Here is a 56,353-nt window from a genome sequence, read left to right as displayed (position 1 = left end):
GTGCGGGCCGGCAGCGTGATTCTCACGACAGTTGGGCGCAGCTGGCTGAGGCGATGGCAGTGACAGCTCCCTCTTCTGGCCGCCTGCGGCTGTCGGCCAGCGCCCTGCTGCTGATCGGCGGGGCGTTGTGGATGGCTCCCCACGGCGACCTGTTCCACCCAGCCCAGCTGTTGCCGTTCTGGGGGGCGGCGGCGGTGATGGGGCTCGGGTTTGCCCTCTCATGGACCATGCCTGCCGTTCCCCGGGCACTCTTCTGGGCCGTGGCGGTGCTGGCGCGGCTGGCGCTGCTGCCGATGGAGCCCGGCGATGACATTTGGCGCTACCTCTGGGAGGGAGGCATCCAGCTGCAGGGATTCAGCCCGTATCACATTCCTCCCGATGCCCCTGCCCTGGAGGCCCTGCGCACGCCCTGGTGGGGGCAGATCAACCACCCAGACACCACGGCGATCTACCCGCCCCTGGCCCAGCTGTTGTTCCGGCTGCATGCTGCCCTGGCCCAGCAGGTGGTGCTGTTCAAGGCGTCCTTCCTGGCCGCCGACCTGGCCATCTGCGGCCTGCTCGCTGCCCGCTTCGGTGCGACCCGCGCGGCGCTCTATGGCTGGAATCCGCTGGTGATCTACAGCGTCAGTGGAGGCGGCCACTACGACAGCTGGTTCCTGCTGCCGCTGGTGGCCGGCTGGCTGCTGGCCGAGCGCGAACCCCCGCCCCAGGGCCCCCGCTTCCAGGCCTGGATCGACCTGCTGCTGGGCCTGAGCGTGGCCCTGAAGTGGATCACCCTGCCGCTGCTGCTCCATCGAGTCTGGAGCCGTTGGCGGCAGCTTCGGCGCCCCGGCCCCGTGGTCGCCGCCGTGCTGCTGGGGCTGGCCCCCCTGCTGCTAGGGGCCCTGGCTTTCTGCCGTGGGCCGGCCTGCCCGTTGCTGCCCACCGGCTCCACATTCATGCGTTACGGCCGCAGTGCCGAGTGGATGCCCCACTGGATCGCCCAGTTCTTGCCCTGGACCCGGCAGATCAACGCTCTACACGGCCTGTTGCTTGTGGTGGTGGTGGTGCTGCTGCTGGCCACCACCGCGCGGTTGGGGGTGTTTGCCTGGCGCTACCTGGTGGCGGTGCTCCTGCTCTCACCGGTGGTGCATGGCTGGTATTTCATCTGGCTCATGCCCTTCGCCGTGCCTAGCCAGAACTGGGGGGCCAGGTTGGTGAGCCTCTCTGCCTTCGTGTACTTCGTTCTCCCCTCGAGGCTGCCCGACTGGCAGCTCACCACAGCGGAGCGCTTGCTTCTGTGGCTGCCCTTGCTTTTCGGTCTGCTGCTCAGTGGCCCGCTGCAGCGCCGCGCGCGAACCGATCCGGCAGTTCAGCGGTAACCCCCGTGTCCGGTTCCGGCTTTCCCTCCATGCTCCCCGCCCGTCACCGAGGCCCGTTGATCCTGCTCTGCGGCGTGTTGCTGCTCGGCATCGCGGGCTGCGACCGAGGGCCCGAGGACTTGCTGGCCCGCTCCACCAGCAGCACCACGGTGGCGTCCTCCACGCCCCAGCTTCCCTTGGATCCAGCTGAGTTCAACGCTGTACTGGCGTGGGTTGTGAATGGCCGCGGCATGGTCAACTATGCGGCCTTGCAGCGGCAACCCGCCCAGCTCGATCGCTACCTCCAGGCGCTGGCCGACCTTTCTCCCGCTCGCTTCGCCTCCTGGTCTGAGGCAGAACAGATCGCCCTGCTGATCAACGCCTACAACGCCCTGACCCTGCGCTCGATCATTGATCACGATCCGATCCGGCCGAGCATCAAGGCGATTCCTGGAGTGTGGAAACTGCGCCGTCACTCGGTGATTGGCCAGCGCCTCACCCTCGATGAGATCGAGCACCGGATTCTGCGGCGCGAGTACAACGAACCCCGCATCCACGCAGCCCTGGTGTGTGCAGCCATCAGCTGCCCGCCGCTGCGGAGCGAGGCCTACACGGGTCCGGAGCTGGACCGGCAGCTGGAGGATCAGACCAACCGCTGGCTGGCCAGCAGCGAGGGTCTGCGGATAGATCGGGAAGCCGGCACGGTGGCCATTTCCTCGATCTTTCAGTGGTTCGCCGAAGATTGGCCGCGTGCTGACCCCAGCGCCACCCCCGTACCTGGCCACAAGAAAGAGAGCGCCGTGCTCCACTTCATCGCGCGCCATCGCCCCGCTGAGGATCGGCCCTTGTTGCTGGGGGGTGACTTCCGCCTTGAATACCTTCCCTACAACTGGTCCCTGAACCGTCAGAGCCCCTGAACGGAGGGGGGATCTGACGGTTCAGGCCAGCTCTGCGGCCAGCAGGGCGCTGATTCGCTGCGCCAGTTCGTCGAAGCAGGCGGAGAAGGCCTGCCGGGCCTGCTCCCCCTCCCCGTGGGCAGCCGGATCGGGCAGACTCCAGTGCAGTGTTTCCGGGCCACCTGGCAGCGGTCCGCAGGTGCTGGCCGCGTGATCGCACACCGTCACCACCAAGTCGAAGGGGGCTTTAGCCGCCTCCAGTACGGCCGGCAGGCTCTTGCTTCTGAACTGACTGGTGTCCACGGGGAGCAGGCTGATCTGCTCGAGGGCCAGTGGGTGCACCCGGCCGGTGGGGGCGCTGCCTGCGCTGGCGACGTCAATGGTTCCCTGGCCCAAGGCCTGGAAGAGGGCCTCAGCCATGATGCTACGCGCGGAATTGCCGGTGCACACCACCAGCACACGTTGGCGGATGTCGGTCATGGCAGGAAAGATGTCAGGTGGACTGTTGGGAGGAATTCCAGTGGGGCCTGTAAGGAGAGACAGGTCAGGGCCGCGAAGGCAGTTTGTGCACTCAGCTCAGCGCTCCACCGCAGCTGGAGCCGGTACCGGCGGTGCAGCCGAAGCAGTGATCGGCGACCGCGATCGGCTCATCCGAGGGGTCGTGTTCCAGCAGCTCCCTCAGATGGCGCCGGGGACTGCCTTCGCCCTCTGACAGACCAATCATCGGCAGACCGAGCATCTGGTTGAAGTCGCAGTCGTAGAGGTAGCCCTGCCAGTCCACGCTGATGGTGGAGCGGCACATCACCTGCTCCAGGTTGGAGGGGTTGTGGCTGGCGCGCAGCAGATCCATGTAGCTCTCCAGCCGGCCCTGCTGGCGCAGCCCGGCCGCGAAGCGCTGGATCGGCATGTTGGTGATCGTGTAAAGCCGGTTGAAATGGATGCCAAAGTGAGCGTGCAGTTCGCGCCTGTAGTCGGCCTCCAGTGCCGCCTGGGGCGGCGGCAGGTTCGGGCCCTGGGGGTTGTAGACCAGATCCAGTTCAAGGGCTGAACCCTCGATGCCGTACCCGAGGGCATTGAGCTGGCGTAGGCCGGCGATGCTGCGGTCGAACACGCCGTCGCCGCGCTGCTGGTCGACATTGGCAGCGCTGTAGCAGGGCAGGGAGGCCACCACTGTGACCCCCTGATCCGCCAGGAACCCGGCCAGATCCTCTTGGCCCGGCTCACTGAGAATGGTGAGATTGCAGCGGTCGATCACCGTTACCCCGAGCTGCCGTGCCTCGCTAACCAGATTGCGGAAGCCGGGATGTAGTTCCGGAGCTCCTCCGGTGAGATCCAGCGCGGTGAGTCCCCGCGCCCGCAGCACCTCCGGCACCAGGGCGATGGTGGTGGCGTCCATCGTCTCGGTGCGGCTGGGCCCGGCATTCACGTGGCAGTGGCTGCAGCTCTGGTTGCAGCGGTAGCCAAGGTTCACCTGCAGGGTGCCGGGCCGGCCCCGGCGCAGGGCGGGGAAGGCCAGTTCAGGAGGGCTGACCGCGATGGCGAGCTCAGACACTGGTGAGTAGCTCGGGGCCATCGGGGGTGCTGCCATCGGGTTGGAGGGGCTCGAGGGTGATACTGAGGGCCTGGGCCTGGCTGGAGGGCTGGGTGGGGATCGGCATCGCCACGCTGCCGTCGGCATTGGGAACGAAGCGCACACATCCCTTCGTTCTGCCGTTCACATTCGCCCACAGGCGGTACACATGGGTGGGCGGCGCCGGCGGCAGCCCACGAACCAGCAGCAGGTTGTGATCCTGGCCCGGGCTAACCACCACTTTTCCGGAGATCCCGGCATGGCCCGAGGTGCCCCGCAGCGCGAGTGTGCGGCTGGCCGTCGCCGGTGTCGCCTGCCGCAGGTTGGTCATCTCCTCGCGCAGCTGCACCACCTGGGTGCCCAGAGCCACGAGGCCGCAGGCCATGGCGGCCATGCCGAGTTGGGCGGGTCGCAACGGCCAGCGCCGGGCCTGCTCCTCGGTCCGCGGCTGATGACGGTTCTGCTCGGATTGCAACAGGCGGCGGCGCAGCCGGGCGGGCGGGGTTGCGTCATTGGGCAGGGCCATGGGCAGCAGCTCCAGGGTCAGCCGCAGTTCATCTAGCTGGCTCTGCAGGTGAGGGTCACTGGCGAGGGTCTTCCGCAGCTCCTGCCGCTCGCCTTCATCAAGGTCGCCGAGCACGTAGCCGGCCATCAGTTCATTGAGCTGGGGATGGGAGTCGTGGCGATCAGGTCGGTTGGGATCAAGGGCGGCCATGGTGATCGGCGGCGGTGGGGGAGGGGGCGAGGGCGTTGAGGGAACTGGAGGAGAAATCCATAAGATGGCCACGCAGGGCAAGCAGGCCCTGGCGGGAGCGTGTCTTCACCGTGCCCAGGGGTATCTGCAGGTGTTCGGCGATCGTCGACTGACTCATGCCCTCGTAGTAGGCCAGTTCCAGTACCTGGCGCTGGTTGGGATGAATGCGGGTCAGGGCGCTGCGCATGCGCTCGGCCAGATCCCCCAGCTCGGCCCAGTCGTGGGCGCTGCGGGTGTGCCCGCCTAGAAGATGGGTAGACCAACGGTGCAGCAGCTGCCAGCGATTGCGTTGCTGGCTGAGGCGGTTGATCGCCATCGAGCGGGTGAGCAGCAGCAGGTAGGCGAGCACCGGCCCGCGGCTGGCGTCGTAGCGCTCTTGGCGCCAGTAGCGCAGGAAAACGTCCTGCAAAAGATCTTCCGCCGCGGCGCTGTCGCGGCAGAGACGCAGAGCCAAGCGGTAGACAGCAGGGCTGTAGGCGTCGTAGAGGCCGGCCAGATCGTCGGGCGGCGGTGGCGAGAGTTTGTAATCGTTGACGACCATGCAGCGAACTGGGATCTGTAGGTTCTACCAGCTGCTTGTGGGATTGGTTTTAAGTCTGTGGCTTCTACCCATCCTGCGATCGGTTGCTGCTTGGGTCACACCTTGATCAGCTTTGCTGGGTGAACAGGGCTATGGGTTTGGATTCATTCTGGAGGGTCGGTGTGCAGTGGCAGCATTGGACGAAAGCAATGTGCTGGCTATGGCCTGCTGTGATCTTGGTGAGGGACTGCGAAATCGATCTCCTAGAAGTCTTTCCCAATCACTGATCATTAGGGATGGTAAGTTTGTACGGCTTAGTTTTTTCTCCCAATTAACTTCTCGCAATTCGGACGAATCTAAGTATCGGCTTTCCGCAGTATTTAACGCTTTTGTTGGTTACTTAGAGATTCATCAGCCTCGGCTTCCATAGGCTTAATCAGCTATTGGACACAGATTCCGGCAGGCCGCGAGCGGACTCAATTTTTAGTTTGCCAGTTGCCCAACTGAATTTGGTGTGTTTTGTAACCGTCCCATGGGACTGAATGGCTGGCCAATCGCATATTGGCAAGGCGCTCGACACCTTGCTGTGTTTGCAGTCTCGATCAATGAGAACGACTCAGGTAGAGGGTGTTTGCTCGCTCTCGCGGACCTCTACTCTAGAGCCTGGGTGTGGGGTGTGCTTAATCCACCTACTCGGGTAGTTAAATCTAGGCCCTGCGAAACTTGGCTTAGAATTTATATTTTAAGTGAGCGCTAGCAGAGGCCGACATGTTGCATATAAATCACCATTTTCCCCCTGCCTCGCCCAGCGCAGCGCTGACTTTCTGATCGCGGTTGTGCGCCCTAGCCGGCAAGCAACCGGCAGGTGAAACTGGATAGTCATCTCACGTGGACTTTCGAGCGATTCAGTCACCTGAGTTGATGGCCGAGCAGTAGCCCGGAGATACCACGATCCGCGCCATGCGCAGACATGGCATCAGCAATGGCAGGCCGTATGACGATATCTGTCACAACGTATTTGCTTAGCGTACCTATCGGTGCGACACGAGTTTGCTGACTTGTGCCAAGGCCCTGTTGCAGATCGTTTCCGATTGGTGGTGAATCGATATAGCAGGCACTGGGATCGTGACGGGCCTATGCGGGAAGTTTCCAACCGCTATCGGGAGGATCATGGAGTAATAACCCCGGCCGCGCCAAGCTGGGCAGCCTGGCGAGCAAAACCCTTCGATCTGATGGGATTTGGTCGATCACTGAGGTCATCGCTGTCCTCGCTTACGTCATCAATGGACTGCTAAACAGGCAGGTAAGGTAAAGCCCCTATAATTACTTGTAATAGGCCTTGGATTTATTGTATTATTGAGAGACAATGTTATAGGCTGAATATATCTTAGTAAGTCTAGCCGCTCCCTTGTTGTATCTTCATGCGGTGTAATCGTGATGGTTGTCCAAAGAGCTCACTTGCGTGATCCGGTCGTTTCGGATCTGGGAATTTTGCTTTGGCTTGCTGTGGCATGCAGGTGACGTTGCGGCAGATGCGGGAGGGCTTTGTGTGCCTGATTCATATCGACTATGCTCCCATCGCGGCTGTTGCTGATCACGAGTATATGCTCTAAAGGGTGTAGTCCCTCCCGGCTTTGATGGATCTCACTTTTTTGACTGCATTCAATTGCGAATGCTTTTTGATAGGATTTTGGCCTCATAAGCTTAAATTGATCAAGTCGCGACTGAATTATTTCGCTTATGGATATCCTCGGCCTCTTCGGCTTAAGTGCGGATTCACTTATGATAGGTGTGTAGCAATTGCCTGTGTACGCTCAAGGCTAAATAGCTAATAGCCCATTTGGTCAATAGTGCGGATGTTGCATCGTCTTTGATGAGTTTGGAATTTTGCTTAGTTACCCATGGCTGGATCTATAAATATAAGTACATCTAATGCCCGGAGCGGCTGAAAATTGAATGTTGCCGGACTCTAGGTTCTTGGGCTTAACATTCTAGGTATATCTATGTTTCCTATTGTAGCAAGTTGCGATAAATCGCGGCCAAATACAAATCTTGGAGGATTTTGGAGCGTCACCGCTGGAGATGGAGTAGTACGTCAAATTGCTTGGGGCTAGATCGATGAATTGCCACTTTTAGTGGATCTGGCAATGCTAAATCTGTATGATAGTAGATCGCATTAAGCACTCAGGGGTAGTGCTAATGCGATCTTGGCCTAATAATATAAATTGTATGGTGGGACTCTTATCAACTCCACAGGCTGGAGACTTCTTTGAAGACAGCGCTGCCTATTGCTTGGCCTAGTTGGAGTCCCTGTTCATTGCCATCATCAAAGTGGATTCCCCCATAAATCCTTGAAATGCCAGATTCTTTCCAGGCATCTTCCCATGTATCCCACTTGAGCCTAACAGGAATATTCTTATTTTTTTCAATTAGGGAAGTTGTCTTGACTGACGCTCCAAATTTTTCACTTCCAGTTATTTCCTCAATAAATTTTCCGGCTGCCGAAGAGAAAGTACTATGCCCAGATACGAACTCTGAAAAAGGTGGGGAGTAGCCGCTTCCAGGCGTTTGGTATGTGACCCAGTCTTTTCCATTAATCTCTTTGGTCTTTTGGGCATCACGAGAATAGGCATCAAATACGTATTGGCCAGTGATATCATCTTTTTCCCCAAGAAGTCCAAGCCTGCTGAGCTCCCTAATGGCTGTCAGGGGACGCGTGTAGTCAGTTTCAGTCTTTAAGCCCCATGCGGCAACGGAAGCACTGAGGAGAGATTGACCAATGCCAAAAAATAGTTTTGCGTCGTCAGCAAGATTATTGTCGAACTTTTCTGAAGCATATTTTCCAAACTCCATCCATGAACCTGGTGGAAACCCTGTGCCAGCACCATCCTCCCAGAATTCAGCAATGAGTTTTTGCTTGGGATTGAGATTTGCACTGGCTTCGACTACCCGTTCGGCTTGATTGATGAATTCAGGATTGATCCACTTCCCTACCAAGTCTTTCGAGATCTTTTTGGTTTTGTCCCCAACAGTGATCTTGCCTTTGTCGAGGTTGACATCGGCATCCTTGATTAACAGAAAAGGTTCGGGATCCTTAAGGTCGGCTTTGAGGTTTTCTAGCTCGTTTTTGCCAAGAATCTGACTTACTTCCCCCCATTGCGGAGTGAGAAACTGCTGCAAGCCACTAGTAGGAACATCTCCAACATTAAACTCGGGCGTCCAGCTGTCTAGGCTTTCGATATCGTTGGGGCCTGAGTTTGTTGGCAAAAAGTTTGAAGTATCAGACGCGCCATCATTTTTGTAGGATTTTGCAATTGCAGAGGCAACTTTTTGACTAATCTTAGACGCTAAATCGTTAGCTTTGGCTCCAAGATCTCTGAAATTTTTGCTAGCTACATCCTCAAAAATGGCTTTGGCGCCAGGGGCCTCATTGCGCATAGCCTTAACTGTCGAGTCAAGGACCACATTGTTAATGAAATCTCGCTTGTACTCCTTGCTCCTTCCCTTCAGGAAGGCCTCGGCCGTTCTCTCAGCTGAGTTGATCAGCGAAGTAAGAGAGCTCTTCTTAAGGCTTGAATTAAATGAATCCTCAAAGATCTGATAAGATTCGTAGAGAGCGCTGCCCATAAGGCCATAAAAGCGAGCTGCAATGGTTGGCCCGAACCTTCCATTAATCAACACTGACTTGCTTTCTACAGCATCTGTAGCAGCCCCTGCGAGTTTAAAGGCAAGAGTTGTTGATCCGTCTGTTGACCGCGCTTCTGTGTTTAGGGTGGCTGCGTCGGGATTGGCGCGAACTAGAACGGGCTTGCCCAAATTAATAGGTTGAAAAAGTCTTTACATATTAACTGTACTGCGGAATTCACCCCTTCCCGCTCATTTCTCTTTTGGCTGAGGATATCTGGTTTAAAAGTTAATAGAAAACTTCTTTGGTGAGAAGAGCTTTCTGTTGGCTCTTGAGTCCTTTGTGTGGCTTCCCTTACTTCATTGGAGGGCCTTGCCTCTCTTTTGCTCGATGACTGGCTGCGCTCCAGGGCTATGACGCTTGATCGAGGGTTGTTGGGTTTTGCTTGCTGTTGGTCGCGGATGGGGCGGAAGGGCGGGGCCTGCCACGATGCAGGCCTCAGTGATGGACTGTCTTGCTTGAGACGTCTGGATTAATTGGCTGCGCAACAGCTTTTGGCTTTTCCGGCACATCCGCCACTCGGCTTGGCTGCACAGCAACCTTTTTGAGTGCCTGAGCCGCATCCTCCCATCATCAGTTCTTGCTTGGCGCCACAGGCACCCTTGGGGCCGCATGAGCCTGCATATGCTGGCAACCCGACCGCTGCTGCGGAGATCGCGACAGCTCCAAGAGCAGTACGAAGGCGGCTGGAAAGTGAAGGCATGACAAATGAGAAAAGACATACTTATTACCGGTTCAGAGGTGAACTGGTTTTCGTGGGGTCCTCGGACCGAGCTCGAACCGTGACAGGCTGATTAGGAAAATGTGAGTTGGTGGCTGGAGGCTGGCGTTTAGGGCGTGCAGTACTAGGGGCTCAGGTGGCTATTGCGCATAGGCCAGCAGCCGGCTTGCTGGAGTAGGGGGGGGCCTAGAGCTGACGCAGATTTGTGGAAGCTTCCAGCTCCAGGAGGCTCCGATTTGGTGTGCGCAACCGTGCTGGTGCAGCTTGGGGTGGAGAGTTGAAGGCTCGTCGGCGAAGGCGTCGAGCTTGAGGGTGAGTGGAACTTGGCTGGGTAGGTGGGTCCAGGGGGTAGCGCTCTACTTGAGCTCGACGCCCTGCTCACCGTTACACGTAGTATGGTTAAGATTTGCTTTTGGCCTAGCGGCTCGCTAGTAGGCCAGTGCAGAGAAGATGAGAGAAGCCAGTCTCTCATCTCAGCCGCAGGCCCTCGATGCCCTGCCAGCCCAGATAGATCGCCAGGGCCACGCTCACCAGGCCCACCAGCAGGTCGCCCTTGGCGAACAGCCACTGCTTGCCCCGCTCCAGCAGGGGCAGCACGCGCTCTGGGCCGGCCAGCAGCAGGGCCAGCAGCGGCAGCAGCAGCAGGCTGGCGCTCACCAAGCTGAATGCCCCAGTGGCCAGCAGCTCCTGGCCGCGGCCTAGCCCCGCTGACAGCAGGCTGCTGGCGGACTTGGCAAACAGAAATAGATCGTCGGGGCTGGCCACCTGCAAGCCGGCACTGATGGCCAGCAGCAGCGGCAGGGGCAGGGCACAGAACTGATCGAGGCGGCGCGTCCAGCCCGGCGGCCCCGCACCCTCTTCATTTTTATTCAGCAGCTCCTTCGCCCCCAGCCCCAGCAGGGCGCCGGCGGCCAGCAGGTCGAGGCCGGTGAGGTGGACGCTGCCCTTGTCCATGCTCAGCAGCAGGCCGTGGCCCACCGTGAGCAGCAGGGTTACGGCCAGGGCGGCGGTGACCAGCCAGCCCGCCACAAACAGCCCGCCGCGCTGCAGGGGTTTGGGGCCGAGCAGCAGCAGCAGCAGCAGGCCGATGTGCAGCGGCGAAAAGCCGATCGCCAATCCAAAAGCTGCTAGCTCGCCGAGCAGGTTGGTACTCATGGTGGGGTCGTTATCGGGGCATTCCAGCGCACGATCGTGCGCCGTTCCCGCTCGTGGCCGAGCACCGACAGCGTGGCCGTATTCAGGTTGAACAGGGCCCCGCCTGCAGCACCCAGCCCCAGCCAGCTGCCCGCCAAGCTGCGCAAAATATGGCCGTGGGCTACCAGGGCAACGGCGCCCAGCTCGGCCTGGGAGGCCACCAGGGATTCGGCTAGGGCGATCACCCGCCGGCAGCGCTGCTCCACTTCCAGGCAGCTTTCACCGTCTGGGCAGCCGTGGCTCCATACGGTCCAGTCGGGCACCTGGGCGCGGATCTCGGCGGTGCTGATGCCCTCGTAGCGGCCGTAGTCCCACTCCTGCAGGTCGGGGCAGATCTGGGCGCCCTCCCCCAGGCCCGCCAGCTCGGCGGTGCGCCGGGCCCGTTGCAGCGGACTCACCAGCACCGCCGCAAAGCGCTGGCTTGCCAGCCCTGGCGCTAAGGCCCGGGCCTGCGCCTCGCCCTCCGGCAGCAGGGGCAGGTCGGTGCGGCCGGTGTGGCGCCCGTCGCGGGCCCAGCTGGTCATCCCATGGCGCAGAAGCCACAGTTCGAGCTGGGGAGGCGTGCTGAATGTTTCGGGCAGCTTGCCCAGCAGCTGAGCCATTTCAGCGACGCACTTCAAACCAGTCGGTGCCGGCGGCTGCTATCTGACTGCTAGCCACGCTGTTCACAACCGCATCAGCCGGGCCCTTCTCGCACCACAGCCGCAGCTCGGTGAGCTCCTGCGGGCAGCCCTCAGCTTCTATCTCCACCGAACCATCGGAGCAGTTGCGCACCCAGCCGCTCAAGCCAAGATCCTGGGCTCGCAGTTTGCAGGCGGCCCGGTAGCCCACCCCATGCACCTGGCCGCGCACGATCAAACGCCAGCGTTCTTGCTGGATCTGGGGCCGGGGTTCGTGGGGCTGCACGAAGCGGCGCTCGTCGGCAGCGGCGCGGCGCGCGCGGCTGCGGCTGCCAGGCGTGAGGGAATCACCGGGCATCCAGCCCAGTGGAGGTGCAGCCAGCTGGCGTGCACGTTCGGCGCTGTCCATCCTTCGCTCCGGGTTGCGGTCCCCCAGCCGTCAAGCTGCCACAGCCCGTCGCCGGCCGCCACAGAGTTGTCGCAGTTGGATAGGAGCTCCAGTTGCCAGCGGTGAAATTCATGGCCGCAAAAGCTCTCGCCCGGCTGCACCAGCAAGCCGTTGGCGGTGGCGGTAGCCGTGCGATAGCCCAGGCTCAGGGCGCCTTTGCGGGCCTTGAAAGGCAGCACGCCCGCCATCGGCTGCAGCTGCCCCTCGCCATCGGCCAGCTGCTCGCCCAGCAGCAGCAGGCCGCCGCATTCGGCCACCAGCGGCAGCCCAGCCGCCGCTGCCCGGGCCAGGTCGCCCATGCTGCGCCGACTCGCCGCCAGCTGGGCCGTGTGCAGCTCCGGGTAGCCCCCCGGCAGCAGCACCGCCCGGCAGCCCTCGGGTAGGGGCTCATCGGCCAAGGGGCTCCAGGCCAGCGGCTCCAGCCCCACCGCCTCGAGCAGCTCGCCGGCCTCCGGATAGCGGAAATGGAAGGCCGCATCGCTGGCGATCGCCACCGGCAGGGGCTGGGAGCTCGGTTGCGGGTTGGAGCTCTGCCGCAGGCGCTGGGGGCTCTGGCGCAGGCACCAGCTGATCGGATTTTCGGCCCCTGGCTCGGCTGCTGGTGGGGCCAGGAGGGGCAGCAGCTGCTCCAGGTCTAGGTGGCGGGCGGCCAGCTCGGCCCACTGCTCCTGGCGCTGCTCAAGGTCTTGCAGCTCCCCAGGCGGCAGCAGACCCAAGTGACGGGAGGGCAGCTCCAGGCTGGGGTGGTGCGGCAGAACCCCCAGCAGCGGCACCTCGATGCTGGCCAGCGCTTCTGCCAGCAGGGCGTGGTGGCGCTCGCTGCCCACCCGGTTGAGCACCACCCCGGCCAGCTGCACCACTGGTGGGCCATGGTCGCGGAAGCCCCGCACCAGGGCCGCCAGGGAGCCCGCCTGCCGCGACGCTTCCACCACAAACACCACCGGCAGGCCGAGCTGGGCCGCCACCGCTGCCGAGCTGCCCTCACTGCTGGGGCCGCGGCCATCGAACAGGCCCATCACCCCTTCCACCAGCGCCAGGTCGGCCCGGCTGCCGTGCCAGGTGAAGCAGCGCTCCAGCCACTCGGGCCCGCACAGCAGCGGATCGAGGTTGCGGCAGGTGTGGCCGCTCACCCGGCTGAGCAGCTGGGGATCGAGGTAGTCGGGCCCCACCTTGAAGGGCTGCAAACCCAGGCTCTGCGACCGGGCCCAGGCCGCCAGGCACAGCGACAGCAGGGTCTTGCCGCTACCGCTGCTGGGCGCGGCGATCAGACAGGCCATCTAGGGCAGCAGTTTGGCCGCGAGGGGGGCGGCGGCGGCCAGCAGGGGGTTGGTGGAGTCATGGCCGCCGGAGAGCAGGCGGGCCATCTCCATCTCCTCGCTCTCATTGGGCAGGGGCACCACCTCCTCAGCCAGTTCCATGCTGGCCATGCCGCCCGATTCGAGCCGCATGCAGCCGCCCGATTCGGAGCAGAGGATCACGCATAGCGGTGATCCCTGGCTGCTTTGGCAGATCAGCCGCAGCCCCACCATGGCGCCGGGGTGGGTTTTGGGTACGCCCACTGGCACTGGCATCTGGCGGAAGCGCACGGTCTGGCCGTCGGTGCGCTCGAATTCAGCGCCGATGCCATCGCCCACCCCATCGCCATCCACCGCATAGGTCGAGATCAGGTGCCAGCCCAGTCGGTCGGCTAGCCAGGCCGCCAACAGCAAACCCTTCACCGGGTTGGATCCCTCCACGTCGAGGTCGAGCTGCACCACGTGGTTGAGGGCATCACGCCGCGAGGGCGGATCAAACACCATCGCCAGCGATTCGCGCCAGCTGCGCAGCCGCAGCCAGTTGAGGTCGTTGATCGGTTGGCCCGCATCGATCCGATCCACCAGTAGGTCGAGGCAGCGGCGTGGATCCCCCAGCGACGAATCCACCACCAGGCGCCGGGTGCCGGTGGCTAGAGCCGCCATCACCTCAGGGGCCTCGTCGAGGCTGCTGTTCCACCACACCCAGCAGGGCAGGTCTGGGGCGATCAGGGGTTGGACCAGATCGAGGTTCTGGCGCAGGGCACCGGTGCCGCCCCTGAGCACCACCACGTCGCCGCAGGCGGAGCTGCCAGCGCCCTCCTCCGGCAGGGGGCAGTAGGCGGCCACCAGGGTTTCTAAGGGCTGGCCGCCGTCGAGGGTGGGGGCCAGGGTGATCAGCCGCCGGGGCATGTGGGCGCTGATCGCCCCTTCCACAAACTGACCGCGCTGGTCTTCGGCGTGGTGATTGCCTCCCAGCTGGCCGAGCGCCCAGGCCAGCTGGGGATCCATCGGTGCCGTGCTCAGGGGCAAGCCACAGCTCACCGCCGCGGCGCGGGCCGCCTCCAGCACCGTTTCATTGAGCAGGCCGGTGATTGGTCCATCGAGCCGGCCGCAACGCACCAGCTGCTGCTCCAGCCAGGAGCCCTCCCACACCACCAGGGTGAAGGTGGCGGCGCCGGGGGAGCTGCCCAATTCCTGATTCCAGAGGCGCTCCAGGTAGCCGGGCACCTGGTCGGGGGGGAGGGCGAGGGGGGCCTGGAGGGTGAGCTGGGTCGACATGGGGTCAGACTCGCGGTGGGTTCAGGGCAACAGAAATCAGGGGCGACGCCAGGCCAGGCCGTCTTCGGCCAGCAGGTTGTCGGCGGCGGCAGGACCCCAGGTGCGGGCCTCGTAGGGGTATACGGGCAGCTGGGAGGGGGCGTCCTCGATCAGTTCCAGCAGCGGTGTGTAGAGACGCCAGGCGGCCTCCACCTCGTCACTGCGGGTGTAGAGGGTGGGGTCGCCCAGCATGGCGTCAGCTAGCAGGCGCACGTAGCCCTCGTCGCTGGGTTCGCCGAAGCTGTCGTCGTAGGAGAAGGCCATGTCCACCGGCCGGCTGCGCATGCCGGAGCCGGGGGCCTTCACCTCAAATTTAAATTCAGCGCCTTCATCGGGCTGGATGCGCAGGATCAGCTGGTTGGGGGTGGGGGCTCCGCCAGCGGCATCGAACAGGTGCACCGGGGCCTCCCGGAAGGTGAGCACCACCTCGGAGAGCCGCTTGGGTAGGCGCTTGCCGGTGCGCAGGTAGAAGGGCACGCCCTGCCAGCGCCAGTTGTTGATGAACAGCTTCATCGCCACGTAGGTCTCCGTGGTGCTTTCCGGGTTCACCCCCGGCTCATGGCGGTAGCCGGCGATTGGTCGGGTGCTGGATCCCCCCGGCCCGTATTGGCCCCGCACACAGCACTTCCAGGGCTCGTCTTCATTGGCTAGGCGGGCTGCCTGCAGCACCTTGGCCTTCTCGTTGCGCATCGACTCGGGATCGAAGCGTCCCGGTGCCTCCATCGTCGTGAGGGCCAGCATCTGGGTGAGGTGGTTCTGCACCATGTCGCGCAGGGCGCCCGAGCTTTCGTAGTAGCCGGCCCGCTCCTCCACTCCCACGGTTTCGGCCGCCGTGATCTGCACGCTGGAGATGTAGTTGCGGTTCCAGATCGGCTCGAAGATCGTGTTGGCGAAGCGCAGCACCAGGATGTTCTGAACCGTCTCCTTTCCCAGGTAGTGGTCGATCCGGAAGATCTGACTTTCCTGGGCGCTGGTCTGAACCACCCGGTTGAGTTCCTGGGCGCTGCCGTAGTCGCGGCCGAAGGGCTTCTCGATCACCACCCGGCTACGAGCCGGGTCGCTCAGCAGCCCGGCGGCGGCCAGGGAGCGGCAGCCACTGCCGTAAAAATTCGGCGACACCGACAGGTAGAAGGTGCGGTTGCCCCGGGTGGCCCGCAGCCGGTCGATGCCGTCTAGCCGCTGGCCCAGCCGCACCACCGAAGGGGGATCCTCCAGATCCACCGGCTCATAGAAGAGCCCGGCGGCAAATTGCTCCCAGGCCACCCGGTGCTCAGCCACCTCTTGGGCCATGGCCTCGGCCATTTTGCCGCGGAATTCCTCATCGCTCCAGGGGCGGCGGGCGCAGCCCAGCACCGCAAATTCACTGGGGAGGCGGCGCTGGCGAAACAGCTCAAACAGCGCCGGTACCAGCTTGCGGTGGGTGAGGTCGCCACTGGCCCCAAAAATCACCAGGCATTGGGGCGGGATAACCCGCTCTTGGCGGAGTCCTACCCGCAGTGGATTGGTGAGCACAGCGCCCATGAATGCCTGTCTGGTGCCCATGGTTTAACGGGCCTGGAGCCGTCGCCCACCGCTTGGCCCACTTTGTGATGGTTTCTGTGTGGGATTCGCCAAAAAAAAGCCCGCCTTGGGGGCGGGCAGAAGAAGCAAATTTGGCTCGAATTCAATAGGTTTCGACGTGCCAGCGGTCGGCTTTTTTGAGCTGGGGACGCAACTCGGCCCAGTTCAAACCCTTGGCGGTGGCGGCGGCGGTCATCGCCTCGTCGATGCCGGGCTCCATGCCCCGCAGACCGCACATGTAGACGTGGGTCTTGGGATTTTCGATCCAGGAGAAGATCTCTTCGGCGTTCTCGCTGACGCGGTCTTGGATGTACATGCGGCCGCCGTTGGCGTTTTGCTGCTCGCGGCTGATCGCCTTGGTGTAGCGGAAGTTTTCGGGAAACTCGCTGGCGTAGCGGTTGAAGTCGTCGTCGTAAAGGAGGTTGGGGGTGGTGGGCACGCCCATCAACAGCCAGGCCTTACCGCGGAAATGCCAGCCGTTTTTCTCCCGCTCGGAGGGCTCAAACATGCGGCGCAGGTAGGTGCGCATCGGCGCGATGCCGGTGCCGGTGGCCAGCATGATCACGTTGGCTTCCTCGTCTTCAGGAAGCAGCATCTCCTTGCCCACTGGGCCTGTGATCTTCACCTTGGCGCCGGGTTCGATGTCGCAGAGGAAGGTGGAGCAGACGCCGTTGATCGTCTCGCCGTCCTTCTCGTATTGCAGCTGGCGCACGCACAGAGACACCGTGTTGCCCTCCAGGTTGTCGCCGTGGCGGGTGCTGGCGATTGAGTAGAGGCGCAGCTTGTTGGGCTTGCCGTTGGCATCGGTGCCGTCGGGGATGATGCCGATGCTCTGGCCTTCGACGTAGTGCAGCTGGGGGTCACCACCGGAGAGGTCGAAGGTGATGTGATTCACCCGGCCGATCGCCCCTTCCGCCAGCAGGCTGTAGTTGTCGGTCACCGTGCCGACGAACGGATCCTTCGGCTTGTAAAGGTTGACGGGAACGTCGGCGTGGGACACGGCAGCGGGTTTCGAAGGAGCGGCGTTTGCTTTGGGGGCGGGTGCTGGGCTGGCGCCAGCGTCTGTGAGAACGGCGCTGATGCGACCGCCTTTCTGAGCGATTGATTGCATCAGGCCCTGGAGTTGGCCGAATGGAACGGTGAAGCGGCGCTCAGCCTGACGCTGGCGTCCCACCCCGAAGGCTTCCACCACGACGGTGAACATCCGGTTGTCGGACTGGGTGGCGCGACCGGTGGAAACACGCATACAGACTCAGTCCCCTCAAAAGCGCGCTGATCATAGGGAACACGACCGCAGCGAATTCCCGGCAGACACCGCTAGGTTTGTGCCCCAGCACACTTACGCCGTGCGTCCTTGGCGCAGCTTCTTGCCCAATCAGGTCTGCCCGGCCAGCTGGCTGAGCCAGTTTTGCTGTCGAAGGGGCCTGCGGATGTGATCAATTCCGCCCAAACCTCCGTTTGCAGCCTCGACACCATCCAGCAGGAGATGGAGCGGCTTCCCCAGGGCACTAGGCGCCTGGCAGTGCAGTTGCGCCTACCGCTTGATCCCCGCTGGATCTGGTCCGTGCTTACCGATTACGCCAATCTCAACAGCTTTATTCCCAACCTGGCTTCCTCCCGCCAGCTGTGGCGCCGCGGCAATCGGGTGGGTTTGGAGCAGGTGGGCACCCAGCAGTTCTGCGGGCTGCGTTTCAGCGCCAAGGTGGAGCTGGAGCTTGAGGAGGATCTCGAGGCAGGCGAGCTGCGCTTTTGCATGTGCCGCGGAGATTTCCGCCGCTTTGAAGGCTGTTGGCAGATCGGCCGCACTGGTGAAACCACCCATCTGCTCTACGAGCTCACGGTGCAGGGCCGGCCCGGCATGCCGATTGGCTTAATTGAGCAGCGTCTGCGCGAAGACCTGGCCAACAACCTGCGGGGAGTGCAGCGAGAGGCCGAACGCCGCGCTGCCCAATCCTGAATTAACAGGAGTTGAATTCCCGATTCAGCAGGAGTTGAAGTCCTGTTTAGTAGGAGTTGAAATAACAAACCCTTCTTTTTTGCCCATTGGGCATTAAAGGAGTTGGATTTATGTATACCCCCAAGGGGATTCGAACCCCTGTCGCCTCCGTGAAAGGGAGGTGTCCTAGGCCTCTAGACGATGGGGGCGAGGCCACAACGCTGTAAGGCGTTGATGTATTGGAAGCTACGGGGCAGGGGGACCCTTCGTCAAGGCGAGCAGCGCTTCAGGGCCTGTTATCAGTGGGGGCGACGCGACGATCAGGGCCCCTTGGCGTCAGTGCGGGTTGGACCTGGCCGCTCCAGACCGGCACGCTGACGTGGAAGCAAGCACCCTCGCCGGGCTCCGACACCACCCAGATGCGCCCCCCGTGCACCTCGGCGATGCGGCGGCACACCGATAGGCCCACGCCGTAGCCAGAGGTGGTGCCGGAGGTTTGGGGCAGGCGCACCCGATCCAGAAAAATCCGTTGCTGCTCCGCTTTGGGGATACCCGGCCCGGTGTCGCAAACGCTCACCTGCACCCACTGGTCGGTGCGGTGCAGCAGGGTCAGGTGCACCTGGCCCCGGTCCGGGGTGAACTTCAGGGCGTTTTCCAGCAGGTTCAGCAATACCTGGCGCATGCGGCGCTGGTCGGCGAACACATCTGGCAGGTCGGCCGGGATGTCGGTGATCAGCTCCAGGTCGCGGCCGATCCAGAGTTTTTCCAGCTCCAGGATCGCCTCGGCGGCCACCTTGCCCAGCGCCAGGCGCTGCGGGTTGAACAGGGCCTCCCAGCGTGTTGTGCCCACCTCCAGCAGGTCCTTGGAGAGTTCCTGGATGTCGTCGAGGCGGCGGGTGAGTACGTCCCGGAAGCGGCTCTCGTCGATCTGGCCGAGGGTGTGGCTCTGGAGGGCGAGCTTGGCAGCCGTCAGCGGCGTGCGCAGCTCGTGGGCCACCATGCGCAGCAGGCGTTCCTGCACCCCAAGGCGCTCGATCAGGGTTTCGTTTTCCTGGCGCAGCACCAGCAGCTGGTCTTCGAGCTGCAGCTCGCGCTTGGTGCGGCTGCCATCAATTTCAGCGGGCCGCAGGCTCATGCCCAGGCTCGTAACCACCTCCATCTGCTGCCAGCGCGGCAGCCAGCTGCGCAGCTTCTGGGTGATCGCATTGCCGGCGATCACCTGCTTGGGCAGGGGGTCGAGCTTCACCAGGGCTGGGGTGGCCACCAGCCGGTGCAGCTCCAGCAGCTGGGGTTGGTGGGCCGGATCGGCGATCTCCAGGCTCACCTTGAAGGCGCACTCCTCGCTTTTGAGGAACTGGATCAGGTTGCGCAGGTCCTGGCTGGCCAGGTGGTAGCTGGTGGCGACCAGCAGCAGCTTCAGTTCGGGGCGTTCGGTCGCTCCGTCGTTGGCGACCTGGGCGGCCGTGGTGGGGTGTTCGGCGCTCACGAAGCTAACCCTATGGGGATTTGGCCACACCAGCTCAATTTCGCTATGACTAAAGCAATCAATGCCGTGCGCCCTAGGGCCGGGATGTCATGAGCATGTCTCCAAACTCCAGTCCAGTGGCGCCGCGCCCCAGGATTCAGCTCGACAGCAATTTGCGGCGCTGGTTTGCCCGCACTCTTGGCCTGTGGCGCTCGCGCAGGCTCTACTTCTTTGAGGATGGCGAGTCGCTGCGGGTCGACATGATGCTGCGGGTGGAAATATTCAGCGAGCCGGTGGAGGGTGATGCTGCCTATCGCTTCACCTGGTGGCCCGAGCAGGAATTCGAATTCTTCGACAAAAAGCCCCGCTACGTGCCCACTGGCACCATGGAGGCCAATTTATGCGGCCACCAGCTCAGCCGCAGCTGTGGCTACCTGAGCGGCACTCCCACCAAAAGCCAGATCCGCCAGGTGGATGAGCATGAGCTGATTTTTGAATCCAGCTACCAGGAGTGGCACATTCTTGAGCACATTCGCCTGGTCGACCAGGACCGCTACCGCTCCCGTTCGATCTACTCCTGGAAGAACGGCGCCCTGGATGTGGCCGAAACCCACCACGAGATCCGGGTTGAAGAAGCGGGGGCGCCCATCCCGCCTGACGCCCCGTCCTGATGCAGCAGCATGCAGTCATTAAATTTTCTTTTCCGGTGTTCCTGATGCCCCGTAGTTTTCTGGCTCCCCTGCTGGTGCTTCCCCTGCTGCTGGTGCCCGCAGCGGCCCTGGCCGCTCCAGCCACTGAGGCGGAAATGAACCTGTACACCCGGATTGCAGCCGTAAACGTATGCATTGCCAGGGGGGCAGGGGTTCCCTTCGATAAAGCGGTGGGCATTGCTGGCGAAACCGTCGCCCAGCTGATTCAGGGCCAGCACGATGGTGTAATCAGCCAGGTGGGAGCTAAGCCGCTCAGCATCGACGACCTGCGCAAGGGATCGATCAACTCGGCTGTCCTCGGTGCCGCTGAGATCTGCCCCAAGGAGGTGCCTGCAGATGTGATGGCCAAGGTGCAAGACGCCATCAAGCAGTCGCCAGATGCCAAGCCAGCAGTGAAGCCCGCCACCCCTAAGGCCGCTACTCCTAAGGCCGTTACTCCCAAGCCCGCTACCCCCAAGTAATTCCCATGCCGCTCGTGCGCCTCGCCGATTACCGTCCGGCGCCGTATCTGCTTGAGCGCACCGATCTAACGGTGCAGCTCCACTCCGGCCACACCGAGGTGCTGGCCCGGCTGGCCTTCTTGCCCAATCCGCTGGCCCAGCCGGGACCGTTGGTGCTCCAGGGCGTCGACTTGGAGCTGCTGGAATTGCGTCTCGATGGCGAGCTCCTGCCGGCTGAGGCCTTTGAGCTCAGCGACGACCAGCTGGTGATCACCCAGCCTCCCGCTGGGGGGTTTCAGCTGCAGAGCCGGGTGCGCATCCACCCGGAAACCAACAGCACCCTTGAAGGCCTCTACGCCAGTGGCGGGCTGTTCACGACCCAGTGCGAAGCCGAGGGATTTCGGCGTATCACCTTTCACCCCGACCGCCCCGATCTGCTCAGTCGCTTTCAGGTGCGGATCGAGGCCGATCGGGCTAGCTGTCCGGTGCTGCTCTCCAACGGCAACTGCATCGAAACCGGCGACCTCGACGACGGCCGCCACTTCGCTGTTTGGGACGACCCTTTCCCCAAACCCTCCTATTTGTTTGCCCTGGTGGCGGGCCAGCTTGAAGAGGTGAAAGACAGCTTCACCACCGCCAGGGGCCGTGCCGTGGCCCTGCACATCCACGTGGAACCAGGCGATGCGCCTTACACCGCCCACGCCATGGCGTCGCTGAAACGCTCGATGGCCTGGGATGAGCAGCGCTACGGCCTCGAATACGACCTCGATGAGTTCAACATCGTGGCGGTGCGCCACTTCAATATGGGCGCGATGGAGAATAAAAGCCTCAATATCTTTAATTCCAAGCTGGTGCTAGCCGACGCCGAAACCGCTACCGATGGCGAGCTTGAGCGGATCGAGAGCGTGATTGCCCACGAGTATTTCCATAACTGGACAGGCAATCGCATCACCTGTCGCGACTGGTTTCAGCTGTCGCTCAAAGAAGGGCTAACCGTGTTTCGCGACCAGAGCTTCACGGAAGATATGCACGGTGCAGCATTGAATCGCATCGAAAATGTTTCGATGTTGCGTAATAGCCAGTTTCGTGAAGATGCCGGCCCCACTGCCCATCCCGTGCAGCCTGATGCTTATCAGGCGATCGACAACTTCTACACCACCACGATCTATGAAAAGGGATCGGAACTTATTCGTATGTTGCATACCCTGCTGGGTGAGGAGGCGTTCATGCGGGGGATGGCGCTCTACGTGAGCCGCCACGACGGCACCGCCGCTACCTGCGAAGACTTCGTGCAGGCGATGCAGGATGCCGCGCCCGTGCCGCCGCCCTTTGATTTCGCCCAATTTCGCCGTTGGTATCACCAGGCCGGCACGCCGCGGCTGCACATCCAGCGCCACTGGGATGGCGAAGCGGGTGTGCTGGAGCTGCAGGTGCAACAACACACCCCAGCCACACCCGGCCAGAGCGAAAAGCAGCCGCTGGTGATTCCCCTCGCCCTGGGGCTGCTGGGTCAGGGCGGCGAATCCCTGCCCGTGCGGCTTGAGGGGGAACCAGCCCCAGCCCGACTAGCCGGCGATGGCACCCGCCTGCTGGTGATCGACCAGCCCCAGCAAGCCTTGCGTTTGGTGGGGTTGCCCCAGCAGCACCATCCACCGGCCCTTTCCTTGCTGCGCCATTTTTCAGCGCCGGTGATCCTGGAAATGGGCCGGCCCACCGCCGAGCTTGTGCACCTGCTGGCTGCCGATAGCGATCCTTTTGCCCGCTGGGATGCGGGCCAGGTGCTGCTGCGCCAAGCCGTGCTGGCCCGCGCCGCAGGCAGCGCCGATGGCCTGCTGGAAGAGGAGCTGATCGATGCCTTCGGCCGGATCCTGGCCGATCCCTCCCTATCTGAGGCCAGCCGCAGCGTGTTGCTGGCCTTGCCAGGTTTGCCCGAGCTCGAAGATGCCGCCGTTGCCATTGGCGCTGAGCCCGATCCACCGGCCCTATTTGCGGCGCTGCTTGCCCTGCAGCAGCGTTTTGGTGCGGCCTTGGCCGTGCCCCTGACCGCTGCTCTGGAGCGCTGCACGCCCCAGTGGAGCCTGGCCTGGCCCGCTGGTAATGGCGATCGCCTCCTTACGGGCACCGTGTGGAGCTGGCGGGTGGCCGCCGGTGATGCGCAGGTTGCGGAGGCTGCAGCGGCGGCGGTGCAAGGCCCCTCGATGACCCTGGCTCGCGCTGGCCTCAGGGCCCTGCAGTGCCATCCGATCGCTGAGCGCCAGCAGGCGGTGGAGGCTTTTTACCAACGCTGGCAGCACAAGCCGGTGATCCTTGATGCCTGGTTTGCCCTTGAAGCTTCTGCGCCCTTTGCCGATGGCCTGGAGCGGGTGGCTCGCCTGCTGGAACACCCCCGCTTTGATCCCGCCGCGCCCAATTCGGTGCGGGCCGTGCTCGGGGGGCTCGCTGGTAATACGGCGGTGTTCCATGCGGCCGATGGCTCCGGCTATCGCTTCATGGCAGCTCGCATCGCCGATCTCGACCAGCGCAACCCGATCACGGCCTCTCGACTGGCCAAGGTGTTTAGCCGCTGGCAGAGCTACGGACCAGCCCGTTCAGCCGCGATGCGCGCAGCCCTCGAGCAGCTCGCTGCAGCACCGCTTTCGCCCAATACCGGCGAGGTGGTGAGCCAGTGCCTCGGCGCTGATTAATCAGCGCCGGTAGCTCTGGTGTAGCTGGCGGAAGGCAGCTTGGCGGTAGGCAGCCCCCTCAGGCCCGGCGTGCAAACCCCAAAGGCCCTCCCAGTAGAAATAGATCACGCCATGGCCCCGCTGCAGCGACAGCTGGGCTTTCTGGCCCAGGGTCGCCATGGTGGGGGTGCGGCCACCAAAGCCCGCCAGGATGCCGATCTCCACAGGCATGCCCCAGCTGCGCGCCTTCACCAGAGCCGGTTGGTTGAGGTCCTTTTCGAAGCCCTTCACCGAGTGGGCGTAGTTCTGCACTACAAGGTCGTCGATCAGCTCGCCCAAGGACCAAAGCTCCCAGTCCTGCAGCCAGTGGTTGTAAGCAAAGCGGAAGGGGCCTGGCGAGAGGCTGATCACCGTGCCAGAGGGCTTGAGCTGGCCCCGCAGCTCCCGCAGCAGGGCGGTGAGCTGCTGACGCCGCCAGCGCATCCAGGCCCGATCCGTGTGGTCGTCTGGCGGCTCCCGGCCCGTGGCCGCCCGGAATAATTCGCGACTGGTGGGGTCGTAGCCGAGCTCCACGGGCCAGGCGAAGTGGTCGTCGAGCTGGATGCCATCGACGCTGCAGCGCTGCACTATCTCGCCGATCAGGCCAAGAAAGCGCTGCCGCACCCCCGGGTGGGCCGGGTTGAGCCACACCATTGGCTTGCCGTGCATGACCATCTCACTGCTGCCATCACGGCGCTGCAGCACCCAGTCGGGGTTTTGGCGCACCACGGCTGCGTCGGCCGGCTCCATCAGGCCGTACTCAAACCAGGGGATCACCTGCAGGCCGCGGCGATGGGCGGCCTTGGTGAAGCGGCAGATCGGATCGAGGTTGGGATTGGCTTTCGCTAGGGCCGGCTCCATCGGCGCATGGAGGGAGCGGTGGAAGGTGGTTCCCCTGCTCCACACGTTGGGATAGAGGGTGTTGAAGCCCGCTTCTGCCAGCTCCTGCACCGCCCGATCGATGCGGGCGGGGTCGTAATAGAGCGGGCTGGGGCTATTGGTGAGCCACACGCCGATGCGCCGGGGTGGAGCTGGTTGCGCTTGGGCCAGCAGCGGAGCGGTGGCAGCCCAAGGCAGGGTGAGCAAAATGCTCGCCGCAGCAGGCAAAAAGGCTTTTAAGCGGGCAAAACGACGCAACTTCAGCGGATATGCCCTCAGCGGAACTGGTTTCAGCGGAACATCGAGCTCACTGAGCTCTCCTCGTGGATGCGCCAGATCGCTTCGCCGAGCATCTTGGCCACCGAGAGCACCTGAAGCTGGGGGAAGCGGTCGTCATCGCGGCGGGGAATGCTGTTGGTGACAAGCACCTCCTCGAACAACCCAGGCTCCGACATCCGCTCGATTGCCGGCGGGGAAAACACCGCGTGGCTGGCGCAGGCCAGCACCCGGGTTGCCCCCCGCTGCCGCAGCAGCCGGGCACCGGCACAGATCGTGCCGCCGGTGTCGATCATGTCGTCGATCAGGATTGCGGTCTTGCCCACCACATCGCCAATCACGGTGAGGCTTTCGGCCACGTTGTGACCGGAGCGACGCTTGTCGATGATCGCTAGGGGTGCGTCATTCATCTGCTTGGCGAAGGCCCGGGCCCGCGCCACACCTCCCACGTCCGGGGACACCACCACCACTTCACCAAGGTCGCGGGTGCGCAGATAGTCGACCAGCACCGGCGAGCCATAGATGTGGTCGCAGGGGATGTCGAAATAGCCCTGGATCTGGGCGGAGTGCAGGTCCATTGCCAGCACCCGATCCACCCCTGATTTAGCCAGCAGGTTGGCAACGAGTTTGGCGGTGATCGATTCCCGTCCGGCGGTCTTGCGGTCGGCGCGGGCGTATCCGTAGTAAGGGATCACCGCGGTGATCTGCCGGGCCGAGGCCCGCTTGCAGGCATCCACCATGATCAGCAGCTCCATCAGGTGATCGTTCACCGGGGCGCAGGTGGGCTGGATCAGGAAGACATCGCAGCCGCGGATCGACTCCTGAATCTGGATGTAAAGCTCGCCGTCTGCGAAGCGTTTGATCACCCGCGGCCCATCTGGCACGCCCAGATAGGTGCCAATTTCCTGAGCCAGGGCTTGGTTGGAGGTGCCACTGAACAGCCGCAGACGCCGGGTGTCGTGATTCGGCTGGCTCGCGCTGCCCTGGGGTGCCACGCGATCAGCGGTCAGAAAACTGGTCACGGCGGGCGCTAACGCGTCGGCTGAAACCTGATGGTAGAAGCGAGCCCGCCCACCTAGTACAAAAATCCATGACTCTTTCCCTGCCTGGTCGGCAACGCCCGTTGGTGCTGGTGGGAGCTGGTGCAGCGGCTGCGGTGGCGGCGCTGCAAGCAGAAGCGGGGCCATCGCTGGCCTTGGCCCTGGGCCTGCCCTGGGGCAAACCGCTCGCAATTGAGCAGCCGCCCCAATCGCTGGCCTCCTTGGCTGAGCAGGGACCAGGCCTGGTGCCCTTGCCGCTTGATCCCGGCCTGGTGTTGCAGGGATTCGGCCACTGGGCCGAGGCCCTAGGGGCCTGGCGCCAGCCGGTGCTGCTGCTGCTGGCGGCCGAGCAGCTGCAGACGGGCCTGCCGGCGGCGATGGCTGCCCTGCTGACCCAGTGGCAAGTGCCCTTGGCCGGGTTGGTGCAGGCCGGTGGCCCCTGGCAGCCAGACCTGCGCCGCGGCGATGGCCTGCCCTGGTTGGGAACCCTGGAGGAGCCTTTTGACCTGGCCCCTGCTTTGGCCCTGCGCTTGGAGCTATTGCTCAGCCGTTGAGCTAGCCGCTACCGGCCAGAGGGGCTCAGGGGCGCTGCTGCTGATCTCGCGCAGGCTCAGTTTTCCCCCTCGGCTGCTGTTGGGTTCGGGTGCCGGGGCAAGGGGCAGGCTGGTGAATTGCACGCTCTCGGCCTGATCTAGGCCAGCCGCCAGCAGGCTCAGGGTTTCTGGCTGGCTCAAGTTGGTGACAACCCCCTGGTTGTTGAGTGATTTGAGCAAATTGGCAAGTTGGCCCAGCTGCTCCGGCAGGGCCAGCTCCCGCAGCAGGCTGCGAACCACCAGCTGCTGGTTGTCCTGGCGACTCTCCTCAGGCCGGTCTGGATCGCGGTAGCGCACCAGTTGCTCCACCTGGTTGCCCTTGAGCCGTTGCAGTCCGCCCTGAAGGTTGATGCTGAAGCGCTGGCTCTTGTCGTTGTAGCGAAGAGCCAGGGTGGGATTGGCGGCGATGCTGCCCAGGCCATCCACCAGGCTGCGCAGGTTGGAGCGGCCCAGCACCAAAAAGCGCGCTGGCTGGCCCGAGTCGAGGCCCACCAGGTTGCTCACCGCATCAGCGGTGAGGGCTACGCCGCCGATGCGATACAGGCTGCCGAGACTCTGGGGGCGTTTCTGGCCCGGCAGTTGCACGGCCAGGTTGGGCGGCAGGCTGAGCACCTGCAGGGGCCCCTGGGGATTAACCCGCACCAGCAGCAGGGCATCGGCGTTGGCTGCCCCCCGGGGAGCGGCCTTGTTGAGCGGATCGCCGGGACGCTCGCTGTCCAGGCCGATCACCAGCAGGGTGATGCTGCGGCTGGGGGGCTTGGCTAAGTCGGCAGGCGTCAGCTGCTGCAGCGGTTCTGTGGCACGGTCGCCTATGGGCCAGAGCACACCGATCAGACCAGCGCCCATGGCCATGCCCACGGCTAACGCACCCAGCCGCAACAGGGTGGGTCCCCGGCGGGGCTGGCTTGGGGCGGAACGTCGGGCCATGGGGGCTTGTCGGCAAACCACTTTGGCCCAAGCCTCTACGCCTTGCACCCGATAGGTTGTGGCGGCGCAGATGCGATGGGGAAATCCGCTGATGGCTGCAACTGCTCCCCATGAGCGCGCCCGGCCCCTGGCCAAGGGCAGCGTCTATCCCGCCAAAGATTTATGCAGCCAGTGCGGTCTGTGTGACAGCCGCTGGGTTGCTTACGTGAAAAACAGCTGCGCCTTTCTGGAGCAGCGCTTTGAGGCTATGGAGGCTGCGGCCCATGGCCGTAGCCGCGACCTCGACAACGAGGAGGAGCTTTATTTCGGGGTGCAGCAGCGCATGCTCACCGCCCGGCTCCAGCAACCGATCGAAGGGGCCCAGTGGACGGGGATCGTCAGCCGCATCGGTGTGCGGGCCCTGGAAACTGGCCTTGTCGACGCGGTGCTTTGCGTTGGCCAAAGCGAGGAGGATCGCTTCACGCCCGTGCCCCGCCTCGCCCGCACCCCGGAGGAGGTGCTCAGTGCCCGGGTGAATAAGCCCACCCTGTCCCCAAATCTGGAGGTGCTGGAGCAGCTGCCCGGCAGCGGCATCCGCAAGCTGCTGGCGATCGGTGTGGGCTGCCAGATCCAGGCCCTGCGGGCGGTGCAACCCACCCTGCCCCTCGACGAGCTCTACGTGCTGGGCTTGCCCTGCGTTGACAACGTCAGTCGAGCGGGCCTGCAGACCTTCCTCGACAGCACCGTCAGCTCGCCAGAGACGGTGGTGCACTACGAGTTCATGCAGGACTTCCGCATCCACTTCCGCCACAGCGACGGCCGCGAGGAAACGGTGCCTTTCTTTGGTTTGGATACACCCAAGCTCAAGGATGTATTTGCTCCCAGTTGTTTGAGTTGTTTCGACTACACCAACGCCGGCGCCGATCTGGTGGTGGGCTACATGGGCGCGACCTTCGGCCGCCAATGGCTCACGGTGCGCAACCCCAGGGGCCAGTTGTTGCTGGATCTGGTGGAGGAGGAGCTCGACGTGGCACCAGTTACCTCCAGTGGTGAGCGTTTTGCGGCGGTGCAGCAGGGAATCGAGGCCTACGACAAGGCCCTGAAGCTGCCCATGTGGTTGGCCAACCTGATCGGTTTGGTGGTGCAGCGGCTCGGGCCGAAGGGCCTGGAATATGGCCGCTTTTCGATCGACTCCCACTTCACCCGCAACGCCCTCTGGTTGCGGCGTAACCACCCAGAAAAGCTCGAAGCCCACATTCCGGCGTTTGCCAAGGCCATCATTAGCCGATATCGGCTGCCGGCCTCGTGAATCAGGCCCACCGCCATGCCGGGGTGCTGCTGCACCCCACCTCCCTGCCCGGTAAGGGTGGTTGCGGCAGCTTTGGCCAGGCTGCTCACGATTGGCTTGACCTCCTCGGTCGCCATCGCATTGGCGTTTGGCAACTGCTGCCCCTTGCTCCCCCCGACGGCACCGGTTCGCCCTACAGCTCCCCTAGCGGCTCGGCCCTCAACCCCTGGCTGCTGGATGGCGAGCGGTTGCGGCAGGAGGGCTTTTTGCAGCCAGAGGACCTGGAGGCCCTACCTGGAGCTGCGCTGACGGCTGGGCCGATGGATTTGTCTGTGGTTGCGGTCCGTAGTACGGCTTTGGGAGAGGCTTTGGTCCGCCGCTGGGGTGCCCAGCCCGCGGAGCAGCAACGGGCTTTTGCACGCTGGCGGCGCAGCCAACGGCGTTGGCTGCCAGACCACGCCCTATTCATGGTGATTCGCCGGCTCCAGGGCGGCCAGCCCTGGTGGCAGTGGCCGGCGCCTCTGGCCCAGCGTCAGCGGCGCGCCCTGGCGCGAATTGCCGCCGATCATGCCGACTGGCTGCTGCAGGAGCAGTTGCTGCAATGGCAGCTGCAGCGCCAGTGGCAGCAGCTGCGCCGCCAGGCCAGCCAGGCCGGCGTGCAGCTGCTGGGCGACCTGCCGTTTTATGTGGCCCACGACAGCGCCGACGTCTGGGCCCACCGCTCCTTGTTTTCCCTGCGCCCCGATGGCTCGCTCACGGCCCAGAGCGGAGTGCCGCCCGATTACTTCTCGGCCACCGGCCAGCTCTGGGGCACTCCTGCTTACCGCTGGCCCAGGCACCTGCTCAGCGGTTTTAGCTGGTGGCTGGCCCGCCTGCAGCGCCAATTTGAATTGTTCGACCAGCTGCGGCTCGATCACTTCCGAGCCCTGCAGGCCTTCTGGAGCGTGCCGGGTGATGCCCCCACCGCCGAGAATGGCCGCTGGCGCTGGTTTCCAGGCTGGCCGCTTCTGGCCTTGCTCTGGTTGCGCCGTGGCAGGCACCTGCCGCTGATCGCTGAAGACTTAGGCGTGATCACTCCGGAGGTGGAGGCCCTGCGTGATGGCTTCGGTTTGCCGGGTATGAAGATCTTGCAATTCGCCTTTGATGGCGATTCCAACAACCCCTACTTACCAGCCAACATCCGCGGTCGCCGCTGGGTGGTGTACACCGGCACCCACGACAACGCCACCAGCGTTGGCTGGTGGCAGAGCCTCGGTGACGACGCCCGTCAGCGGGTGGCCGAGGCGGTGGGTGCACCGATCACGGCGCCGGCCTGGCAGTTGCTGGAGCTGGCCTTGGCGAGCTCTGCCGACCTAGCCGTGGCCCCCTTGCAGGATCTGCTGGAGCTCGATGACCGGGCCCGCTTCAATACTCCAGGCACCAGTTCGGGCAACTGGACTTGGCGCCTACAGCAGCCGGTGGCCAGTCTGGACGGGGCCCTGCAGGGCTATGGCGCCATGGCGGCGCGCTACGGCCGGGCGGCCTCTGCTGGTGAGCTGAACTGACCGGGCTGGCCCTTGACTGGCTGCAGGGGCGAGCCGTTCCAGCTCACTTGATCGCCGGCGCTGGGTGGAGGGTTGAGGCTGAGGCGGAAGCCGCCACTGAGGGGCAGGCTGAGGCTGCCGCCGCTGTTACGCAGGTTGGTGCGAACTCCGCTGGCGCTCTCCAGCGTCAGCTGGCTGGGCTGGCTTAATTGCAGCTCCAGCACTCCGGCCGCTGGAATTTGGCTTGGCTTTGCCCGCCGCAGTTGCCCAACCCCCTGGCCCCTGGCGGCCAGCTCCAGGGGGCGCAGCTCGGGATAAAGCTGCAGCAGGGCTTGATCAGGCCGCGGCGGTTTGGCCTGGTCCCTGGCAGGTAGCGGCGAAATCGGCCGTAGCGCTAGCAGCCCTCGGGCTGCCAGTTGCTGCTGCTGCAGGTTCACTGCGTAAATCAGGCCCAGGGTTAGTAGGCCGTAGAGCAGCGTGCCCTGCCAGGTGGTGAATACATCGATTGAGCCCGGCGTGAAACGACGTAGCAGGGGCTCTCGCCTTTGGCCCTGAAAACGGAGCTGCTCGCTGCTTGGCAGCACCGTTTCCAGGCTGCCTGGTGGCAGCTCTAGGTGCCGCTCGATCAGCGGCACCATGGTGCGCAGGTAGGTGGCTTCCGGTAGGCGGTCGCGCCAGCCTCGCTCTAGGGCTTCCAGTACTGCCGCGCTGATACGTGTTTGCAGGGCGAGGTCCCGCAGGCTTAGGCCCCGTTCCTCACGCCGCAGCCGCAGCCGCTGGCCTGCTGCCAGCAACGGATCAGCCGGAGCCTCGGCAGGCCCACTCGGGGCCGCTGAATTACCACGGCGCCACCAGCGGCCGGGGCGGCCTCGCGGGCGCTTTGGTGGCAGTGGGGTAGAGGGGCTCAGGGTGGGGGTGTGGGATTAAACAGTTGCCATTCTTGGCGATCGAGGCGCCGCCAGCGACCTTCGGGCAATGCGCCCAGCTGCAGGGGGCCGATTGCCAGCCGCTGCAGATCGAGCACGGGGTGGCCAAGGGCCTCGGCAGTGCGCCGGATCTGACGGTTGCGTCCCTCTCCCATCCGCAGTTCGATTTCGGTTGCCTGGGGGCGCCTTTGAATCAGCGCCAGCCCCACCGGTTGGCTGGCCTGGCCATCAAGGGGCACTCCGGCGGCCCAGCGCTCCAGCACCTGGTCATCCGGTTGGCCCTTCACCCACACCCGGTAAGTCTTGCGGTGGCCGTAGCGGGGATGGGTGAGCCGCAGGGTTACCTCCCCCTGGTTGCTGAGCAGCAGGGCGCCGCGGCTGTTGGCATCGAGCCGGCCCACCGGGTGGAGTCCGCTGCCGTGGCGCAGTTCGTCTGGCAGCAGGTCCAGCACGGTGGTTCGCCCCTCGGGGTCGTGGCAGCTGCAAACCACTCCCACCGGTTTGTTGAGCAGCAGCAGCAGGGGCTGGGGCCGGGCCGCCAGGGGCTCTCCCCGCACGGTGATGCGATCGCGCTCGGGGTCGGCCCGATCGCCCAGCTGGACTACGGCACCATTTACCTGCACCAGGCCTTGAGCCAGCAGTTGCTCTGCCTGGCGCCGGGAGCAGAGCCCGGCGTTGGCCATCAGTTTTTGCAGCCGTTCAGAGGCCATGGTTTGCGAATCAATAGACTTGATTGGTTAATTCTTTATAGAAAGAAGTGAAAGCAATGCCTTTATGTATTGGAAGTGAATCCTTCTAAGGGTATTTGATGGCCGCCCATGGGTTTGTAGAAGCTTTTCCAGTCAATTTGGTAGCCGTGGCTATATATTTCACCTAAGCTGCTTAGAATAGTTTCCCAGTTGTTTTTGCCATTGCGCAGGCTTGGCCACCAATTGCAGTTATTTATATTAGCTAGGCCTGAATTTTTTAAGCATTGACGGCCTAGGCTCAAAAGGGTTGAACTTGCTCCCAGCTCTATAAAGTTGCGGACGCCATTGGTTGCCAACGTGTTCATTCCTTGTGCGAAGCGCACCGGGCTGGTTACGTGATCACACCAGTAGTCGCTACTGGCTATCTCTGGGCCTGCCTGTCTGCCAGTTACATTGCTAACAAATGGACGAATGGGTTGCTGGAAATTAATTTGGCACAGAGTTTTTCTGAGTTCTGGCACTAGCGTCTTCATAGCAGCTGAATGGAATGCATGTGAAACCTCTAGTCTTTTGGTTTTGATGCTGCTGGAAGTTGTGTGGGCTAGGAGTTGATTGAGTGCCTCCTCTGGGCCTGATACCACAGTGTTGCTAGGACCATTGTATGCAGCTATCACCAAGTTGTTGCAACCATCATTAGCATTAGAAATTAGCTCTCTGACCTCTTCCGGCTTAGCAACAAGCATGAGCATGCCGCCATTGCTGGGTTGAGACTGCATTAGTTTGCTCCGGACTGTCACGATTTTCAGGGCGTCCTCTAGGCTGAAAACTCCGGCCAGATAGGCAGCCATAATCTCGCCAGCGCTATGGCCGATTAAGAAGTCAGGCCGTATTCCCCAGCTGGACCACATTTCGCTTAATGCGTAGCCCAACACAAAAAGGGCTGGTTGGGTGAAGGCTGTTTGTTTGATTAATTCAGCAGCTTGATCTGCCTGTCCTGTTTCGGGATACAACACAGAGGCAAGAGGACGATCTAGATGCGGATCAAGCAGTATTGAGCAGCGCTGGAAAGCCTCTCTAAATACGGAGTGAGTGGTGTAAAGAGAATGAGCCATGCCGACATACTGGGAGCCTTGTCCGGCAAGCATAAAAGCTAATTTTTCTTGTCTCGATGATGATTTGTTGCTGACTGCGCCGATGCCTGTTGCTGCATTTGGACCGCCTAATTCGTAAGCTTTTAATTGGTTTAGGATGCTTGGATAGTCTTCTCCTATGCATACAAGTCTATGTTTTAAGTGTTTGCTGTTGGTGTTGATTGTTTCGCAGATATTCCCTAGTCCTAGTTCCTCATTGGCTTCAATAAGCTTCGCCAATGTCGACGCTTGCTTTCTTAGCTCGAATTCTGTTCCGCCTGATACGCAAAGGAGATTTAACGGCGTCGAGTTTTCTGGCATTGAGCTCGGCGGCCTAGCCATCAGAAAGTTTTGTATTCCTACCGTAAGGGTGTATGAGGGCCTGGTGGGACCGCTTGCGGAGGCCAACCCAAAACGGTGGTAGGTTTGCGAAACCAAAGAGTTTCGTAACCCGGCTCGCCATGCCCGCCCTGTCCGCTCTTGGCTCCAGCACCAGTGCCGGGGCTGCCTCGGCCCAATCAGGCGGCGACCTAGTGCGCAGCTACCTGCGGGACATCGGCCGAGTGCCGCTGCTATCCCATGAGCAGGAGATCACGCTGGGCCGCCAGGTGCAGGAGCTGGTGGGTTTGGAGGAGTTGGAGCAGGAGTTGGAGGTGCAGCTGGGCAACAAGCCAAGCCAGGCGGAATTGGCCCAGGCTGCTGGGCTTAGTGCGCCCCTGCTTAAGAAGCGCTTGCAGGCGGGCCGTCGGGCCAAGGAGCGGATGGTGGCTGCGAATTTGCGGCTGGTGGTGAGCGTGGCTAAGAAGTACACGCGGCGGAATATGGAGCTGCTGGACCTGATCCAGGAGGGCACGATCGGTTTGGTGCGAGGTGTGGAGAAGTTCGACCCAACGCGTGGCTATAAATTTTCAACCTATGCGTATTGGTGGATTCGCCAGGGGATCACGCGGGCGATAGCGGAGAAGAGCCGGACGATCCGTCTGCCAATCCACATCACCGAAACGCTGAACAAGCTGAAGAAGGGCCAGCGTGAACTGAGCCAGCTGCTGGGGCGCACGCCGACGGTGACGGAGCTGGCAGAAGCGGTGGAACTGCCGGAAGAAGAGGTGAAAGATCTGCTGTGCCGTGCGCGCCAACCGGTGAGCCTGGAGACGAAGGTGGGCGATGGCGACGACACCGAGCTACTGGACCTGCTGGCAGGAGATGCGGAGTTGCCGGAGGATCGGGTGGATGGTGAGTGCCTGAAGGGCGACTTGCGAGCGCTGCTGGAGCAACTGCCGGAGCTGCAGGGGCGGGTGCTGAAGATGCGTTATGGGATTGAGGCTGGGGAGCCACAAGAGAGCTCGGAGCCGATGAGCCTGAGCGCCATTGCTAAGCAGTTGGGAATGAGCCGCGATAAAACTCGCAACCTGGAGCGCAAAGCCCTCGAAGGTGTACGGGCCCAGTCACGCATGCTTGAGGGTTATTTGGTAGCTTAAGCTGGTCCAACAATAATTGTTAGCAATAAACCTAGGAAATTCGAACTAAAAAATTGAACTAGAAAAATTGATCGAAGTTATCGAAGTCGACTGCGCTGAAGGTGCCAGCTTCTACCTGGGCCATTAGCCGTTCCAGCTGCACCCAAAGGGCGCCAGCTGTGGCAATCGACAACACAAAAGAAACCAGCAGGGCAACCCCCGCCGAGAAACCGAATACCTGCAGGCTGCCGCCAATAAACAGGGTGATGCCGATCACCACGCCGAAGTAAGGCAGGGTGACCGCAAAACTGCCAAGCGGTAGCAGGGGCAGGCGATCCTGTTTCCAGCCCTCCAGCTTGTTTTCTACCAATTTGGCGAAGGTGAGCCCGCAGAGCACGCCGATGGCCAGGCCCACACCAGCCACTAGGTAGGGGGGCTGGATGATCTGGGCATATTCCAGCAGGATGTCACTCGCATCTAAATCGCCGTACATCCAGCCGTCCGGCAGGGCGCTGCTGTCCATGGCGTCGAGGGGCAGGCTGGCCATCTGCTGAGACTGGTCTGGGTGGCCGAGACCCTAGGCCCTCAGGGTTCCCAGCGCTGGGAACCCAGGAAGGTGAGTTCGACGAAGCTGCTGCCGTTGTGGTCCTGGGGACCCAGTTGCACCCGGTAGCCACCAAGGTCTACATCGCGCATGGTCTCAAGCGCGGTCACAAAGCGTTGGCGGCTGGGTGCCGGCCCGGCTCGACGCAGGCCTTCCACTGTCATTTTTGCGGCAAGGAAGCCCTCCAGGCTGTTAAAGCCGAAGTGCGGTTTGGCCTGCTGGCGCCGCATCAATTCCTGGTATTCCCTCACCACTGGCACCCTTTCGTTCCAAGGGAAAGGCACCACCTGGGCGACGCCAATGCCACTGGCCTCATGGCTTTGCAGGGAGGCACGCAGGGCGCTGGTACCTACAAACGACACGTTCATCAGCTGGGCTGTGCTGCCGCGCCGCCGCATCTCGCGGCTTAAGGAGGCCGAGCTCGGGTAGGCAGCTACCACCAAAACTGCATTGGCATTGGCGTTTTGCACCATGCTGGCTGCCCTGCCGGTTTGGTTTGAGTTGCGCTCAACGCTGGCAGTAGCCACTGGTTTGAGGCCATGGCGTCTCAAGGCGTTGAGAGATCCCTTGAGTCCGTCTTGTCCAAAGGCATCGTTTTGATAGACAACCGCAACGCGATGGCGGCCGCTGCGCACTAAGTAGTCGACCATCCGGTCAATTTCCATGTGGTAACTGGTACGCAGGTTGAACACCATGGGGCGATGGGGCTGGCGTAGCAGTTGGGCGCCGGTGAGTGGAGCGATCAAAGGGATTTTCTGTTTCTCAACCAAGGGCAACACCGCCTTGACGGTGGGGGTGCCCACATAACCAAACAAAGCAAACACCTTGTCGCGCTCAACCAGCTGCTTGGTGTTGCGCAGGGTGAGAGGTGGGTCGTAGCGGTCGTCGAGGCTCAGCAGCTTCAGGCGCTTGCCATGGACGCCACCTTGGCGATTCACCTCTGAGAAATAGGCCAGAGCCCCTTGCCGGTATTCGCTGCCGAGCATGCCGGAGGGGCCGCTGAGGGCCGCCGACTGCCCCAGCACCAGTTCTGTTGATGCCAGGCCAGGCAGGGCCAGCGTCAGGGCCAGCGCCACTGCGGTGCCTACTCGCTCACAAGCGGCTTTCGGCTTTAACTTCAGCAAACTGCAGCAGTTGGGCATGGGTAAGCGCAGGCAAAGGCCTTGGAACGTGCTGGCGATGGTTGCCGTTGTTCTGGCGGCCATCCTGGCAATTTTGGGGATCGGGCGCATTGATGTGAGCCCGGTGCTAAGCCGCGATTCTTTGCGTCTCTCCTCCGCATCCCGCGCTCTCACCACCCTGCCCCTCGGCGAAAAGCCTGCCCTTGGTGTATGGAGCTCCATGCGGGGAGACCAGCTCAGCGCTGGCGAGGAACGGGTCGATCGGGCTGAGCTGGAGCGAGCCCCATACAAGGTGGAAGTGGGAGTGTATTCGACTAGCAATTATGAGCTAGATCTAACGGTGCCAAGCTATTCAAGTGGTGGCTATGTATGGCTGCGCTGGGAGGAGCCTATGCAGCGTTATGTGGAAACTCATGGCGGAGATATTTCCAGCTTGTTTATTGTTCTAAATACCTTGCTTTCTGATAAGGATTCAAGCCTTAGGCCGGTGGGCGAAATGCCGGTGCGACTTGCCGATGGCGGCTACTATCAATTATTCACGTATGTTGGTCGTTATTATGTAGATAAGGCTAGTTTTCGCCACTATCCTTTTATGAATATTAGCCTGCCACTTGTCATTGAGGCTAATGACGTGGATGGAGAGCTCGGTTATCAAAATCTCCGTTTAATTCCAGAGATTCGCAACAGCGGCATGGGTCTCTACGCACGCATTATTGGCTGGCTAAATACCGGCTGGTCAATTGCGGAATACCGACACCACTACGCTACAAATTTTGGCCTTGGTGGCGAAGAAAACGACTACAGCCAGATCCTCTTTGAAATTTCCTATGGCACCTCTTCGTGGTCATCTTTCTGGAGATTGTTGTTGCCACTCTCCGTGCTGATGGCCATGGTGTTGTTGGTATTTAAGGTGCGGCCTGATGAGCAGGATGCTCGTGCCAGTATCCCGGTCACTGTGCTTCTTACGCTGGTTTTTCTACAGCAAACCTATCGTGACAAGTTGCCTGATTTGCCCTTTCTTACCTTCCTTGATCAAGTATATGTCGTTGCTTACGTAGTCACGCTGGCAGCGTTTGTGTTGGTGCTATGGATTGGGCGTCGCTATGCCGTGATGGAATCGATTGAAGATCCAGCAGAGAAGCATGCACTATTAATGCATCTGAATCGCCTCGACGATATCTGGCCCCTAGTGGTAGTGCTGGTGGGTGGTGCTGCAATGACCTTCTGCTGGATGACGATCCCCCAAGTTGTTTGAGCTATCTATAAATTAATTCTAATGTTTAAGCGGGTTGCAGTGTGAGCCTTGCCAGCATGCCACTCACCAACTTGCGGGGTGAAAAAGTACGTCCCATCAGTCCCATCAAGGCTCGCAAATCATCTGTGTGCAAGCGATCACCCTGGACCAAGGTAAGCAGCAGCCGTTGACGCAGGCTGCCGCCTTCTGGACCCAACAGCAGTTTCAGGCCAGCTCCAGCAACTGGAAGCAAATCGGGGCTGGTGGAATCGTTTTCCACAACCGCCAATAGATTCTCCAGTCGTTCAAGCTGCAGGCGGCCGTGTCGATCAAAGAGCACCTCAAGCAGTTTTTCGCGCATCTCACTGGTGTCTCCTGCCAGCAGGCGCCGGGCCACGTATGGATAGGCAACTCGGATGATCTTGAAGCTGGGATCAAGCCGCAGAGCCAAGCCCTCCTGGCTTACCACCGCCCGAATGATCAGGGCGAAGCGAGCCGGCACCCGAAAGGGATAGGCATACATCAGCTCCGAAAAGCGATCGGTGATGGCTTTGAAGTTGAAGGAGCCCACGTTGTCGCCTAAGGCGCCACCAAGCACCTCCTCAAGGGCAGGAATGATTGGCTCGAGGTCGGCCTTGGGGTTGAGGAAACCCAGGCTGACGAAATCATCGGCCAGGGCGCTGAAATCCCGATTGATCAGGTGAACAACGGCACCGGTGAGGGTGAGGCGATCGCTGTCGCTGATCGAATCCATCATGCCGAAATCCACATAGGCCACATGGCCTAGGGGGCCGGTTTTGCCGGAGAGCGCAAACAGGTTGCCGGGGTGGGGATCAGCGTGGAAATAGCCAAATTCGAGCAGTTGCTGCAGTCCGGCGATCACGCCAGTGCGGATCAGGGCCGAGGGATCCAGGTTGCGAGCTTCCAGCGCCTGGCGTTCCTGCAACTTGGTGCCATTGATCCACTGGGTAGTGAGCACCCGCTGGCTGGATAGCAGTCGCTCCACCCGCGGCACTGTCACCTCGGGCTGGCGGGCGAATAGATCGGCAAATCGTTCAGCGTTATTGGCCTCGAGCCGGTAATCAATCTCCTCAAACAATGTTGAGCCGAATTCATCGATGATGTCGCCGAGGCCAAAGCCCAGGTTGAGCGGCAACAGCGGCGCACTCAGCACAGCTAACAGGCGGATGATCACTAGATCCCGCCGCAAAATTGTGGGCAGATTGGGGCGTTGCACCTTGACTGCCACCCAGTGGCCATCAGCGAGCTGCGCTTTGTAGACCTGGCCCAGGCTGGCTGCTGCTACGGGGTAGTCGGGGAATACCTCAAACAGCTGGTCGGCCGGGGCGCCCAATTCCTGTTCAATGGTTGCTAGCGCAATCGCATGGGGATAGGCGGGCAGGTTGTCCTGCAGCTGGGTTAGCTGTTCGAGCCAGTCGCGCCGCACCAGATCGGGCCGGGTGGAAAGGGCTTGGCCCACCTTGATGAAGCAGGGGCCCAGGTCCGTGAGCGTGGTGAGAATGCGCTGGCCCAGCCGTTGCTGCACCTGGGCATTGCTGCTGTTGCCCTGCACCACCAACACCAGGGCCAGGCTGGACAGCTGCCAGATCACCACGATCAGCCGGGCGATCAGCACCCAGGGGCGCAACAGCAACCAGCGCAGGTCCCGGCCCGGGTCGTAACTCAGCTCCCTGGCAGATTCGGCGTTGGTCAAGGCACAGCAGCCATACGTCTGCCCGACTCTAGAAACGCTGAGTTGTTGCGTTGTGGTCCTATGGCCCCCAACGTTGCGATCCCAGAAAAGTTAATTCCACCAAATCGCTGCCCTGATTGTTGCCAGGTCTGAGCCTCAGCTTGAAGCCGCCAAGGTCGAGATTTGTGAGACTCCTGAAGGCCCCTACCACTTTGGCGCGGCTTGGGTTGGGGCCCGCCTTATCCAAGGCAGCGGTGAGCCAGCGGGCAGCCAGGAAACCCTCCAGGCTCGTGTATCCGTAGTGCGCCTCCGTTTGCTGCCGCTGCATTAGCTGCTGGTACTGGGCCACCACCGGGACCCTTCGGTTCCAGGGGAAGGGAACCACCTGGGAAATGCCTATACCATTGGCCTGACCAGCTGGCAGAGCATCCTGCAAGCCCTCGATTCCGACCGGCGAAAGGTTCATCAGCTGGGCCCTGCTGCCGAGTCGGTACAAGTCGCGGCTTAGAGAGGCGGAGGTTGTGAAGGTGGCGATCACCAACACTGCATTGGCATTGGCCGCCACGACTTGCCTTGCCGCTGCGTTGGTGTTGGTGGAGTCGCGCATGACCCCAGCAACTGCCGCCGGTTTCAGGTCATGACGGGCCAGGGCCTTTTTGGTGGAGCGCAGCCCATCGTCTCCATAGGCATCCTTGATGTGCACCACCGCCACCTGGTGGCGGCCGTCCCGCACCAGGTGGTCGATCACCCTATCGATCTCCGCCTGATAACTAGCCCGCATGTTGAAAACCATGGGGCGGTAAGGTCTTAATAGGGCTTTTGCCCCAGTTCTGGGAGCCACGTAGGAAATCCCTACCTTCTCCACTAGGGGCAGGATCGCTTTTGAGTTGGCCGTGCCAAAAAAGCCGATCAGGGCGATTGCCTGCTGGTGCTCAATGAGTTGGCGGGTATTACGCAGGGTGAGTTTCGGTTCGTAGCGGTCGTCAAGGCTGATCAGCCGCAATCGCCTGCCATGGATCCCCCCGCGCCGGTTCACCTCGCTGAACCAGGCGAGTAAGCCTTCTTGATAGCTCTTAGCCGTTTGGGCAGAGGCTCCACTAAAAGGTGCCGACTGGCCGATCACCAGCTCTGGTGGGGCTTTGGCAGGCTGTTTAACTGCCGCGGCTGAGCGCAGCAGCAAGGGTGTGAGCAGAGGGAGGAGCAGCAGGGCAAGTCTCCGTTTTGCGCGTAATGTCGGATTCAGCCGCCTCCGGAAACTAGTGAGGAAGCAGCGGCGCTGGAATTTGCTCGCCACGGTGTCACTCCTTCTGGCAGTGATTCTGGCCTTGATCGCGATCACGCGCATCGACATCACACCGGTTCAGAGCCGAGATGCCCTGCGGCTTTCCACCTCAGCGCGTTCGCTCAACATCGATCCGAGCCAGCTGCCCCCGAGTGGCTGGACCAGCCTGCGCGGTCAGCTGCTCAATCCAGGTGAGGCAAGTGTTGATCAGGAGGCGTTTGCCGCTGCGCCCTACCGCGCCCAGCTTGGGGTGTATGCAAATACCGCTTCTGAGCTCGATCTAAGCGTTCCTAGTTTTGCCTCCAGTGGCTACATCTGGCTGATCTGGGACGAGCCTTTGCAGCGCTATCTCGATGCGGCCGGCATCTCGATTGATCAGCGCTTCACCCTTCTCAATACCTTGATCAGCGATGCACCGCCGGAGCTTCAGCCGATTGGTGAAGGTCCAGAACGACGAGCTGATGGCGGCTATTACCAATTATTCAGCTACCGCGGTCGCTATCTGCTCGATCAGGCGAGCTTTCGTCACTACCCTTTTATGAGCATCAGCCTGCCTCTATTCATCGAGGCTAATGATGTGGACGGCAGTCTTAGCTACGACAAGCTGCGGCTTGAACCCGACATTCGTGACAGTGGGATGGGGTTTAATGCTCGTATACTTGGCTGGTTGAATCAGGGTTGGTCGATCGCTGAATATCGTCACCAGTACGCCACAAGTTTCGGGCAAGGTGGCGGTGAGAGTGATTACAGCTTGGTGCTATTCGATATTTCCTTCGGAACTTCCGCTTGGGCTGCGGTGTGGCGACTGTTGCTACCTTTGGTTGTGCTTATGTCGATGGTGCTGCTTGTGTTCAAGGTGCGGCCGGATGAGCAGGATGCCCGTGCCAGTATTCCAGTGACAGTGCTACTTACACTGGTTTTCCTGCAGCAGACATATCGCAGCGACCTTCCCGTTCTCCCATTCCTTACTTTTCTTGATCAGGTTTATGTGGTGGCTTATGTGGTCACCCTGGTTGCCTTTGTGCTGGTGATCTGGATTGGTCGCCGTTACGCCGACATGGAGGAAATAGAGGATATTGAGCGCAGGGAATTTACGAAGAGTCGTCTTGAGCATCTAGATAGCAGTTGGCCGCTAGTGGTAGTTATTTTTAGCACTATCGCAATTGCCGTGGCCTGGTTCACAATCCCGCCTGGGGCTTAATGCGACTTGCTGTTGGTTATGGCGATGCTCAGGGAACGACAGCTAGTTATTGGTCAGACTCCGTAAATCCCTTGCCTTCTGACCCGTGGGCTTGTCCCTGCATCTGCCGGCCCACGGCCGCGGTCGGGGTCTGTCTCCTGCTCTGAGGCGCCTGCTGCGTCAGCGGCCGGGCAGCTGGGACCTGCCGGAGCTGCCGGAGCAGGGTGGCCCCCTGATCGATACCGGTGCGGTCGCTGAGGCTCAGCGGCGTTGTGCCTCCCAGCTTGGAGCGGAGGCGGTTTGGTTTGGTGTTAATGGCGCCAGTGGCATGCTGCAGGCGGCCCTGCTAGCCCTGGCTCCCCCTGGTAGCCGGGTGCTGCTGCCCCGCAACCTGCACCGCTCCCTGCTGCACGGCTGCGTGCTGGGCCAGCTGAGGCCCGTGCTGTTTGACCTGCCCTTCGATCCGGCCAGCGGCCTGTGGCTGCCACCGAGTCCAGCCCATCTCGAGGTGGTGCTTGCAGCAGCAGAGCAGGACGGTCCCCTGGCGGCCCTAGTGCTGGTGTCGCCGAGCTACCAGGGCCAGCGTGCCGAGCTGCCGGCCTTGGTGGCATTGGCCCACGGCCGTGGGCTGCCCGTGCTTGTCGATCAAGCCCATGGCCGCGGTGAAGCCTTGGCTGCTGGGGCTGATCTGGTGGTGCTCTCAGCCCAGAAAGCTGGCGGCGGCCTGGCCCAGAGCGCCGCCCTGCTGCTGCAGGGCGGCAGGGCTGATCGCGATGCCGTGGCCCGGGCCCTGCTATGGCTGCAGACCTCCAGCCCCAGCGCCCTGCTGTTGGCCTCCGCAGCAGCTGCCCTCGACGACCTCACCAGCTCGGCGGGCCGGCGCCGCTGGCAAGCGGCATGGCGCTGCGGCGAACGCCTGCAACTCCGCTGCCGTGCGCTGGGCTTCCCCCTTGTTGCCAATGACGACCCGCTGCGGTTGGTGCTGCACACCGCCGCCATGGGAATCAATGGGCTGGAGGCCGATGCCTGGTTGCTGCAGCGGGGTGTGATCGCCGAGTTGCCGGAACCGGGGGCGCTCACTTTTTGCTTGGGTATGGCGCCGCCCCCTGGGCTGGTGTGGCGCCTGCCCCAGCAGCTGCTGCGCCTGCGGCGTGCCCTGGGGGGACCACCCCTGCCACCCTTCAGCGCGCCACCGCTGCCGCTGGTAGCGGAGCCGGAGCTGCCCCTGGCCGAGGCCTGGCGCGCTCCGGCGGAAGTGGTGGCTTTGGCGGCGGCAGCTGGCCGGATCGCCGCCGAACCCCTTTGTCCCTATCCTCCGGGTATACCCCTGCTGGTGCCCGGCGAGCGGATCGATCTGGCTAGGGCTACCTGGCTGCGGCAGCAGCAGCAGCTTTGGCCAGGCCAGATCGCTGATACGGTGAGGGTTGTGGCCGGATAGGGGGCCGATGGATTCCAGTGCCGCGGCCGATCTAGGCCAAGCTTCCCAGCAGCCGACCTACCAGTGGGATTTCGTCACCCCTGGGCTGCCGGATAGTGCCTTTGAAGACGCTCCGGGCTTCAGCCCCACCCCCATGGAGCTGAGGGTGATGCTGCTGGCCCATCTGCGCCCCCGCGCCGATTCCCTGGTGTGGGATGTGGGCGGCGGCACTGGTGCCCTGGCCCTGGAAATCGCCCGGCTGATGCCCAGGGGGGCAGTGCATACCCTCGAGCGCGACCCCGATGCCATCGAGTTGTTGGAGCAAAACCGACGCCGCTTTGGCATCACCAACCTGCACATCCACGCTGGCGCTGCGCCGGATGATCTGGACCAGCTGCCCGCGCGCCCTGATCGGGTGCTGCTGGAGGTGGGACGGCCCTTGGGTGATGTGCTGCTGGCGGTATGGGAAGCGCTGGTGCCCCGCGGGCGCTTGGTGATCAGCACCGCCAGCCTGGAGGGCTTGGTGGATGCCACCGATACTCTTGGCCAGCTGGCGGCCTGCGATGTGCAGGTGGTGCAGGCCACCGTGCACCGCATGCAACGGCGCGGCAGCCAGGCCAAATTGGCTGCGGCTGAACCACTGTTTTTGATTGCTGCCGAGCGCTCAGCTAGCTCGGAGACCTCCTGATCGCCGCGTGTTGATACCTCCTACCCAGCCAGCTAAACCCCGCACCGCCACCTCCCTACCCCGGCTGTTGAGCGGCTGGCTGGCTGGGGGCTTTGGCTTCGTGGTGGTGATGCTTGGGGGCTGGTGGTTCACGGTGGCCGTGGGGGTGATCGTGCACTTGGGGCTGCTGGAGTTCTTCCGGATGGCCCAGTTCAAGGGGATTCGGCCCGCCACCAAAACCACCCTGGTGGCGGTGCAGCTGCTGCTGGTCACCACCCAGCTGGCCAGTGGCAGTGGCTTATTGGGTGGCGGTTGGTTCGCCGGTGATGTGGCCGCAGCTGTGCTGCCGGCCTCTGGGGCGGTGATCTGCGGCTGGCTGCTGTTGCAGCCGGTCACCGGCACCATCGCCGACATCGCGGCTTCAATTTTCGGGCTGTTTTACCTGGGTTTTCTGCCCAGCTACTGGATACGTCTGCGCGACCTGGCCGGCGACGCTCTGGCGCCCAACCTGGCCGGCCAGCCCTGGCCCGCCAGCGCCGGGCTCGCCCTCACCCTGCTGGCCTGCTTCCTGATCGTGGCCACCGACATCGGCTCTTACGTGATCGGCCGCCGGCTGGGGCGCCATCCGCTTTCGCCAATCTCCCCTGGCAAAACGGTGGAGGGTGCCCTGGGCGGGGTGGCCTGTGCGGTGGCGGTGGGTGCTTTCGGCGGCACCTTGATCGGCTGGAGCTGGGGCTGGCTGATCGGTGCGGTGCTCGGGGCGGTGGTGGCCCTGTTTGCCCTGGTGGGTGACCTCACCGAATCGATGATGAAGCGCGATGCAGGCCTAAAGGATTCCGGGGATGCCATCCCGGGGCATGGCGGGATCCTGGATCGAATCGACAGCTATTTGTTTGTGCCGGCGGTGGTTTACTCGCTGGTAACCCTGGTGTTGCCCCTCTTGCAGGGCTAGTGCAGGCCTAAGGGCTCACCTGGGCCGTGCCAATCAGCTGCACCATGCCTGCCTCTATGCGGGCATCGCTGATGTGGATGCCGGGATCCATCGGCAGCCTGCTGCTGACCTCGCCGTCAACGGAGCGAATTTCGATGCTGCCCCTAGCTGCCAGCACGGTGGTGGCGAGCTCGACCAAGTCGGGAGCGCCAAGGGCTCGGGCGGCAAACACCAGGTTGTCGCGGCACATGCGCAGCTCCACCAGGGGCACGATGCCAAGCAGGGCCTCGCCCAGGCCATCGCCTAGGGCGCGCCACTGGGGGGCGCTGAGGGAGCGGGTGAGGCCGTCGGCGGTGAAACTCACCTGGCCCTGGATCTCGAAGGCCCGCTCCAGCTGTAGCGGTTGGCCCTTGAGCAGGTTGCCGCTGTGCACCTGGATGGGACCGCTGCTTAGCTCCACCAGCTCGAAGTGGAGGTCCTTGTAGATCACCCGGCGGGCCAGCAGTTGCACGCCGGCCAGACGACCGCGCAGTAACTGCAAGCCAGTGCCTTGCAGCTGGATATCGAGACTGCCAATGGCCTGGCACTGCTGGCGCACCCAGAGCTGCAGGCCGCTGGCCAGCAGCTGCATCACCGGCCCGCCTGGTTTGTCGTCGCTGCTGCTCATTGCTGGGAAGGGGCGTCGAGCCAGGTGGCGGCGACGGTGGCGGTCTGATCGAGGTGCGGTAGGTGGCCGCAGGCATCCAGCTCAAGCACCCGCTCTCCTAACAGGGCCAGGGCCGCCCGCTTCTGGGGTGCCCGCAGGATGCGGTCATTGGCGCCCCACAGCACCGTGATTGGTTGGTGGGGCAGGGGGGCGCCGGCGCCGGCGAAGCCACCGGAGCGGGCAAAGCGCCGCAGGGCATCAGCCCAGCCAGGGCTTTGCAGGTGCAGCGAGGCGATCTCCAGTTCGGCAGCTCCCACGGCGGCGTCCGGATCGGCGAAGGCGGTGCGGCAAAGGCCCCGGCGCACCCCTGGTAGGGCCAGAAAGCGCACGCCCAGGCCATCGAGCAGGGGCGGCAGGGGCATGGGACGGCCAGTTAGGCCGGCTGGAGCAAGCAGCAATAGCCGATTCACCTGCTCGGGCAGGCGTCGGGCCAGCTCCACCGCCACCGAGCCACCCATCGAGGCACCGATCAGGCCGAGGGGGGCGGGATTGCGGCTGCCAATTTCCCGCGCCAAAACCTCCAGGTGGCGCAGCACGCCGCTGGGGCTGTAATCGCCGCCGCTGGGCCTTGGGCAGAAGCCAAAGCCGTACAGGTCGGGAATGAATAGCTGCACGCCGCTGGCCAGCAGGGGGGACAGACGCCGGAATTCCAGGAAGGAACTATCAAAGCCATGCAGCAGCAACACCGGTGGCCCCTCGCCCAGCACGGCCACAGGCCAGGGCCCCTCACCGCCGAGTTCAGGCAGGGGCCACCACTGCACCTGCGCTGCCAGGGCCCTGCCCTGGGGATCCAGCAGGCTGCTGGCCGCTGCCGCCACCAGGGCTTGCTGGGCTGTGGGCTCGCTGTTCACGCGGGCTGGCGCTCGCTGCTGCAGGTGCTCACCAGGGCGGCCAGTAGGTCGTTGGGCCCTACGGCAAAGGGCAGGTGGTGCAGATCGGAATCATCGCGGCAGGCAAAGGCGCAGGCCTGCTGCAGCTGGTGCAGGCCTGCCTCAGCCAGGCCAAGCTCCTCCAGGCTCACCGGCAGGCCGAGCTTGCGGAACAGGGGCAGCAGCTGGCGCCGGGATTGGCCGGCCAGCTGGTTGCCGCCGAGCACCTCCTCCAGCCGCAGCTGCACCAGGATCCCGAAGCCCACTTTTTCGCCATGTAGGCGGCCATGGCTGGCCTCCAGTTGGGTGAGGCCGTTGTGAACGGCATGGGCGGCCACGGTGCGGCAGCGGGCTCCCCCAATACCGCCGATCAAGCCAGCGCTGAGGCCGCAGGCTTCAGCCACCCGCTCCCAGGCGGGGCCGTGGGGATCCTGGAGGGCAAATTCGGCTTCCAGCATGAGTTGGTCGCGCAGCACCCGGGCCATCTGAACCGCTTGCTGCACCAGGCCATCGCCGCTGGCGCCACTGCTCACCGACGACTCATACCACTTGGCCATGGCGTCGGCGATGCCGCTTGCCAAGGTGCGTGCTGGGGCTTGGCGGACCAGGTCGTGGTCAAAGATGAGCAGATCTGGGCAGCGGGCCAAGGCCACATCGCCCAGAAAGGCACCTTCAGCTGAATAGATGTTTGCCAGGGCAGTCCAGCCCGCGCAGGTGGCCGCACTGGTGGGCACGGTGATGCAAGGCAGGCTTAGCCGGTGGGCCAGCAGCTTGCCGGCATCGAGCACCTTGCCGCCACCAATGGCCACAACTGCATCGCAGCCTTGCTTTTGACAAATCGCAGCGACTGGTTGCAGGTCTTCTTCGCAGCAGTCGAACTGCAACTCGGCGCAGTGGGGCTCAAGCCCAGCCTGATGTAAGTCGGCAACCAGCTGCTGCCTCAGCCGGGCTGTTACGACGCTGCGACCTAGCACCAGGGGGCGCTGGCCCAGGGCAGCTAGCCGCGGGATGCCCTGGAGCCAAGCTCCAGGGCCCCTGTACACCTCTGCAGGTGCGATGGCGTGTTGGCTCAGGGAGTTGCTCATCCCGCTGCTGCTTTCATCCCCAAGTGATGGTACGGGCTAGGCCCGAATCCCCTCAAACTCCAGCCGCAGCCAATTCCGGCTCGGCCGGCAGGGCTGCCTGCTTGCGGATCACTACCTGCTTGTCCTCATTGACATCCACCAAGGCGGAGTCGCCATCGCCAATCCGTCCGGTGAGGAATTCCTCGGCCAGCGAATCTTCAAGCAGCCGCATCACAGCTCGGCGTAGGGGACGGGCGCCGTAGGAGGGGTTGTAGCCCTCCTCGACCAGCCGTTCCTTAAAGGCTTCAGTAACTGATAGGGCAATGCCCTTCTCCAACATCCGGCTGAACACCTCCTTGAGCATGATCTCGGCAATATCCTTGACCTCGTCGCGGTTGAGCTGACGGAAGACAATGATTTCGTCGAGGCGGTTGAGAAATTCAGGGCGGAAGTATTGCTTCAGCTCCTCATTAACTAGCGAGCGAATGCGGTTGTAGTTGGTCTCATCTGCATCACCACCGCCAAACTCGAATCCGAGGCCGCCGCCGCCCTTTTCAATCACCTTCGAACCAATGTTCGAGGTCATAATTATCAGGGTGTTCTTAAAGTCCACCGTGCGGCCCTTGGAATCGGTCAGGCGACCGTCTTCGAGCAGTTGCAGCAGCAGGTTGAACACATCGGGGTGTGCTTTTTCGATCTCGTCGAATAGCACCACGGTGTAGGGACGGCGGCGTACAGCCTCGGTGAGCTGGCCACCTTCATTGAAGCCCACATAGCCTGGAGGCGAGCCGATCAGCTTGCTGACCGTGTGGCGCTCCATGAATTCCGACATGTCAAGCCGGATCATGGCTTCTTCGCTGCCGAAAAAGTAAGCCGCCAGGGACTTGGTGAGCTCGGTTTTACCAACGCCGGTTGGGCCGGAGAAGATAAAGCTGGCAATCGGGCGGTTGGGATTTTTCAGCCCAACCCGGGCCCGGCGGATGGCACGGGACACGGCCTTAACGGCTTCGTCTTGGCCAATTAAGCGCTGGTGGAGGGTCTCCTCCATGTTCAGCAGCTTGGCTGTCTCGCTTTCGGTGAGCTTCTGAACAGGCACACCGGTCCAGGAGGCAACGATGTGGGCGATGTCTTCCTCCGTAACCATGGGCGTGCGGTCGCCATCGGCGGCACCCTCAAACACTGCTATGGGTGCACTGCTACCGGCCTCAGCAGTCACGGCCTCAGCTGCTGGCTCCTCATCTTTGCGGGTCTGCAGGATTGAACGAATCTGCTCGCGCAGCTCTACTTCCTTATCGCGCAACTCACCTGCCTTGGTGAAGTCTTGCTCCCGCACGGCCTGTTCTTTGTCTTTCTGGACAGCGCGCAGCTGCTTATCAGCTTCCTTAGCGGCAGGCGGCAACTTGGAATTCATCAGCCGCACCCGGCTGCCGGCTTCGTCTACCAGGTCGATTGCCTTGTCTGGTAGGAAGCGATCAGAGATGTAGCGGTCGCCCAGGGTGGCTGCCGCAATTAGGGCCTCATCGGCAATTATGAGGCGGTGGTGAGCTTCGTAGCGATCCTTCAGACCACGCAGAATTTCGATCGTGTCAATAACGGAAGGCTCGCCCACCATCACCGGCTGGAAGCGGCGCTCTAGGGCCGCGTCGCGCTCGATGTGTTTGCGGTACTCATCAAGGGTGGTGGCGCCGATGCATTGAAGTTCACCCCGGGCTAGGGCAGGCTTGAGAATGTTGGCGGCATCGATAGCACCTTCTGCCGCACCTGCGCCAATCAAGGTATGCACCTCATCGATCACGAGGATTACATTGCCGGCGCTGCGGATCTCCTCCATGATTTTTTTGAGGCGCTCCTCAAATTCACCCCGATATTTGGTGCCTGCCACCAGCAGGCCGATGTCCAAGGTGAGAACTCGTTTGTCTTCGAGGATGTCTGGAATATCACCAGAATTGATTCGCTGAGCCAAGCCTTCGGCGATGGCTGTTTTGCCTACGCCAGGCTCGCCAATTAGCACCGGATTATTCTTAGTACGACGACCCAGTATTTGGATTACACGCTCAATTTCGTTCTGTCGACCCACCACCGGATCGAGCTTGCCGTCGGCGGCCTGCTGGGTGAGGTTGCTGCCAAACTCGTCGAGGGTTGGTGTTTTGGTGGAGCCCTTGCCGCTGCCGCCACCGGCGGCTACCTCGGCTGTTTCGCCCAGCATGCGGATCACCTGGGTGCGCACCTTGGCCAGATCAACGCCAAGGTTTTCCAGGACCCGAGCAGCTACACCCTCACCCTCACGGATCAAGCCAAGCAGCAGGTGCTCGGTGCCAATGTAGTTGTGACCAAGCTGGCGAGCTTCTTCTAATGAGAGTTCCAGAACTCGCTTGGCGCGAGGCGTGAAGGGGATCTCCACGGCAACGAAGCCTGAACCTCTGCCGATGATTTTTTCAACCTCAACGCGGGCATCTTTGAGGTTCACCCCCATCGACTTGAGCACCTTGGCGGCAACGCCAGTGCCTTCACCGATCAGGCCAAGCAGGATCTGTTCGGTGCCCACAAAGTTGTGGCCAAGGCGGCGGGCCTCCTCTTGGGCCAGCATGATCACCTTGATGGCTTTCTCAGTAAACCGCTCGAACATTGGCCTAGGCCTGGTACAAGTGCTTCCAAGCTACCAGGGTTAACAGGTGTGGTGTGGTTTACGCCGCATCAAAGGCAGATCCCCTGCGGTAGCTGGCTCTAAGGCGTTTGAAGGCAACAATGCAAATTGCTGAATTGGCGGTCATTAGCAATAAGAAAAGCCGGTTATCCACACCACTGCTACGCATCATTCAGGTCAGATAACCGCAGCCATTGGATCAGGGCGTCTTCGCCATTGCGGTAGTAACCGCGACGCACTCCCGCATCACGGAAGCCCAGGCGGCGGTATAGGGCCACTGCTGCAGTGTTTGCCGGGGCTACTTCCAGGGTGGCGTGCAGGGCCCCCTGCTGCCCGGCCTCCAGCAGCAGGGCCTTCAGCACCTGCTGGCCTAAGCCCCGGCGCCGCTGCTCCGGATCCACCGCCACCACGGTGATGTGCAGTTCATCCACCACCAGCCATCCGCTAGCCATGGCCAGCAGCTGCTGCCCTTGCCAAAGTCCCACCCCGGGGCGCCGCTGCTCCGCCAGCTCGCTCTGCCACTGGGCGCGGTTCCAGAGGCCGCCGAGGCTGGCCTGGTCGAGGCCTAAGCAGGCCTCCAGGTGCTCAGGTGCCAGGGCCGCCTGGTGCAGCGCCGCCAGGGAGGTCCTTACATTCATGCTCACTAGACCCGCGCGGCCAAAGCCATGCTGACCTCCCATGAGCCCGCTGCGCTGCTGAATCCCTTTGAAAGCGATAGGGATCCCCATAGTCCTAATCGCAATCTCACCCCCCTCACCACTGCCCTCGATAGTGAGGGGCGCCTATTGGTGGGTGGCTGCCTGCTGAGCGACCTGGCCCGCGATTACGGCACACCTTTATATGTGCTCGATGAAGCCACCCTGCGGGGCACCTGCCGGGCCTACCGGGAAGCCCTCGCCCAGCACTACCCAGGGCCGTCCCTAGCCATCTACGCCTCCAAGGCCAATAGCTCCTTGGCCATAACTGCCCTGGTGGCATCCGAAGGCCTGGGGCTTGATGCGGTTTCTGCTGGCGAGTTGCTCACAGCCCTGCAGGGGGGCATGCCGGCGGAGCGCATCGTGCTGCACGGCAACAACAAGAGCCGCGAAGAGCTGGCCCTGGCAGCCGAGCAGGGCGTCACGGTGGTGGCTGACAACTGGCGCGATCTTGAGCTGCTGGCTGCCCTGGCCCCTGACTTGCAGCGACCTGTGCAGCTGATGCTGCGTTTTACGCCGGGCATTGAGTGCCACACCCATGAGTACATCCGCACCGGCCACCTCGACAGCAAGTTTGGCTTTGATCCCGACCAGCTCGAGGCGGTGCTGCAGCACCTGGTGACCTGTTCCTGGGCCCAGCTCACCGGGTTGCACGCCCATATCGGCTCCCAGATTTTCGAGCTCCAGCCCCACCGCGATCTGGCTGGCGTGATGGCCGACGCTCTGGCCTTGGCCCGCTCCCTGGGGCACCCGGTGGTTGATCTCAACGTGGGCGGTGGCCTGGGTATTCGCCATACCACCAGCGACGATCCGCCGAGCATCAGTGAGTGGGTGCGCACCGTGGCTGAGGCGGTGGTGGCGGCCTGTCAGGAGCGGGGGCTGGAGCTGCCCCGCCTGCTCTGTGAGCCGGGGCGTTCCCTGGTGGCCAGTGCCGGGGTCACCCTCTACGAGCTGGGCAGCCGCAAGGACATCCCCGGCCTCCGCACCTACCTCTCGGTGGACGGCGGCATGAGCGACAACCCCCGGCCGATCACCTACCAGTCCCAATACACGGCGGTGTTGGCCGATCGCCCCACGGCCGAGGCCAGCGAAACCGTCACCGTGGCTGGTAAGCACTGCGAATCTGGCGACGTGCTGCTCAAGGATTTGGCCCTGCCGCCAGCTGGCAGCGGCGATGTGTTGGTGGTTTTTGCCACCGGCGCTTACAACGCCTCGATGAGCTCCAACTACAACCGCATCCCTCGGCCAGCGGCGGTGTTGGTCCACGACGGGTTCGCTGATTTGGTGCAGCGCCGCGAGCAGCCGGAAGACCTACTGCGCTACGACGTTTTGCCAACTCGGTTGCGATCGGTAAGGTGAGTTAATCGATTGGAGTGCGCGTGATCGGGCCGCAACTGGGTGAGTTGCTAAGGCTGATCGATTTGCGCTTGCTACTTGATCTGCTATTCGCCTTCGGCCTGGGTGTGCTTGTGCTGGGCCGGGTCACCGAGGCCCGCACCCTCTGGCTGCTGCGGGGCTATTTGTTGCTGGTGGCCCTGGCCTGGGTGGTGCAGCGCTACGCCAACCTGCCGCTCACCAGCAAGCTTGTTGATGCCCTGGTGCTGGCCTGCAGCCTCGCCCTGGCGATTCTCTGGCAGGGGGAGCTGCGCAGGCTGATGGAGCTGCTGGGCACCGGCCGCATCGGGGTTCTGTTTGGCAGCCGCAGCCAAGACCAACTGGGATCGGGATCGGTGGCGGTTCTAAGTGAGGCTGCCGGCCGCCTTTCCCAGGCCCGCCGCGGCGGCTTGATCGTGGTGGATCTGGGCAGCGACCTGCGTCCCGAAGACTTCTTGAATCCCGGCATTGGCCTCGACGCCAAGCTGTCGGTGGATTTGCTGCTCAACTTGTTCGCCGCTGACACGCCGCTGCACGACGGTGCCGTGCTGGTGAAGGCCAACCGCATCGTCGCCGCCGGTGTGATCCTGCCCCTATCCCGCCAGGGCATCAACCGCTATGGCACCCGCCATCTGGCGGCTCTGGGTCTGACCGAGCGCTTCGATCAGTGCCTGGCGATCGTTGTGTCGGAGGAAACCGGCACCCTGTCGCTGGCGAGTCAGGGCCGCCTCGAGCGGCCGATTACCAGCAGCCGTCTGCACGACCTGCTCAGCCAGGCCCTGGCCTTGCCTGTTGGGCGTAGCGTGGTGAAGGACACGCCGGAATCCCGCGGATGAGTCGCGCCCTGGCGACCACCACTGCGACTGCCCCCGAGGTAGTGACCCCTGGCCTTGATCCGGCGAGGTTGCCCAGCCATGTGGCCGTGATCATGGACGGCAATGGCCGCTGGGCAAAGCAGCGCAATCTTCCCCGGGTGATGGGCCACCGTGAAGGGGTTGAGGCCCTTAAGCGCACCTTGCGGCTCTGCAGCGACTGGGGCATCAGCGCCCTCACCGCCTACGCCTTTTCCACCGAAAACTGGAGCCGCCCTGGCGAGGAGGTGAGCTTTCTGATGGCCCTGTTTGAGCGGGTGCTGGCCCGCGAGCTTCAATCCCTGGAGCAGGAGCATGTGCGGATTCGCTTTCTTGGCGATCTTGAGCCCCTGCCGGAGGGGCTGCAGCGCCTGATTGCCGATGCCACCGAGCGCACGGCAGCTAATACCGGCATTCACTTCAACGTTTGCACCAACTACGGCGGCCGAGCCGAGCTGGTGCGGGCTGCCCAGCGGCTGGCGCGGCGCTGCGTGGCTGGGGAACTAGATCCTGCCGCAATCGATGAGCAGCAGCTCGCCGCCGAGCTGCACACCGCTGGTGAGTGCGATCCGGATCTGCTGATCCGCACCAGTGGCGAGAGGCGCATCAGCAATTTCCTGCTTTGGCAGCTCGCCTACGCCGAAATCCACATCACCGATGTGCTCTGGCCCGATTTCAATCAGGCGGCCCTGCTCGATGCCCTGCTCGACTACCAAGGCCGCCAGCGCCGCTTTGGTGGTGTCGAACCCTGCTGAACTCGCCTTGATCACGCGTCACGACTGGTCCCGTTCCGAAATCCAGGCGCTGCTGGAGCAGCCGCTGATGGAGTTGCTTTGGCAGGCACAGCAGGTGCACCGCTCCGCCAACCCCGGCTACCACGTGCAGCTGGCCTCCCTGCTCAGCGTCAAGACCGGCGGCTGCGAAGAGGACTGCGCCTACTGCCCCCAGTCGCTGCACAACAGCAGTGATGTGGCGGGCCGGCCGGAGCTGGAGGTGGAGCCGGTGCTGGAGCGGGCCCGGGCCGCCAAGCAAGCCGGGGCCCATCGTTTCTGCATGGGCTGGGCCTGGCGAGAGATCCGCGACGGTGCTCCCTTTGAGGCGATGCTGCAGATGGTGCGCGGTGTGCGCGAGCTGGGCCTGGAGGCCTGTGTAACCGCCGGCATGCTGAGCGACTCCCAGGCCGAGCGCCTAGCTGAAGCCGGCCTCACCGCCTACAACCACAACCTCGACACCAGCCCCGAGCACTACGACCGGATCATCACCACCCGCACTTACCAGGAGCGGCTCGAGACCCTGGCTCGGGTGCGGCGCTCCGGCATCACCCTCTGTTGTGGCGGCATCATCGGCATGGGCGAAACCGACGCCGATCGGGCCGGGCTGCTGCAGGTGCTGGCCAACCTGGATCCCCACCCGGAGAGCGTGCCGATCAATGCCCTGGTGGCGGTGGAGGGCACCCCCTTAGAAGATCTGCCGCCAGTCGACCCCCTGGAGCTGGTGCGGATGGTGGCCACGGCCCGGATCCTGATGCCCCTTGCGCGGGTGCGGCTCAGTGCCGGCCGCGAGCAGCTGGGTCGGGAAGCCCAGATTCTTTGCCTGCTGGCGGGGGCCGATTCAATTTTTTATGGCGACACCCTGCTCACCACCTCCAATCCAGCGGTGGAGGCCGACCGGGAGCTCCTGGCCGCCGCCGGCGTGCAGGTGGGCGGATGAGTGTGCTGGTGGCGGCGTTTTATCGCTTCGCCGCCCTTGAGGGCCTGCCAGACCTGCAGCGTGAGCTGGGCGACCTGGCAGCAGCCGAGGGGGTAAGCGGCACGATCCTGCTGGCGGCTGAGGGGGTAAACGGCACGATTGCCGGAGCAGATGCTGGCGTTCAGGCGCTGCTGGCTCGGCTGCGGCAGGTGGCAGGCCTGGAGCGGTTGGAAGCCAAGTTCAGCCGCTCGGAGATTCAGGCTTTCCACCGGCTCAAAGTGCGGCTCAAGCGCGAGATCGTGACCATGGGTGAGCCCCAGGTGAGTCCCTATCTGGCCTCGGAGGTAGGCACCCACGTGCCCCCTGGGCAGTGGGATGCCCTGATCGCCGACCCCGACACCCTGGTGATCGATACCCGCAACGCCTACGAGGTGGCGATCGGCAGCTTTGAGGGTGCGATTGATCCGGGCACGGCAACTTTTCGCGAGTTTCCCCATTGGGTGGAGCGGGAGCTCAGGCCGCTGGTGGAGCAGCGCCAGCCCCGGGCGATTGCGATGTTCTGCACCGGTGGCATCCGCTGCGAGAAGGCCACGGCTTACCTGCAGCAGCAGGGTTTTGCCGGGGTGCACCACCTTGAGGGGGGAATCTTGCGCTACCTCAAGGAGATCCCCGAGCCGCTAAGCAGCTGGCGCGGCGAGTGTTTCGTGTTTGATAAGCGTGTAGCCGTCAACCACCAGCTCGAGCCCGGAGAGCACAGCGTTTGCCATGCCTGCGGCCTGCCGCTTTCGCCTGCCGATCGTGAGCTGGCCAGCTACGTGGCCGGGGTGAGCTGCCGCCACTGCCTCGAGCGCTTCAGCGACGCTGATCGTCTGCGTTTCGCCGAGCGTCAGCGCCAGATGGAGCGAGCCCGCCAGCGGGGTGAGCAGCACCTTGGTGGGCGCCCCGTTGGCTGATTACCAGCCAATTTTGTACAGCTTTCGCCGCTGCCCCTACGCGATCCGGGCGCGGCTGGCCTTCGCTGCCGCTGGCCTGCAACCTGGCCAGGACCTGGAGTTGCGCGAGGTGAGCCTCAAGGCCAAGCCCCCCGAGCTGCTGGAGGCCTCCGCCAAGGGCACGGTGCCGGTGTTGGTGCTGGGGGCTCAGGTGCTGGATGAAAGTCTGGCAATCATGCGCTGGGCCCTGGAGCGCCGCGACCCTCTCGGCTGGTTGGCGGGCTGGAGCCCAGCCCAGCTGGCCGATATAGAGGCACTGATTGCCACCAACGACGGCCCCTTTAAGCAGCACCTCGATCGCTTCAAATACCCTGATCGCTACCAAGGGGAGCCAGCCAGCACCAACCGGCTTGCTGGCCTAACGATCCTGCGCCGCTGGAACGAGCAACTAGGGGCTGGAGGCTGGCTGCTCGGCGATCGCCCTTCCCTGGCCGACTGGGCCCTGCTGCCCTTCGTGCGCCAGTTTCGCCTGGTGGATCCGGCGGGCTTTGACGCCGAGCCGCAGTTGGCGGCGCTCCAGGCCTGGCTGGGTCGGTTTTTGGCTTCTCCGGAGCTGGCGGCGGTGCAGGAGGTTCCCTGGGCGGCGCGAGCCCCTTGGCGCTCACCTGGCTTGCTTTATCACCTGGCGCTGCGGCCCGAGTGGCAGGCGGCCCGGGCCGATGGCGTGTATCGCCGCTCCACCCGTGGCTTGGCTTTGGAATCGGTGGGCTTCATCCACCTCAGCTCAGCGCACCAGGTGCCGGCCACCGCTAGCCGCTTCTACGCCGATCTGCCCGCCGCTGAGGTGTTGTTGCTTACGATCAATCCCCAGCGCCTGGCGGCTGCCGGTTTGGAGGTGCGCTTTGAGCCGGCCGCCTCGAACGCTGGCACCACTGGTGGGGAGCTGTTCCCCCATCTCTACGGCGCCTTGCCCCTGGGGGCCGTGCTGCGCGCTGAGCCATGGCAGCGGCAGGCCATAGCGCTGGTGGGTGTGGGCGCTTGCGTCACTGGAGCACCTCCAGCTCAAGCAGCTGGGCCGCTTGGTTGAGGCGACGGTCGAAACAGGCGAAGGTCATGGGAAGGTCCAGCTGCTGGTGCAGGTTGTGGGCTGCAGCCAGTTGCACGCTGTCGTAGCCGCGCAGGGCAAATGCTTCTGCATAGATTCCGGCTTTTTCAACTAGCGGCTGGGTGACATCAGCGATCACAAAGTCAGGCCAAGCCCGCTCAAACATGGATCGAGCCTGGTCTAATCCAAGCTGATTAGCACCCTTGAAGCGAGTGCGCTGGGCAAAGGCAGCCATCGACTCAGCCCAGGTGATCCTGCAGACCGCGATTCCTTCTGAAGAAGAGCTTGCCTCGATCATGGTCTCGCTGCCCTGCTCGTCGATGAAGAGCTTGAGAAGGGCAGAGGTATCACAAAAAAGGATCACAGTCTCTAACCACGATCCTCGATCACGATGTCACTTATCAGTGGGCCGCCA

52 protein-coding genes and 1 tRNA gene (2 of these 53 only partly in view) are annotated in these 56,353 nt (G+C 62.8%); 22 read left to right on the top strand and 31 right to left on the bottom strand.

Annotation, left to right across the window (positions count from 1 at the left end; all coding sequences use genetic code 11):
• The 3 genes in view from KBY75_RS02340 to KBY75_RS02330 are tightly spaced (at most 29 nt apart) and all read left to right on the top strand, a layout consistent with a single transcriptional unit that may run on beyond the window.
• Positions 1-63, top strand: partial view of a glycosyltransferase family 2 protein gene (locus KBY75_RS02340; RefSeq protein WP_255022813.1) — the 3' portion only. The gene continues 669 nt to the left of window position 1, outside the view; the window shows 63 of its 732 coding nt (coding positions 670-732); its start codon lies off the left edge, out of view; it ends in the stop codon at positions 61-63.
• Entirely contained in the window at positions 54-1,361 is a 1,308-nt protein-coding gene (locus tag KBY75_RS02335; RefSeq protein WP_255022812.1) for a hypothetical protein, read from the top strand. Before KBY75_RS02340 ends, KBY75_RS02335 begins: the two co-directional genes overlap by 10 nt.
• Before the next feature lie 29 nt (positions 1,362-1,390).
• Positions 1,391-2,257: a DUF547 domain-containing protein gene (locus tag KBY75_RS02330; protein WP_254936014.1), complete on the top strand. Its 867-nt coding sequence runs from the start codon at positions 1,391-1,393 to the stop codon at positions 2,255-2,257.
• 21 nt (positions 2,258-2,278) lie between these two features.
• Here KBY75_RS02330 and KBY75_RS02325 read toward each other — a convergent pair whose 3' ends face one another.
• The 12 genes from KBY75_RS02325 to KBY75_RS02270 form a co-directional block, all read right to left on the bottom strand.
• Entirely contained in the window at positions 2,279-2,716 is a 438-nt protein-coding gene (locus KBY75_RS02325) for an arsenate reductase ArsC (RefSeq protein ID WP_254936015.1), read from the bottom strand.
• Between the two features lie 91 nt (positions 2,717-2,807).
• A complete protein-coding gene (gene arsS / locus KBY75_RS02320) occupies positions 2,808-3,809 on the bottom strand; it encodes an arsenosugar biosynthesis radical SAM (seleno)protein ArsS (RefSeq protein ID WP_396097852.1) in 1,002 nt (333 codons plus the stop codon).
• Positions 3,781-4,521, bottom strand: coding sequence for an anti-sigma factor domain-containing protein (locus tag KBY75_RS02315; RefSeq protein WP_255022810.1), 741 nt, complete (start codon positions 4,519-4,521; stop codon positions 3,781-3,783). The genes arsS and KBY75_RS02315 overlap by 29 nt, the downstream gene beginning before the upstream one ends.
• Entirely contained in the window at positions 4,508-5,101 is a 594-nt protein-coding gene (locus KBY75_RS02310) for a sigma-70 family RNA polymerase sigma factor (RefSeq protein WP_255022809.1), read from the bottom strand. The genes KBY75_RS02315 and KBY75_RS02310 overlap by 14 nt, the downstream gene beginning before the upstream one ends.
• A gap of 2,223 nt (positions 5,102-7,324) precedes the next feature.
• The gene (locus tag KBY75_RS02305) at positions 7,325-8,896 is read right to left on the bottom strand and encodes a vanadium-dependent haloperoxidase (RefSeq protein ID WP_255022808.1); all 1,572 of its coding nucleotides are present in this window, start codon (positions 8,894-8,896) and stop codon (positions 7,325-7,327) included.
• Between the two features lie 1,058 nt (positions 8,897-9,954).
• Entirely contained in the window at positions 9,955-10,641 is a 687-nt protein-coding gene (locus KBY75_RS02300; RefSeq protein ID WP_255022807.1) for a GAP family protein, read from the bottom strand.
• The gene (locus KBY75_RS02295) at positions 10,638-11,282 is read right to left on the bottom strand and encodes a histidine phosphatase family protein (RefSeq protein ID WP_255022806.1); all 645 of its coding nucleotides are present in this window, start codon (positions 11,280-11,282) and stop codon (positions 10,638-10,640) included. The genes KBY75_RS02300 and KBY75_RS02295 overlap by 4 nt, the downstream gene beginning before the upstream one ends.
• A 1-nt stretch (position 11,283) precedes the next feature.
• The gene (locus KBY75_RS02290) at positions 11,284-11,586 is read right to left on the bottom strand and encodes an acylphosphatase (RefSeq protein WP_255022805.1); all 303 of its coding nucleotides are present in this window, start codon (positions 11,584-11,586) and stop codon (positions 11,284-11,286) included.
• Positions 11,535-13,025, bottom strand: a complete 1,491-nt coding sequence (locus KBY75_RS02285; RefSeq protein WP_255022804.1) for a cobyrinate a,c-diamide synthase — start codon at positions 13,023-13,025, stop codon at positions 11,535-11,537. Before KBY75_RS02285 ends, KBY75_RS02290 begins: the two co-directional genes overlap by 52 nt.
• Complete coding sequence (locus KBY75_RS02280; RefSeq protein WP_254936024.1) at positions 13,026-14,321, bottom strand: glucose-6-phosphate dehydrogenase assembly protein OpcA; 1,296 nt, start codon at positions 14,319-14,321, stop codon at positions 13,026-13,028.
• A gap of 36 nt (positions 14,322-14,357) precedes the next feature.
• Positions 14,358-15,881, bottom strand: coding sequence for a glucose-6-phosphate dehydrogenase (gene zwf, locus KBY75_RS02275; RefSeq protein ID WP_254936025.1), 1,524 nt, complete (start codon positions 15,879-15,881; stop codon positions 14,358-14,360).
• Between the two features lie 142 nt (positions 15,882-16,023).
• Positions 16,024-17,166 (bottom strand): FAD-binding oxidoreductase, encoded by a 1,143-nt coding sequence (locus KBY75_RS02270; protein ID WP_254936026.1) that lies wholly within the window; start codon positions 17,164-17,166, stop codon positions 16,024-16,026.
• A gap of 240 nt (positions 17,167-17,406) precedes the next feature.
• Here KBY75_RS02270 and KBY75_RS02265 point away from each other — a divergent pair, with 240 nt between their 5' ends.
• Positions 17,407-17,877, top strand: a complete 471-nt coding sequence (locus KBY75_RS02265) for an SRPBCC family protein (protein WP_254936223.1) — start codon at positions 17,407-17,409, stop codon at positions 17,875-17,877.
• A gap of 115 nt (positions 17,878-17,992) precedes the next feature.
• On the opposite strand, the gene KBY75_RS02260 is transcribed toward KBY75_RS02265, so the two are convergent.
• Positions 17,993-18,065 (bottom strand) — tRNA-Glu (locus tag KBY75_RS02260).
• A gap of 77 nt (positions 18,066-18,142) precedes the next feature.
• Positions 18,143-19,342: a histidine kinase gene (locus KBY75_RS02255; protein ID WP_254936027.1), complete on the bottom strand. Its 1,200-nt coding sequence runs from the start codon at positions 19,340-19,342 to the stop codon at positions 18,143-18,145.
• Positions 19,343-19,431: 89 nt separating this feature from the next.
• Here KBY75_RS02255 and KBY75_RS02250 point away from each other — a divergent pair, with 89 nt between their 5' ends.
• Genes KBY75_RS02250 through pepN form a run of 3 tightly spaced genes read left to right on the top strand, consistent with a single transcriptional unit; the run spans position 19,432 to position 23,155 of the window.
• Positions 19,432-19,992, top strand: a complete 561-nt coding sequence (locus tag KBY75_RS02250) for a hypothetical protein (RefSeq protein WP_255022803.1) — start codon at positions 19,432-19,434, stop codon at positions 19,990-19,992.
• A gap of 44 nt (positions 19,993-20,036) precedes the next feature.
• A complete protein-coding gene (locus tag KBY75_RS02245) occupies positions 20,037-20,492 on the top strand; it encodes a cAMP phosphodiesterase (RefSeq protein WP_255022802.1) in 456 nt (151 codons plus the stop codon).
• A gap of 5 nt (positions 20,493-20,497) precedes the next feature.
• Positions 20,498-23,155, top strand: a complete 2,658-nt coding sequence (gene pepN, locus KBY75_RS02240; RefSeq protein ID WP_255022801.1) for an aminopeptidase N — start codon at positions 20,498-20,500, stop codon at positions 23,153-23,155.
• On the opposite strand, the gene KBY75_RS02235 is transcribed toward pepN, so the two are convergent.
• Positions 23,156-24,310: a glycoside hydrolase family 10 protein gene (locus tag KBY75_RS02235; protein ID WP_396097824.1), complete on the bottom strand. Its 1,155-nt coding sequence runs from the start codon at positions 24,308-24,310 to the stop codon at positions 23,156-23,158.
• A 32-nt stretch (positions 24,311-24,342) separates the two neighbouring features.
• The gene (locus KBY75_RS02230) at positions 24,343-25,350 is read right to left on the bottom strand and encodes a ribose-phosphate pyrophosphokinase (RefSeq protein WP_254936031.1); all 1,008 of its coding nucleotides are present in this window, start codon (positions 25,348-25,350) and stop codon (positions 24,343-24,345) included.
• Between the two features lie 68 nt (positions 25,351-25,418).
• Here KBY75_RS02230 and KBY75_RS02225 point away from each other — a divergent pair, with 68 nt between their 5' ends.
• The gene (locus KBY75_RS02225; RefSeq protein WP_254936032.1) at positions 25,419-25,922 is read left to right on the top strand and encodes a hypothetical protein; all 504 of its coding nucleotides are present in this window, start codon (positions 25,419-25,421) and stop codon (positions 25,920-25,922) included.
• On the opposite strand, the gene KBY75_RS02220 is transcribed toward KBY75_RS02225, so the two are convergent.
• Positions 25,905-26,888, bottom strand: a complete 984-nt coding sequence (locus KBY75_RS02220) for an LCP family protein (RefSeq protein WP_255022800.1) — start codon at positions 26,886-26,888, stop codon at positions 25,905-25,907. The two genes, KBY75_RS02225 and KBY75_RS02220, sit on opposite strands and share 18 nt — an antisense overlap.
• Positions 26,889-26,979: 91 nt before the next feature.
• Between KBY75_RS02220 and KBY75_RS02215 the strand changes: the two genes are divergently transcribed.
• On the top strand, positions 26,980-28,176 hold the full coding sequence (locus KBY75_RS02215; protein ID WP_254936034.1) for a Coenzyme F420 hydrogenase/dehydrogenase, beta subunit C-terminal domain: 1,197 nt from the start codon (positions 26,980-26,982) through the stop codon (positions 28,174-28,176).
• Complete coding sequence (gene malQ / locus KBY75_RS02210) at positions 28,173-29,699, top strand: 4-alpha-glucanotransferase (RefSeq protein WP_255022799.1); 1,527 nt, start codon at positions 28,173-28,175, stop codon at positions 29,697-29,699. The genes KBY75_RS02215 and malQ overlap by 4 nt, the downstream gene beginning before the upstream one ends.
• Here malQ and KBY75_RS02205 read toward each other — a convergent pair.
• The 3 genes from KBY75_RS02205 to KBY75_RS02195 all read right to left on the bottom strand — a co-directional run bounded on the left by KBY75_RS02205 (position 29,663) and on the right by KBY75_RS02195 (position 32,744).
• The gene (locus KBY75_RS02205) at positions 29,663-30,472 is read right to left on the bottom strand and encodes a helix-turn-helix transcriptional regulator (RefSeq protein WP_255022798.1); all 810 of its coding nucleotides are present in this window, start codon (positions 30,470-30,472) and stop codon (positions 29,663-29,665) included. The genes malQ and KBY75_RS02205 overlap by 37 nt on opposite strands.
• A gap of 110 nt (positions 30,473-30,582) precedes the next feature.
• Entirely contained in the window at positions 30,583-31,314 is a 732-nt protein-coding gene (locus KBY75_RS02200; RefSeq protein ID WP_255022797.1) for a pseudouridine synthase, read from the bottom strand.
• Between the two features lie 62 nt (positions 31,315-31,376).
• Positions 31,377-32,744, bottom strand: a complete 1,368-nt coding sequence (locus KBY75_RS02195; protein ID WP_255022796.1) for an acyltransferase domain-containing protein — start codon at positions 32,742-32,744, stop codon at positions 31,377-31,379.
• Positions 32,745-32,884: 140 nt separating this feature from the next.
• Between KBY75_RS02195 and KBY75_RS02190 the strand changes: the two genes are divergently transcribed.
• Positions 32,885-33,901 (top strand): RpoD/SigA family RNA polymerase sigma factor, encoded by a 1,017-nt coding sequence (locus tag KBY75_RS02190; RefSeq protein ID WP_255022795.1) that lies wholly within the window; start codon positions 32,885-32,887, stop codon positions 33,899-33,901.
• A gap of 58 nt (positions 33,902-33,959) precedes the next feature.
• Here the strand turns inward: KBY75_RS02190 and KBY75_RS02185 are convergent, their stop codons facing one another.
• Together KBY75_RS02185 and KBY75_RS02180 are read right to left on the bottom strand one after the other, a co-directional pair.
• Entirely contained in the window at positions 33,960-34,427 is a 468-nt protein-coding gene (locus tag KBY75_RS02185; protein WP_254936039.1) for a hypothetical protein, read from the bottom strand.
• Positions 34,428-34,465: 38 nt separating this feature from the next.
• Positions 34,466-35,560 (bottom strand): ABC transporter substrate-binding protein, encoded by a 1,095-nt coding sequence (locus tag KBY75_RS02180; protein ID WP_255022794.1) that lies wholly within the window; start codon positions 35,558-35,560, stop codon positions 34,466-34,468.
• Between the two features lie 64 nt (positions 35,561-35,624).
• Between KBY75_RS02180 and KBY75_RS02175 the strand changes: the two genes are divergently transcribed.
• Positions 35,625-36,860 carry a hypothetical protein gene (locus KBY75_RS02175; RefSeq protein WP_255022793.1) on the top strand — a complete coding sequence of 412 codons (1,236 nt, stop codon included), beginning with the start codon at positions 35,625-35,627 and terminating at the stop codon, positions 36,858-36,860.
• Between the two features lie 25 nt (positions 36,861-36,885).
• Here the strand turns inward: KBY75_RS02175 and KBY75_RS02170 are convergent, their stop codons facing one another.
• Positions 36,886-38,526, bottom strand: coding sequence for an AarF/ABC1/UbiB kinase family protein (locus tag KBY75_RS02170; RefSeq protein ID WP_255022863.1), 1,641 nt, complete (start codon positions 38,524-38,526; stop codon positions 36,886-36,888).
• A gap of 85 nt (positions 38,527-38,611) precedes the next feature.
• Positions 38,612-39,712: an ABC transporter substrate-binding protein gene (locus KBY75_RS02165; protein WP_255022792.1), complete on the bottom strand. Its 1,101-nt coding sequence runs from the start codon at positions 39,710-39,712 to the stop codon at positions 38,612-38,614.
• A gap of 79 nt (positions 39,713-39,791) precedes the next feature.
• Here KBY75_RS02165 and KBY75_RS02160 point away from each other — a divergent pair, with 79 nt between their 5' ends.
• The 4 genes from KBY75_RS02160 (at position 39,792) to KBY75_RS02145 (ending at position 44,030) form a co-directional block, all read left to right on the top strand.
• On the top strand, positions 39,792-41,015 hold the full coding sequence (locus KBY75_RS02160) for a hypothetical protein (protein WP_255022791.1): 1,224 nt from the start codon (positions 39,792-39,794) through the stop codon (positions 41,013-41,015).
• 85 nt (positions 41,016-41,100) lie between these two features.
• Entirely contained in the window at positions 41,101-42,432 is a 1,332-nt protein-coding gene (locus tag KBY75_RS02155; protein WP_255022790.1) for a lysine decarboxylase, read from the top strand.
• 7 nt (positions 42,433-42,439) lie between these two features.
• The gene (cbiT, locus tag KBY75_RS02150; RefSeq protein WP_255022789.1) at positions 42,440-43,099 is read left to right on the top strand and encodes a precorrin-6Y C5,15-methyltransferase subunit CbiT; all 660 of its coding nucleotides are present in this window, start codon (positions 42,440-42,442) and stop codon (positions 43,097-43,099) included.
• A 10-nt stretch (positions 43,100-43,109) separates the two neighbouring features.
• The gene (locus KBY75_RS02145) at positions 43,110-44,030 is read left to right on the top strand and encodes a phosphatidate cytidylyltransferase (RefSeq protein ID WP_261347168.1); all 921 of its coding nucleotides are present in this window, start codon (positions 43,110-43,112) and stop codon (positions 44,028-44,030) included.
• 7 nt (positions 44,031-44,037) lie between these two features.
• Here KBY75_RS02145 and KBY75_RS02140 read toward each other — a convergent pair whose 3' ends face one another.
• From KBY75_RS02140 to rimI, 5 genes are all read right to left on the bottom strand, one after another.
• Positions 44,038-44,676, bottom strand: coding sequence for a DUF2993 domain-containing protein (locus KBY75_RS02140; protein ID WP_255022788.1), 639 nt, complete (start codon positions 44,674-44,676; stop codon positions 44,038-44,040).
• Positions 44,673-45,566: an alpha/beta fold hydrolase gene (locus tag KBY75_RS02135; protein WP_255022787.1), complete on the bottom strand. Its 894-nt coding sequence runs from the start codon at positions 45,564-45,566 to the stop codon at positions 44,673-44,675. The genes KBY75_RS02140 and KBY75_RS02135 overlap by 4 nt, the downstream gene beginning before the upstream one ends.
• Entirely contained in the window at positions 45,563-46,669 is a 1,107-nt protein-coding gene (locus KBY75_RS02130; RefSeq protein ID WP_255022786.1) for an iron-containing alcohol dehydrogenase family protein, read from the bottom strand. The genes KBY75_RS02135 and KBY75_RS02130 overlap by 4 nt, the downstream gene beginning before the upstream one ends.
• A gap of 52 nt (positions 46,670-46,721) precedes the next feature.
• Entirely contained in the window at positions 46,722-49,274 is a 2,553-nt protein-coding gene (locus KBY75_RS02125; RefSeq protein ID WP_254936048.1) for an ATP-dependent Clp protease ATP-binding subunit, read from the bottom strand.
• Between the two features lie 179 nt (positions 49,275-49,453).
• Complete coding sequence (rimI, locus tag KBY75_RS02120) at positions 49,454-49,930, bottom strand: ribosomal protein S18-alanine N-acetyltransferase (RefSeq protein ID WP_255022785.1); 477 nt, start codon at positions 49,928-49,930, stop codon at positions 49,454-49,456.
• Between the two features lie 27 nt (positions 49,931-49,957).
• On the opposite strand from rimI, the gene lysA reads away from it, so the two are divergent.
• The 6 genes from lysA to KBY75_RS02090 all read left to right on the top strand — a co-directional run bounded on the left by lysA (position 49,958) and on the right by KBY75_RS02090 (position 55,920).
• Positions 49,958-51,346, top strand: a complete 1,389-nt coding sequence (gene lysA, locus KBY75_RS02115; RefSeq protein WP_255022784.1) for a diaminopimelate decarboxylase — start codon at positions 49,958-49,960, stop codon at positions 51,344-51,346.
• A 20-nt stretch (positions 51,347-51,366) separates the two neighbouring features.
• Positions 51,367-52,197: a diadenylate cyclase CdaA gene (gene cdaA, locus KBY75_RS02110; RefSeq protein ID WP_255022862.1), complete on the top strand. Its 831-nt coding sequence runs from the start codon at positions 51,367-51,369 to the stop codon at positions 52,195-52,197.
• Positions 52,194-52,967 (top strand): isoprenyl transferase, encoded by a 774-nt coding sequence (locus KBY75_RS02105; RefSeq protein ID WP_255022783.1) that lies wholly within the window; start codon positions 52,194-52,196, stop codon positions 52,965-52,967. Before cdaA ends, KBY75_RS02105 begins: the two co-directional genes overlap by 4 nt.
• A gap of 67 nt (positions 52,968-53,034) precedes the next feature.
• Complete coding sequence (gene bioB / locus KBY75_RS02100; RefSeq protein WP_396097849.1) at positions 53,035-53,922, top strand: biotin synthase BioB; 888 nt, start codon at positions 53,035-53,037, stop codon at positions 53,920-53,922.
• Positions 53,919-54,854: a rhodanese-related sulfurtransferase gene (locus KBY75_RS02095; protein ID WP_255022781.1), complete on the top strand. Its 936-nt coding sequence runs from the start codon at positions 53,919-53,921 to the stop codon at positions 54,852-54,854. The genes bioB and KBY75_RS02095 overlap by 4 nt, the downstream gene beginning before the upstream one ends.
• The gene (locus tag KBY75_RS02090; RefSeq protein WP_255022780.1) at positions 54,835-55,920 is read left to right on the top strand and encodes a DUF952 domain-containing protein; all 1,086 of its coding nucleotides are present in this window, start codon (positions 54,835-54,837) and stop codon (positions 55,918-55,920) included. Before KBY75_RS02095 ends, KBY75_RS02090 begins: the two co-directional genes overlap by 20 nt.
• On the opposite strand, the gene KBY75_RS02085 is transcribed toward KBY75_RS02090, so the two are convergent.
• A complete protein-coding gene (locus KBY75_RS02085) occupies positions 55,877-56,236 on the bottom strand; it encodes a type II toxin-antitoxin system VapC family toxin (protein ID WP_254936055.1) in 360 nt (119 codons plus the stop codon). The genes KBY75_RS02090 and KBY75_RS02085 overlap by 44 nt on opposite strands.
• 71 nt (positions 56,237-56,307) lie before the next feature.
• Positions 56,308-56,353 carry the 3' portion of a type II toxin-antitoxin system Phd/YefM family antitoxin gene (locus KBY75_RS02080; RefSeq protein WP_254936056.1) on the bottom strand. The gene runs 248 nt beyond the window's last position, so 46 of the gene's 294 nt are visible here — the last part of the coding sequence; the start codon falls outside the window, past its right edge; it ends in the stop codon at positions 56,308-56,310.

This window comes from Cyanobium sp. T1G-Tous (assembly GCF_024345455.1).
Lineage (GTDB): Bacteria > Cyanobacteriota > Cyanobacteriia > PCC-6307 > Cyanobiaceae > Cyanobium_A.
Note: the sequence above shows the minus strand (reverse complement) of the source record. Positions and strands in the feature narration are given on the sequence as shown.

Bases quoted from the DNA above. Each gene is read 5' to 3' on its own strand.
- KBY75_RS02195 (WP_255022796.1), bottom strand. From the start codon at position 32,744: ATGCCAGAAAACTCGACGCCGTTAAATCTCCTTTGCGTATCAGGCGGA.
- KBY75_RS02250 (WP_255022803.1), top strand. From the start codon at position 19,432: ATGAGCATGTCTCCAAACTCCAGTCCAGTGGCGCCGCGCCCCAGGATT.
- KBY75_RS02325 (WP_254936015.1), bottom strand. From the start codon at position 2,716: ATGACCGACATCCGCCAACGTGTGCTGGTGGTGTGCACCGGCAATTCC.
- pepN (WP_255022801.1), top strand. From the start codon at position 20,498: ATGCCGCTCGTGCGCCTCGCCGATTACCGTCCGGCGCCGTATCTGCTT.
- KBY75_RS02270 (WP_254936026.1), bottom strand. From the start codon at position 17,166: ATGCGTGTTTCCACCGGTCGCGCCACCCAGTCCGACAACCGGATGTTC.
- cbiT (WP_255022789.1), top strand. From the start codon at position 42,440: ATGGATTCCAGTGCCGCGGCCGATCTAGGCCAAGCTTCCCAGCAGCCG.
- KBY75_RS02225 (WP_254936032.1), top strand. From the start codon at position 25,419: ATGACTCTTTCCCTGCCTGGTCGGCAACGCCCGTTGGTGCTGGTGGGA.
- KBY75_RS02330 (WP_254936014.1), top strand. From the start codon at position 1,391: ATGCTCCCCGCCCGTCACCGAGGCCCGTTGATCCTGCTCTGCGGCGTG.
- KBY75_RS02285 (WP_255022804.1), bottom strand. From the start codon at position 13,025: ATGGCCTGTCTGATCGCCGCGCCCAGCAGCGGTAGCGGCAAGACCCTG.
- KBY75_RS02295 (WP_255022806.1), bottom strand. From the start codon at position 11,282: ATGGCTCAGCTGCTGGGCAAGCTGCCCGAAACATTCAGCACGCCTCCC.
- KBY75_RS02095 (WP_255022781.1), top strand. From the start codon at position 53,919: ATGAGTGTGCTGGTGGCGGCGTTTTATCGCTTCGCCGCCCTTGAGGGC.
- KBY75_RS02220 (WP_255022800.1), bottom strand. From the start codon at position 26,888: ATGGCCCGACGTTCCGCCCCAAGCCAGCCCCGCCGGGGACCCACCCTG.
- rimI (WP_255022785.1), bottom strand. From the start codon at position 49,930: ATGAATGTAAGGACCTCCCTGGCGGCGCTGCACCAGGCGGCCCTGGCA.
- KBY75_RS02175 (WP_255022793.1), top strand. From the start codon at position 35,625: ATGGGTAAGCGCAGGCAAAGGCCTTGGAACGTGCTGGCGATGGTTGCC.
- KBY75_RS02200 (WP_255022797.1), bottom strand. From the start codon at position 31,314: ATGGCCTCTGAACGGCTGCAAAAACTGATGGCCAACGCCGGGCTCTGC.
- KBY75_RS02185 (WP_254936039.1), bottom strand. From the start codon at position 34,427: ATGGCCAGCCTGCCCCTCGACGCCATGGACAGCAGCGCCCTGCCGGAC.
- KBY75_RS02265 (WP_254936223.1), top strand. From the start codon at position 17,407: ATGGAGCGGCTTCCCCAGGGCACTAGGCGCCTGGCAGTGCAGTTGCGC.
- bioB (WP_396097849.1), top strand. From the start codon at position 53,035: ATGGAGTTGCTTTGGCAGGCACAGCAGGTGCACCGCTCCGCCAACCCC.
- KBY75_RS02280 (WP_254936024.1), bottom strand. From the start codon at position 14,321: ATGTCGACCCAGCTCACCCTCCAGGCCCCCCTCGCCCTCCCCCCCGAC.
- KBY75_RS02315 (WP_255022810.1), bottom strand. From the start codon at position 4,521: ATGGCCGCCCTTGATCCCAACCGACCTGATCGCCACGACTCCCATCCC.
- KBY75_RS02105 (WP_255022783.1), top strand. From the start codon at position 52,194: ATGAGTCGCGCCCTGGCGACCACCACTGCGACTGCCCCCGAGGTAGTG.
- KBY75_RS02310 (WP_255022809.1), bottom strand. From the start codon at position 5,101: ATGGTCGTCAACGATTACAAACTCTCGCCACCGCCGCCCGACGATCTG.
- KBY75_RS02215 (WP_254936034.1), top strand. From the start codon at position 26,980: ATGGCTGCAACTGCTCCCCATGAGCGCGCCCGGCCCCTGGCCAAGGGC.
- KBY75_RS02125 (WP_254936048.1), bottom strand. From the start codon at position 49,274: ATGTTCGAGCGGTTTACTGAGAAAGCCATCAAGGTGATCATGCTGGCC.
- arsS (WP_396097852.1), bottom strand. From the start codon at position 3,809: ATGGCCCCGAGCTACTCACCAGTGTCTGAGCTCGCCATCGCGGTCAGC.
- KBY75_RS02300 (WP_255022807.1), bottom strand. From the start codon at position 10,641: ATGAGTACCAACCTGCTCGGCGAGCTAGCAGCTTTTGGATTGGCGATC.
- zwf (WP_254936025.1), bottom strand. From the start codon at position 15,881: ATGGGCGCTGTGCTCACCAATCCACTGCGGGTAGGACTCCGCCAAGAG.
- KBY75_RS02130 (WP_255022786.1), bottom strand. From the start codon at position 46,669: ATGAGCAACTCCCTGAGCCAACACGCCATCGCACCTGCAGAGGTGTAC.
- KBY75_RS02190 (WP_255022795.1), top strand. From the start codon at position 32,885: ATGCCCGCCCTGTCCGCTCTTGGCTCCAGCACCAGTGCCGGGGCTGCC.
- KBY75_RS02140 (WP_255022788.1), bottom strand. From the start codon at position 44,676: ATGAGCAGCAGCGACGACAAACCAGGCGGGCCGGTGATGCAGCTGCTG.
- lysA (WP_255022784.1), top strand. From the start codon at position 49,958: ATGCTGACCTCCCATGAGCCCGCTGCGCTGCTGAATCCCTTTGAAAGC.
- KBY75_RS02335 (WP_255022812.1), top strand. From the start codon at position 54: ATGGCAGTGACAGCTCCCTCTTCTGGCCGCCTGCGGCTGTCGGCCAGC.
- KBY75_RS02245 (WP_255022802.1), top strand. From the start codon at position 20,037: ATGCCCCGTAGTTTTCTGGCTCCCCTGCTGGTGCTTCCCCTGCTGCTG.
- KBY75_RS02085 (WP_254936055.1), bottom strand. From the start codon at position 56,236: ATGATCGAGGCAAGCTCTTCTTCAGAAGGAATCGCGGTCTGCAGGATC.